Genomic DNA, 54,972 nt, shown 5'->3' with positions numbered 1-54,972 from the left:
CCCTGGTCCTCCCCGGACTGATCGACACCCACCGGCACACGTGGCAGTCGCTCGCCCGCGGCATCTGCGGCGACTGGACGCTCGGTGACTACTACTTCGGCATCCGGCTCGCGATCTCGCCGGCGTTCACGGCCGACGACGTGCGGCTGGGGCAGCGGCTCGGCGGGCTGGACGCCCTGAACGCGGGCGTGACGGCGCTGCTCGACTTCTCGCACTGCAACAACACCCCCGACCACAGCGACGCCGCCGTGCTCGGCCTCCGTGAGGCCGGCATCCGCGCGGCGTTCTGCTACGGCTTCTTCGAGAGCTCGCCGGAGGCGTCGCGGTTCGGGGACCATGAGGCCCGGCTGGCGGACTTCCACCGCATCGCCGATAAGTACTTCCCGACGAGCGACGGCCTGCTGACCCTCGGCGTCTCGCTCTCCGAGCTGTTCGGCCTGCCCTTCGACCGCACGCTCGCCGAGCTCGCAGTCGCCCGCGAGCGCCGCGCCCTGATCGTCAACCACACCGGCTGTGTGTGGGGCAGCGTGCTCACCGAGGGAATCCCCGAGCTGGACGCCCTCGGGCTGCTCGGGCCGGACATGGTCCACGTGCACTGCAACACCCTCGGGGCCGCCGAGTGGGACGCCCTGGTCCGCAGCGGCGGGAAGGTGTCGATCTCCGTGGAGACGGAGCTGAACATGGGGATGGGCCGCCCGGTGTTCGAGCGCTGCCACCGCCACGGTCTGGCGCCGACGCTGTCCGCCGACGTCATCTCGCTGAACTCCGGCGACCTCTGGCACGAGATGCGCTTCGGACTCGGGTTCACGCGGTGGGAGGCGACGGAGGCCGTGAACCGGGCGGGCGCGATGCCGGAGCGGGTGACCACCCTCGCGAAGGAGGCGCTCACCTGGACGACCGTGAACGCCGCCGACGCGCTCGGCCTCGGCCACCGCATCGGGTCGCTCACCCCGGGCAAGCGCGCCGACCTGCAGCTCGTCGGCGGCGGTGCGCTCGAGCAGCACCCGCGGATCGACCCCTACGCGACGCTGGTCTTCCAGACCACGGCCGCGGACGTCACGACCGTGCTCGTGGACGGCCGGGTCGTGAAGCGCGACGGGGCGCTCACCGGCGTCGACCTGCCGCGTCTCACCGCCGAGGCCGACACCGCCGCCGACGCGATCCTGGGCCGCATCCGTGATGCCGGGCGCGACCTGCCCGGCCTCCCGCCCGGGGCGTTCGAGGCCCTCGAGCCCATCGCCCGTGGAGTCCACGCCGAGGCGGTGCAGGCCGCGTCTCAGCCGTCCCGGCGCGCCATCCGCCAGAACGTCACGCCCACGCCGAGCACGACGTAGACCAGGGCCCGCAGCGACGACGAGGCCAGTCCGTCGAGCGGCAGCGGGTCGCGGAGCACGTCGGTGCCGGCGGCGAAGCCGCTCGTCAGCAGCAGCGGCTGGAGCCAGTCGAGCGCGGGGATCGCCCCGAGGACGCCGAAGACGATCATGCCGCCGAGCACGCAGGCGAGGACCACCAGCGGGTGCTCGGTGAACGTCGAGATCGCGAGCGCCACGGCGCCGACGGCGAGCAGCTGCCCGATCGTCCACACCGCGACGAGGCCGATCCGCCCGAGGGCCTCGCCGAAGCCGAGCGTGGTCCCGGACAGCGTGATCAGCGAGCCCGGCCCGCCGACCACCACGGCGCCCGCGATCATCCCGACGACCGCGATGATCGCTACGGCGAGCACCGCCACGGTGATCACCCCCGCCGCCTTCATGACGACGAAGCGGGCGCGGCCGACCGGGGCGACCAGGAGTCCGCGCAACGTGCCGGAGCCGGCCTCGCCCGCCACCGCGTCGGCGGCGGCCGAGGCCACGGCGAGGGGCAGCAGCAGGGTCAGTGCGAGCCCGAGCGCGACGACGGGCAGGACGAACCCGTTGCCCGCCACCTGGGCGATCAGCCCTCGGCCACCTCGTCCGGCCACCGCGATCCCGATCGCGACGGCCACCGGGATCAGCGCCAGCAGCCCCAGCACGACGAGCGTGCGCGGGCGACGGAGCACCCACCGGATCTCCGCGCCGACCACACGACCGAGGGGGGCGTGGGTCCTCTCGAGTACCGCGGTCACGCGTCCTCCTCGGTCAGTCGCGCGAACAGCTCCTCGAGGTGGGCCCGTCGTCGGGTGAGCTCCCAGACCCCGATCCCGGCGTGCACCAGCGCCGCCACCACGGCCGGCGGCTCGACCTCGGTGACCGCCAGCGCGCCGTCGCGCAGGTAGGCCCGGAACCCGGCGGCGCGCAGGGCCGCCAGCCCCCGGTCCGGGTCGTCGACGGTGACGGCGAGCTCCCCGTCGGAGGCCAGCAGCGTCGCGAGCTCGCCCGAGACCAGCAGCGACCCCTTCGCGAGCACCGCCACGTGCGTGCACACCGCCTCGACCTCGGCGAGCAGGTGCGAGGACAGCAGCACCGTCGTGCCCGCCTCGTGCAGCTCCGCGATCACCCGTCGCACGTCGCGCGTGCCGGCCGGGTCCAGCCCGTTGGTCGGTTCGTCGAGCACGACGAGTCGCCGCGGCACGAGCAGCGCGGCCGCCAGCCCGAGCCGCTGCTTCATGCCCAGCGAGTAGCCCCGGTAGCGACGGCGGGCCGCATCGGTGAGCCCGACCCGCTCCAGCGCCGCGTCCACCGGCGCCCGCAGGTCGCCCTCCAGCCGCGGCTCGCAGGCCGCGGCGCGGAGCAGGTTGTCGCGCCCCGACAGGAAGGGGTGGAACCCGGGGCCCTCGACGAGCGCCCCGACGTCGGGAAGGGCCCGTTCGATCTGCGTCCCGTCGTGCCCGAGCAGCTCGACCCGACCCGCGGTCGGCGGGGTCAGCCCGAGCAGCATCCGGATCAGCGTCGTCTTGCCCGACCCGTTCGGACCGAGGAGCCCGACGACCGCGCCCGCCGGCAGGTCGAGGTCGACGCCGTCGACGGCGGTCACCGCGCCGTAGGTCTTGCGGAGGTCCCGCAGCCGGGCGGCGGGTTCGATCCCCGTTCCCGACGACGGGTCGGTGCGAATCTCCTCGGTCACGCTCACTTCGTACCCAGGGCCTCGGCCACGACCGGCTCCGGCACCGCGCCGACGGCGACGCGCCCGTCGTCGGTGACGATCGCCGTGCCGACCGCGGTCGTGATCGCCCGGCCGGAGCCGAACGCACCGGTGACCGGCGTGCCGAGCGCGTTCAGGTCGGGGGCGCCCTCGGGACGCTGCGGAGCCGGCTGGCCCTGCTGCGGCGCCGGGCGCTGGAACACCACGACGCGGTCCCAGCCGTCGCCGACGGTGCGGGCGCCGTCCGGCGGGCCCTGGCGGTCCGGTCGGTCACCCTGTCCCCGGGCCGGGGCGTCCTTGACGGTCGTGCCGGGCGGCGGGGTGAAGGTGAACAGCGACGGGTCCTGCGGACCGAACGTCACGTCGTCGAACCCGATCTGCAGCGCGGGCGTCGAGGACCCGGTCGCGAGGACGGTGAGCTGCAGCGGGATGCGCTTCTCGGCGTCGACCGCGACCCGGACCTCGCGCAGCATCGTGCGCTCGGTGGGCTGCGGGGTGAGCACCAGCGTGTAGGCGGGCCGCCCCGCGACCTCGGCGGTGCCGTCGACCGCCACCTGGCTCGTCTTCCGGAGCTCGCCGATGATCTGCGCGGAGGCGCCCGCCGGGTCGGTCTGCGGGTCCTTCTGCTCGGGCGCGCCGCCCGTCGAGCGGGTGGCGGTGCGGTCGGTCGCGTCGTAGGCCCAGCGGGTGGTGCCGTCCGAGACCAGCGTCTTCTCGCCGTCGCCGGAGGGCAGGGCGACCCGGCCCTTCCCGTCGCCGCCGGACCACACGCGGGCGGACTGCTCACCGTTCCCGAGCTGGGGCGCCCCGGGCAGGGCCGGCAGGCCGAGCTCGTTGTCGATCCCGACGGTGCCGTTGAACGGCCCGGGCTGCGCGGTCATCACCGAGGCGACCAGGTCCTCGGGACTCACCGGCGGGAGCTGCGGCTGCGCCGCCGCCGTCGGCATCGCGATCACCGCGGCGGCGACCGCGCCGACCGCCACCGCCCCTGCTGCCCCGAACCATCTGCGCCTCATGGACACCATCCTGCGGCGGTCGGGCTGAGAGGCTCACAGCTCGGGCGGTAGCGGATGATCACGCGGTGACCCTGATCGACCTCAGCCACCCCATCGAGCACGACATGGTGACCTACCCCGGCCTGCCGGGGCCGCGGATCAGCGACCACATGAGCTTCGAGGACTCGGTCGGCCGTTACGCCGAGGGCACGGAGTTCGCCATCGGCGCCGTCTCGATGGTCGCCAACACCGGGACCTACCTCGACACCCCCGCGCACCGGTACCGCGCCGGCCACGACCTGTCCGGCCTCCCGCTGGAGCGGTGCGTCGACCTGCCGGCCGTGGTCGTGGAGGCCACCGGGGACATCGGTCCCGACCAGCTCCCGGGCGAGGACCTCACCGGCCACGCCGTCCTGCTGCGGACCGGCTGGGATCGCCACTGGCGCACCGAGCACTACGGCGACCCGTCCCACCCGTTCCTGACGGCGGACGGTGCCCGCCACCTCGTCGCGCGCGGCGCGGTGCTCGTCGGGATCGACACGGTCAACATCGACGACACGAGCGGCGACGAGCGGCCCGCGCACACGCTCCTGCTGGGTGGTGAGGTGCTCGTGCTCGAACACCTCACCGGGCTCGACCGGCTCCCGGCCCGCGGGGCGCGGCTGACGGCGGCCCCACCGGCCGTCGTCGGGATGGCGACGTTCCCGGTCCGGGCCTTCGCGCGGATCTGAGACCACCACAGCTCGACGGCGCTACGGTCGCGCACGTGCCCCGCGTGCTGGTCGTCGACGACGAGCCGGGCGTGCGCGCGGCCCTCGTGCGGGGGCTCGGCGCCGAGGGCATGGACGTCGTCGCCGTGGGGGACGGGCCGACCGGGCTCGCCGAGGCGTCGACGGGCACGTTCGACGCGGTCGTCCTCGACATCATCCTGCCCGGGCTCTCCGGCTACCGGGTGCTCGAGCAGCTGCGCGCCGACGGCGTGGAGACCCCCGTGCTGCTGCTCTCGGCCAAGGACGGCGAGGTGGACCAGGCCGACGGCCTCGACCTGGGCGCCGACGGGTACGTGGTCAAGCCGTTCTCGTTCGTCGTGCTGGTCGCGCAGCTCCGGGCCCTGCTGCGCCGCCGTGCCCCGTCGGCACCGCGGGTCGTCGTCGGGGCGTTGACGCTCGACGGCGAGACCGCCGTGTGGGCGGACCGTGAGGTCGGGTTGTCCGCCCGGGAGCTCGCCGTCCTGCGGCACCTCGCCCAGCGGCCGGGCATCACGGTGACGAAGGACGAGCTGCTCACCGCGGTGTGGGGTGACGGCGCGGCCGCGCGCAACGTCGTCGAGGTGTACGTCGGCTATCTGCGTCGCAAGCTCGCCGCGGTGGGCGCGGACGGGCTCGTCGTCACCGAGCGCGGACGCGGGTACCGACTCGACCCACGGTCGTGAGCTCCCCTCCCTCTCCTCCCTCCCCGCGTGAGGGGAACCCTCGTGCTGCTGGAGCGGTCGAATCCTCCCCTCACCGCCGACGCGGACCCGGTATCTGGTGGGCCCGGCGCACGGTGCGGACGCGGATCGCGCTCGTGGTCGGGGTGGTCGCGCTCGTGGTGCTCGGCGCCCTCGCGCGGCTGGGCGCGGGGCTGCTGCTCTCGGCCGTGGTCGAGGCGGGCGACGGGGAGCTGCGGGAGCGCGCGGTGGCCGCCTCCGTCGACGTCCGCAAAGCCGAGCCGCTCCCGCCGCCGCTGCGGGTGACCGACGTGGCCGGCGCCCCGGTCGACGGGCGAGGGTCGTTGCCGCTGGCGGAGCCGGTCGTCCGGGCGCTGGCGAGCGGGGAGCCGGTGACGGTCGCGGGGCCGGGGACCGAGCCGCGGCGGTGGGTGGCGGTCCCGGTGACGCTGCCGGACGGGACGCCGCGCCTGGTCCTCGCCTCGCGCGACCTGGTGGGGGCCGCGTCCCTGCTGGGCGACGCGGCGTCGTGGTTCGTGCCGGGGGTCGTGATCGCGGCGGTCGCGCTCGCGGCGGCGGCCTGGTTCGCGGCCGGCGCGGCACTGCGGCCGGTGACCCGCCTGCGCACAGCGGCGTCGGGACTCGGCGAGGGCGAGCGGTTGCCGGTGCCGCCGTCGCACGACGAGGTCGCCGCGCTGGCCGAGGAACTGAACGCCCTGCTCGCCCGGCGCGACGACGCGCTGTCGACCGTCCGCCGCTTCGCCGACGACGCCGCCCACGAGCTGCGCTCGCCGATCGCGTCGGTGCGGGCGCAGGCGGAGGTGGCGGTCGCGCACCCGCGGTCGGGGGAGGACACGGAGGCGTGGGCCGCGGTCGCGAAAGACGCCGAGCGGCTGTCCTCGCTGGTCACCGACCTGCTCGCGCTCGCCCGCGCGGACGGTGGGCGGCTCCCGACGGCGGAGCCGGTCGACCTGGGCGAGGCGGTCGCGGAGGCCGTGGAGCGGCAACCGGACGGACCGGTGATCACCGTGTGGGCCCCCGTCGCGGCGACCGCACTGGCGACGCCGGCGGAGGTCGGGCTGGTGCTCGACAACCTGCTCGGCAACGCCCGCCGCCACGCGCGCACCCTGGTGACGGTGTCGGTGGTGCCGGCCGGGTCGTGGGCCCGGCTGCTCGTCGACGACGACGGACCGGGCATCCCGGAGGACGAACGGACCCGCGTGTTCGACCGGTTCACGCGGCTGGACGCGACGGGCGGCACACCTGGCTCGGGCCTCGGGCTGGCCCTCGTGGCGAGGCTCGTGGAGAGCCGCAGTGGGACGGTCCGGGCGGCGCGCTCGCCGGAGGGCGGGGCGCGGATCGAGGTGCGCTGGCCCACCGCCCGAGCGAACGGCACGCTCGCGCACCTAGATTGAGCGGGAGTGCCGTTCGTTCGGGGAGGGGGCGCCCGTGCAGGCGCGGATGGACCCGGTCGGAGCGGTCCGCCGGCTCGTGCCGCCGGAGCGCCTGACGAGCCGGGTCACCGCTCTCGACGACGCGTTCGTCATCGCGCACTTCGGCCTCGCCGCGCCCGAGCCGCGCCGACCGGTCGTCGTGAACGGGCTCGTGGACCGGGCGGTGGAGCTGACGCCGGACGACGTCCGCGCCCTGCCGCAGCGGCGCGTCGAGTCGGTGCACGAGTGCTTCGGCAACCCGCTGGCGCCGGGGGAGTGGGTGCGCCGCGCGGCGAACCTGGTGTGGACCGGCCCGCGGCTGCGCGACGTGCTCGACCTGGCGGGGATCGGCGAGGACGCGACCACACTCTGGGCCCGCGGCGCCGACCACGGCGAGTTCGGGGGCAGTTCGGCCCCGGACTACCTCAAGGACCTGCCGCTCGACGACGTCCTCGACCGCGCCCTCGTCGCGCACCGCTGCAACGACGAGCCCCTGCACACCCACCGCGGGGGGCCCCTGCGCCTCGTCGTCCCCGGGTACTTCGGCACGAACTCGGTGAAGTGGCTGACCGAGCTGACGCTCGCCGACCACCGCCCCGAGCACCTGTTCACCACGCGGCTCTACCTGCGTCCCGGTCCTCACGGCGGGTCGGTGCCGGTCCGGGAGCTCGACGTCACCTCGGTGGTCGTCGGCGTCGACGGCGGGGTGGCGCGCGGCTGGGCGTGGAGCTCCGTGCCCGTGACGCGCGTGGCGGTGACGGTCGACGGCAGGCCGGTCCGGGTCGAGCTCGAGCCGGCGCGGGGCCGGGCCTGGCAGGGGTTCCGGGCCGTCGTCGGGAGCGGCCGGACGATCACGGCGCGGGCGACGGACGCCACTGGTCGCACACAACCGACCTCCGGCGCCCGCAACGCCGTGCACGAGCTGCAGCTGTGATCCAGATCGCCGTAGGCTCCGGCGCGGAAGATCGACTCAGCGCGGAGGTCACGGATGACCGGCACCGACCGGCAGGGCTACTACTCGCACGCCCAGCAGGGTGAGCACGAGTACTTCGACCTCGGCGGGTTCGTCCTGCGGTCGGGCTACACGCTGCCCGGCGCCCAGCTCGCGTACCGCACGCACGGCACCCTGAACGCGGCCAGGGACAACCTGGTCCTCTTCCCGCACATGTACTCGGGCACCCCCTCGTCGCTCGACGACTACATCGGGCCGGGGAAGCCGGTCGACACCGAGAAGTACTTCGTCGTGTGCCCGGGGCAGCTCGGGGGCGGGATGTCGAGCTCGCCGTCGAACACCTCGCCGCCCTTCGACCGCGGCCAGTTCCCGTTCGTCTCGATCGCCGACGACGTCCTCGCGCAGTACCGGCTCGTCACCGAGCACTTCGAGGTCGAGCAGCTGCACGCCGTCCTCGGCTGGTCGATGGGCGCCCAGCAGACCTACGAGTGGGCGGCGCGCTTCCCCGACATGGTGCCGCGCGCGGCCGCGTTCGCGGGCACCGCGAAGACCCCGGTGCACAACCAGGTCTTCATCGACCTGCACATGGAGCTGCTCACGTCGGACCCGGCGTTCGCGGGCGGCTTCTACGCCGACGCCGCGGAGGTCCGGCTCGGCCTCACCCGCCACGCGATCGCGTTCTCGCTCGAGGGCTTCACACACGAGTGGTACCGCGGCGAGCACTGGCGCGGTCTCGGGTTCGCGTCGGCGAACGACTTCCGGCAGAGCTTCATCCGGGGCTACTTCGCGCCGATGGACCCGAACAACCTCGTCACCCAGGCGAACAAGTGGTTCGCCGGCGACATCTCGCCCCACGGCGGCGGGTCGCTGGAGGCGGCGCTCGGCAAGATCACCGCGCATTTCTTCGTGGTGCCGTTCGGCGGGGACAACTTCTTCCCGGTCGAGGACTGCGAGAACGAGGCCGGGCACCTGCCGCACGGCGAGCTGCGGGTGATCGACACCCCGGCGGGGCACTTCGCGATGTTCGGCCTCAAGCCCGAGGACGTCGAGCGGATCAGCGGCGTGATCACCGAGATGCTGTCGAGCCCGGGCTACACCGTCTAGTCGACGAGGTCGGCCGGCTCGTCCGGCAGCGTCCAGGCCAGGTGCCAGGAGGAGAGCATCCAGGCGGCGAACCAGAGGACGAAGCCCAGCAGGTAGGCCTGGCCCGGGACGGGGGCGTGCAGGGCGACGTACACCGCCGCCAGCACCGCCACGAGTCCGAGGACGATGCGCGCGGGATGGACCGCCGCCAGCGACCGGTCGCGCATCGTCCGCTGGGCCTCGTCCAACGTCGCGGCCCGGCGGTCGAACACGCCGCGCACGCCGAGGTTGACCACGCTGTGCACCGGGATGAAGAGCAGGAAGAGCACGGCGATGCCGATCTCGCCGATCCCGCGGTCGGCGACGTCGTAGGCCGCCCACAGGGCTGCGGCGGCGAGGACGAGGAACAGCACGACCTCGACCACCACCCCGCTCCGGCGGACGGCCCGTCGGCGGGTCCACGCGTAGCGCTCGGTGTCGAACCGGGGCGACGCGCCGAGCGTCCGGGAGGGTGTCATCGCGTGGTCCTTCCGTAGAGCTCGGTGCTGAGCGGGGCGAGGGGCTCGAGGCTGAAGACGGCCTCCACCGGCAGGCCGAACCAGCGGGCGATCTTGAGGGCGAGCGCCAGCGAGGGGCTGTACTCGCCGCGTTCGAGGTAGCCGATGGTCTGGGGGTGGACGCCGATCGCCTCGGCGAGCTCCTTCCGGCTGGTCCCGCGTTCGGTCCGCAGGACGGCGATGCGGTTGTGGACCGCATCCTCCTCGCGACGTGGCGTCCTTCCCATACCGTGGAATGTAGTATTAATGCTACGAGAAGCGCAAGGAGCGCTACGGGTCGATCAGGGCCGCCAGACCGTCCAGCACGCGCGCCGTCCCGAACGCCCACGCGGTGTCGGGGTGGCGTGCGCTGCGCTGTGCCTCGCCGGCCGCGGCCCCGACGCGGGTCGCCAGCGGGTACGACGACGGGTCGAGCACCTCGGCGAGCGCGGGCCCGGCCGTTGCCCACCAGGCCTCGTCGCCGGCCGGGTCGGAGCGGGTCTCCGTGCGGGCGGCCGCCGTCACGAAGTCGAGGACGAAGGTCAGCGCGGCGTCCCGGTCGACGTCGGACAGGCCGCACCCGTCGAAGGCGGCGAGCTCGTGCTCGTACTTCGCCGTCGTGCCTGGACCGAGGACCGGACGTCCCGGATCGACCGCGCCGACCCAGGGGTGTGCCCGGTACAGCGCGCGGTTCGCCTCCATGACGGCGAGCACCCGCTCCCGCCACCCGGGCCCACGCAGGTCGGCCCGGTCCATCGTCAGGAAGGCGTGGTCGACGACGAGGTCGACGAGCTCGGCCTTCCCGGGCACGTAGGTGTAGAGCGTCATCGGGGCGACGCCGAGCTCGGTGGCCAGTGCGCGCATCGTCAGGGGCTCGAGCCCGTGCGCGTCGGCGAGACGTGTGGCCGCCCGGACGACGTCGTCGAGGGTGAGACCGCGCGCCGGACCGCGGCGCGACGGAGGTGTCGTCCGCCAGAGCAGCGGGATGACGCGCGCCGGATCGGTCACGCCGTACATTGTACTGTGTACTATGTACGGGGTGAACGTCACCGCCACCGCGCTCAGCCTCACCGTCGCCGACCCCGCCGCCTCGGCGCGCTTCCTCGTCGAGCACTACGGGTTCACGGAGGTGATGAGCTCACCCGACGCCTTCCACTCGCTGACGCGGGAGGACGCCGGCGTCAACGTCGTCTTCCTCGCGACGGGCCTGCCGACCATGCCGCCCGAACAGCGGGACGTCACCGCGCAGGGGCTGATCCTGGCGTTCGTCGTTGACGACCTGGAGGGCGAGCTGGCCCGGCTGCAGGGTGAGGGCGTCGAGATCACGATGCCGCTGACGGTGGAGGAGTGGGGCGAGCGCGCGTTCCAGACCCGGGACCCCAACGGCGTGGTGGTCCAGCTCGTCGACTGGAACGGAGCGGGCGCGACAATGGACGCATGACCGGCCCGACCATCACGCTGCACGACGCCCGACCCGACACCGAGCCCGGTCTCGGCGCGCTGCGGGGGTACGTCGCCGACGTGATCGGCCGGATGAACGGGCGGCCGGCGACCGACGAGGAGATCGACGCGTTCGTCGCCGAGAGCCCGCACGGCGGGCTGGTGCCGCCCGAGGGGGTGTTCGTGCTCGCGACCGGCGCCGACGGTGTCCTCCTCGGGTGCGCCGGGCTGCGCGTCGTCGGGCCCGGCGTGCCCGACGACGCCGCGGAGATCAAGCGCATGTGGACGGCTCCGGCCGCGCGCGGGCTCGGCGTCGGGAAGGCCCTCCTGACCGACCTCCTCCGCCGGGCCCGCGAGGCCGGCTGCGCGCGCGTCGTCCTGGACACCCGCGCCGACCTCGTCGAGGCCCGCACGCTCTACGAGCGGGCCGGGTTCGTGGAGGTCGAGCCGTACAACGAGAACCCGTACGCGCAGGTCTGGTACGCCCTGGACCTGCGGTGAGGCGCGTTGTCGCGACCCGCTACGTGACGCCGCTGCGCGAGGGCGGGTCGCTGCCGGGGCTGGTGGAGGCGGACGACCTCGGCACGTACGTCGTCAAGTTCACCGGCGCCGGGCAGGGCGTGAAGGCGCTCGTCGCGGAGGTCGTCGCGGGCGGGATCGGCCGGGCGCTGGGGCTGCGGGTGCCCGAGCTCGTCGTCGTGGAGCTGGACCCGGTGGTCGCCCAGTCCGAGCCGGACTGGGAGGTCCAGGAGCTGCTCGCGCGCTCGGGCGGCGACAACCTGGGGATGGACTTCCTGCCGGGCGCGCTGGGGTTCGACCCGTTGGCGCACACCGTCGACGCCGAGGAAGCGGCGCGGATCCTGTGGTTCGACGCGTTCGTCGAGAACGTCGACCGCTCCTGGCGCAACCCGAACCTGCTCCGTTGGCACCGCGAGCTGTGGTGCATCGACCACGGCGCCTGCCTGTACTTCCACCACTCCTGGGCGCGCGCGGCCGCGGTGGTGGCGCGGCCCTACGACGCGTCCGACCACGTGCTCCGGCCCTTCACGACGGCGGACGCGCGGGCTTCCGCCGATGCGTCGCTGTCGTCGCTGGTGACGCGCCCGCTGCTCGAGGAGGTGGTCGCCGAGGTGCCCGACGACTGGCTCGTCGGGGGCCTCGACGCCGACTTCCCGACGGCGGGTGCGGCGCGCTCCGCGTACGTCGAGCACCTGCTGGCGCGCGTGGCGGAGCGGGCGTGGGCACCGTGAACACCTATGAGTGGGCGCCGTTGCGCGTGGTGCCGCGCGTCGACCGGGGCGAGTGCGTCAACGTCGGCGTCCTGCTCTACTGCCGGCACGCCGTGCTGCTGACGATGCGGCTGGCGCTGGACGTCGAGCGGCTGTCGACCTTGTTCCCGTCCCTCGACGTCGACGAGGTGGCGCTCGCCGTGGAGGCGTGGCCGCGGGTCGTGGCGGGGGAGGGCCCGGCGGGCGTGCTGTCGCCGGGCGAGCGGTTCCGGTGGCTGACGGCGCCCCGGTCGACGGTCGTCCAGGCCGGTCCGGTGCACACCGGGCTCACGGCCGACCCGGAGGCTGAGGTCGACCGCCTGCTGGCGCGCCTGGTCTGAGGCCCCCGCCTGGCAGCGAAGCGTCGTTGCCGGCGTCCAGTGGCAGTTCCGCCACTTCGTCGGGTCGGGCTCAGCCGGGCGGCAGCAGCTCGAGACCCTCGTGCTCGGCGAAGTCCGCGAAGTCGCGCAGGTTGAACGTCGCGAGCGGGACGTCCCGGGTCAGGCAGCACGCTGCGATCCAGGTGTCGTTGGCAGGACGTGGTCGGCCACGAAGACGCGCGAACGCCTGGATCTCACCCCAGCGGTGAGCAACGGCCTCGTCGTAGGGCAGGACCACGAGCGCAGCCAGGAAGCGGCGCATCGCGGCGAGCCGCCGAGGTCCCCACCGCCTGACCAACGTCCACGTCGTGAGTTCCCCGAGGGTCACGAAGGTGATGGCCGGAACTCGTCCCGCCACGTTCTCGGCGAGCGCCGCAGGCGCCCGCCCGAGGGTCAGCGCGGACGCTGCGTCCGTGTCGAGGACGAGAAGACTCACGAGCGTCGGCGCGAGGCGTAGAGATCGCGCAGGAACTCCTCGTACTCCTCGTCGGACGAGAAGGCGTCCTCCTGGGCCAGGTCGTCGGCCGAACGCACCGGCTTCACCCCTTGCCGGCGGATGAGCTCCTCGGTCGGGACGTGGTCGTCGCCGTGCTCGGGCCTCGACGTGGTCGACATGGCGATCACCTCCTCGCCACGAGGATGGCACGACACCGGTAGCGCTCGGCGCGGTTCGCCATATCGCCAGCCCCTCAGATCGACGATGTGGAGAACCTGCCACTGGACGCCGGCAACGACGCTTTCCTGCCACGACGGGGAGGGGATCAGCCCACCACGCGCCGGCAGAACTCCAGCACCAGCGCCCACTGGAAGGCCCGCTGTGCGTTGTCGGCTGCACCGCCGTGGCCGCCCTCGACGTTCTCGTAGTACTCGACGGGATGCCCGTACTCCCGCAGGCGCGCGACGAACTTGCGCGCGTGCCCGGGGTGGACGCGGTCGTCGCGGGTCGAGGTCGTGACCAGGATCGACGGGTACGTCGCGTCCTTCGTCAGGTGCTGATAGGGCGAGTACTGCGAGATGAACGCCCAGTCGTCGGGGTCGTCGGGCTCCCCGTACTCCGCCTGCCACGACGCCCCGGCGAGCAGCAGGTGGAACCGCCGCATGTCCAGCAGCGGCACCATCACCACGACCGCCCCGAACAGCTCCGGGTACCGCGTGATCATCACGCCCATGAGCAGGCCGCCGTTGGACCCGCCGTGGATCGCGAGCTGGGCCGCGGTCGTGATCCTGCGGTCGACGAGGTCGCGCGCGACCGCCGCGAAGTCGGCGTACGCCCGGTGCCGGTTCTCGCGCAGCGCCGAGGTGTGCCACTCCGGCCCGTACTCCCCGCCCCCGCGGATGTTCGCGACGACGTACGTCCCGCCCCGGGCGATCCACCCCCGTCCCATCACGCCGGAGTACGAGGGCGTCAGCGAGATCTCGAACCCGCCGTACCCCGTCATCAGGACCGGCCCCGGCTCGGAGCGCTCCTTCCCGACGACGAAGTAGGGCACCTTCGTGCCGTCCTCGCTCGTCGCGAAGAACTGGCGGACGGTGACGCCGGAGGTGTCCCAGAAGGCGGGGGCGGAGCGCAGCGTCTCCAGCGGTGCGTCCTCGTCGGCCGACGCCCCGAGCACCGTACGCGCGAAGGTCGAGGGGCGGGTGAAGCCGTCGGTGTCGAGGAAGATCTCGTCGGACTCGTCGGGGTCGGTCCCGACCACGGCGACCTCGGCGAACGCCTCGCCGGTCGGCAGCTCGCGCCGCGCCCAGTCGCCGGCGGCCCACCGCTCGGGGCCCGCGGGCGGGGTCAGCACCTCGAGGCGGGTCGCGACGTCCTCGAGCACGGTCAGGATCAGGTAGCTCTTCGTCCACGACCAGCCCGAGAGCGACCGCGAGGCCGTCGGCGTGAACAGCACCGTGTGCTCGCGCGACCCGCCCAGGAAGCCCTCGGCGTCGAAGGCGAGCAGGGTGCCCGCGGCGTACTCGGTGCCGGAGACCGTCCACGGCGAGCGGGTGCGGACGAGCAGCCAGGCGCGGTCGATGTCGGTGTCCGCGTCGGCCGGCGCGTCGATCTTGACGAGCGAGGAGTCGGGGCGGAGGACGAACTCCTCGACGGTGTGGAAGTCGGGGCTGCGGCCCACCATCTCCCGCTCGAACCCGCGCGTGCGGTCCTTGCCGGCGAACGCGGAGACGTCGGTCTCCTGCGCCTCGAAGACGACCGGCGCCTCGGTCACCGGGGTGCCGCGGGACCAGCGCCGCATCACGCGCGGGTAGCCCGACGTCGTCATCGAGCCGGGTCCGAGGTCGGTCCCGACGAAGACGGTGTCGTCGTCGATCCACGACACACGGCTCTTGGCCTCGGGCAGCGTGAAGCCGCCCTCGTCCGCCGTCAGGAAGCGCTTCGCCTCGAGGTCGAACTCGCGGACGACCGTCGCGTCCGCGCCGCCGCGGGAGAGCTGGACGAGCGCGCGCGTGTAGTCCGGCCAGCGCGCGGCCGCGCCGGCCCACACCCAGTTCTCGTCCTCGTCGCGGGCCAGGGCGTCGACGTCGAGCAGCAGCTCCCAGGTCGGGTCGCCGGTGCGGTAGTCGTCGAGCGTGGTCCGGCGCCACAGGCCGCGAGGGTGCTCGGCGTCCTGCCAGAAGTTGTAGAGCAGCTCGCCCCGGCGACGGGTGTAGGGGATGCGGTCGTCGGAGTCGAGGACCGCGCGCAGCCCGTCGCGCAGCTCGCCGAACCGCTCGGTGTCGGTGAGCCGTCCCAGGCTCTCGGCGTTCCGCTCGCGGACCCAGCTCAGGGCCTCGTCGCCGGTGACGTCCTCGAGCCAGAGGTACGGGTCGTCGGTCTCGGTCGTCGCCGGTGTCGAGGTCACCTGATCAGTCTGCCCACTGGGACCGGATCATGCCTCCGACGCACCGCCGCGCGAGTGCGGCGGAGTGCGTCAGCGCTGGTGCACCTCGCCGCACTCGCGGCTGTCCGGGTCCCACGGAGGACCACAGGGAGGAGCCTCCTCGAACAGATGTAGCGGATTCGGACGCCCAGGCCTCGAATCCGCTACATCTCGCGACTCGGGGTCGGGCTCGTCACCGGCACCGACCCGTCGTCGGGACGTGCCCCCGTGCGCAGCAGGGCGCGCCACTCCGACGGGCTCCAGGCCACCGGCTCGGTTGCGGCCAGGAACTCGCGCAGCACCGCGACGAAGCGGCGCGGGTCGGTGTGGAACGGGAAGTGTCCGGCACGCTCGAACACCTCGAGCCGACTGCCGGGCATCGCCTCGTGCGCGGTGCGTCCGTGCTCGACCGGGACGACCATGTCCTCCGAGCCCCACACGAGCAGGGTCGGCATGCCGGCCGTCAGGTAGCAGCGGTCGAGCATGGTGACCACCTGCCCGCGCCAGTCGACGACCGCGCGCAGCGTGCGCAGGAAGGCCGAGCGGCTGGTGGCGTCGGGCAGGGCGTCGACGAGGCGCACGAGGTCCTCGGCGTCGCGGCCGAGCCCGGTGTCGAGCTGCTGGAGGAACCGCAGCACCACCTCCGTCTGGAACCGCACGCCGGGCCAGCCCAGCACGGGCAGCAGGAGGTCGGCGAACGGCAGCGAGGCGGCGCGCAGGGCGGGGGTGACCGAGCGGGCCACGCCGCCGGCGCCGACGAGCACGAGGCGTTCGGTGCGCTCGGGGTACTGGTAGGCGAACTGCATCGCGACCCCGCCACCGAGCGAGTGGCCGACCAGCGTCGCGCGGTCGACGTCGAGGACCGAGAGCAGGTCGCGCATCCCGTTGGCGTAGGCGCCGATCGAGTAGTCGCCGCGGGGCTTGTCGGAGCCGCCGTGGCCGAGCAGGTCGGGGGCGATCACGGTGTGGTCGCGCGCGAGGTCGTCGAGGACCGGCCCCCAGGTCGAGGAGTCGTCACCGATCCCGTGGATCAGCAGCAGGACCGGCCCGTCGCCGGCGCGGCGGAAGGCCCGCCGGTACCCGTGGACCGTGCGGTACTGCAGCGCCCACCGCTCCCCGGCGACCCGGCGTGCGACCGGACCGGGGGACGGCGGGGCGCTCCCGCCCGCGAACAGGCCCAGCACGCGCTCCTCCTCGTCGTCACCGGAGACGATCGAGGGTAGGAGCGTCGTGTGACGGTCACGTTGCGGTCTCGTCGGCGTCGTCGCCGGGCTCGTCGTCACCCTGGGAGGAGACCTCGGGGGAGACCTCGGCCAGCAGCAGGTAGAGCCGTCGGCGGGCCTCGTCGAGGACCTTCGTCGCCTCGGTCACCTGCGCGGGCGTGCCCACCTGGGCGACCTGGGCGACCGCCCCGGCCAGCCCGCGACCGGCGGTGCGCAGGTCACCGAACCCGTCCTGGGCGCCCGCCTCGACCTGGGACCACACCGCGTCCAGCTCGGCGGCGTGCTCCTCCACGTAGGTGCGACCCGCGTCGGTGAGGTGCACGAGCGTGCGACCCTCCGACTTCTCGGTGTGCACCAGGCCCTCGTCGGCCAGCTGCGAGACGGTCGGGTAGACCGAGCCCGGGCTGGGCTTCCACGAGCCGCCCGAACGCTCGGCGATCTCCTGGATGATCTGGTAGCCGTGGCGCGACTCCTCGCGCAGCAGGGCCAGGATCGCGAGCCGGACGTCGCCGCGCGAACGACGGCCGCGACCGTGCGGGCCGCCGTGACCGTGGCGGCCGTGCTCACCCTCGGGGCGCTCGAACGGGCCGCCGCGTCCACGGCCGCCGCGTCCGCGGGGGCCGGGACCGCCGGGGCCGAAGGGGGGCCCGAAGTCCATGCCGAAGGGGCCTCCACCCCGACGGCGGGGCGCGCCGCGGCGGGGGCCGCCGGGCTCGCCGTGCTCGGGGTCGCCGTGTCCGCGGTGGCCCCGCTTGTGCGCCCAACTCGGGCGCTCGTTGATGTCGAACATGGTGGTTCGATCCTCTCGTTGTGTCTCGCCGACTGTCGGCGATGGCTCAACGATATATCGCGAACGCTCGCGATGCAACCCGTCCGCACGAGGAGCAACCGGATAGCGCCTGCAACGACCGGAGGGGCAGGCTGATCGGGTGCGCATCCTGTTCGCCACCGCGCCCGGGTACGGGCTGACGCTGCCGGTGATCCCCCTGACCTGGGCGGCCCGCGCCGAGGGGCACGAGGTCCTGCTCGCGACGACGTCCGCGATGGTCGACGTCGGCGCCCGCGCCGGGCTCGCGGTGCACGACGTGTTCCCCGAGCGGGACGTGTGGGCCGACGTCATGACGATGGTGGGGTCGTCGGGCGACCCCGGCGGGGAGATGCCCGGGATCTATCGCCTGGCCGCGCAGGACCCTGGCCCGTTCTCGCTGTTCACCGCCACCATGACCGAGGGGACCGTGGCGGCCGGGCGGGCCTTCGGCGCCGATCTGGTGGTGACCACGTCCGACCACGGAGCCGGGACGCTCACGGCGGCGGCGCTCGACGTGCCGGTGCTGGAGGTCGGCAACCGCATCTCCTGGTCGACACGCGACCGCCGGGACGAGCTGGACCGGTTCACCGGCGGCCCCGTCGTGGAGCACGTCCGCGCGAGTCTGGGGATCGACGGCACTCCGGTGCCGGTCGCCCGGATCGACGTCCGTGCGCCCAGCATGGGCGGGATGGCCCCGGACGCCGAGCAGGCCGACCCCCGCGACGGCGCGCCCTGGTGGCCGATGCGGTTCGTGCCCTACAACGGCGGGACGGTCGTGCCCGACTGGGCCGCCCGTCGTCCGGAACGCCCGCGGATCGCGGTCACCCTCGGGACCGTCGTGCCCGCGATGAGCGGGGTGTCGAGCCTCGTCGTCGTGCTGGAGGCCCTCGGCGGGATGGACGTGGAGGTCGTGCTCGCCGCGGGCGACGCCGACCTCGGCGGGCTCGGCGCGCTGCCCGCGAACGTGCGGTCGATCGGCTACCTGCCGCTCTCGGCCTTCGTGCCGTCGTGCGCGGCCGTCGTCCACCACGGCGGCTCCGGCACGACCGCGACGCCGCTGTTCTACGGCGTGCCGCAGCTCGTGCTGCCCTCGTTCGCCGACAACCCGATGTCGGCCGAGCGGGTCGTGGCGCGGGGTGTCGGGCTCTCGTACGACCCGGCGGGCGTCGACGCCGCCACGGTGCGCGACGCGGTCGGCCGGCTGCTCGACGAGCCGTCCTTCCGCGCCGCCGCCCGCGAGGTGGCCGCCGAGATGGCGACCCAGCCCAGCCCCGCGGCGGTGCTGGACCGGGCCGTCGCGCGGCTCAGTGGTGCTGCGCCCGCTCCACGGTGACCTCGAGCGCCGCGAGCAGCTCCCGGGCCGACTCGAGCGAGAGCTCGACGGCGACCCGGGACCCCGGCTCGCGGCCCAGGAAGTCGATGTTCACGGTGTGCGCGTCCGGGGCGTGGACGGGGTGGTCGTAGTAGACCGTCGCGGAGTTCATCGGCTGCCAGCCCTCACGCGTCTTCCCGGACGACCGTGCGAGCGTGACCTTCTCGGTCGAGTAGGTGCACACGGTCAGCTCCCCAGGTGCCGGGCGAGGAAGGCGGAGACGCGCTGCCACCCGTCCACCGCCGCCTCGGGACGGTAGGAGGGCCGATCGACGGAGAAGAACGCGTGGCCCGCGCCGTCGTAGCGGTGGAACTCGTAGGTCTTGCCGTTCTCCTGGAGCAGCTTCTCCAGCTCGTCGACCTGCTCGGGGGAGGGATAGGAGTCGTCGTTGCCGAAGAGCCCGAGCAGCGGCGCGCCCAGCTCCGGGATGCGGTCGGCCAGCGGGCTGACCTGCAGCGGGAACCCCTCGGGCGGGGTGCCGACGACGAAGGCGCCGTAGCAGTCGACCGTCGCCTGGACGTCGACCGCGATCCCGGTGAGCACCGCCTGCCGCCCGCCCGAGCAGTAGCCGATCGCGCCGACCTTCCCCGTCGCGGTCGGCAGGCTGCGCAGCCAGCGGGCGGCGCCCTGCGCGTCGCCGACGAAGCGCTCGTCGGGCACGCCACCCTGTGCGCGGGCGGTGGCGGCCGCGTCGTCGGGCTCGGCGTCCGGGGCCTCGCGGGTGTAGAGGTTCGGGCAGATCGCGGAGTAGCCCATCGTCGCGAAGCGACGGGTGATCTCCTTGGACTCCCGGTCGTAGCCGGGCATGTGGTGGATGACGATCATGCCGGGGTGCGGGCCCGGACTCATGGGGCGGGCGGTGTAGGCCTCGATGAGGTCGTCACCGTGACCGCGGATGCCGATCGTCTCCGCGAGGGTCGCGTCGTAGCGCATGCCGTGCATCCGAGCACTTCACGACGACGGGTGCACGGCCGGTGTCCGTTATCGCCGGTACCGCGCCGGACCGTCGTCGTAGAGGTCGCCACCGTGCAGGTCGTTCACGACGAGGGCCGGGAAGTCCTCGATCGTCAGCTTCCGCACCGCCTCCGCGCCGAGGTCGGAGTACGCCACGATCTCGGCCGAGGTGATGCACCGGGAGAGCAGTGCCGCGGTGCCCTCGATCGCGCCGAAGTAGACGCAGCCGTGCTCGAGCATCGAGGCCTTCACCTCGGCGTTCCGCCGTCCCTTGCCGATCATCGCGGCGAGCCCGCGCTCGACGAGGGCGGGGGAGTAGGCGTCGCACCGACTCGCCGTCGTCGGTCCGGCGCTGCCGATCACGTGCCCGGGACGGGCCGGGGTGGGTCCGACGAAGTAGATGGTCGCGCCCGCGACGTCGAAGGGCAGGTCCTCGCCCGCGTCGATCGCCTCGAGGAACCGGGCGTGGGCGGCGTCGCGGGCGGTGTAGACGGTGCCGGTGAGCGTGACGGAGTCGCCGGCGTGCAGCGCCGACGGGTCGGCCAACGGCAGGGTCAGCCTCACAGGGTCACGCTCCGCACCCGGTGGGAGTGGCAGTCCAGGTTGATCGCGACCGGGAACGCCGCGATGTGCGTCGGGTACGCCTCGACGTGCACCGCGACGGTGGTCACCGTGCCGCCGAACCCGGCCGGCCCGATCCCCGTGGCGTTGATGGCGTCGACGAGCTCGGCCTCCAACTCGGCGAGCTTCGGGTCCGGCGACGGCGACCCGGTGGGGTTCCGGGTGAGCGCACGCTTGGCGAGGACCGCGGCCCGGTCGAACGTGCCGCCCATCCCGATCCCGACCGTCACCGGCGGGCTCGCGCTCGGCCCCGCCTGCTCGATCGTCTCGACGACGAAGCGCTTCATCCCCTCGACGCCGGCCGCCGGGGTGAGCATGCGCAACGCGCTCATGTTGTCGCACCCCGCGCCCTTGACCAGCAGCGTCAGCTCGATCCCGGAGCCGGGCACGAGGTCGTAGTGGACCATCGCGGGGGTGTTGTCGCCGGTGTTGACGCGGTCGACGGGCGAGCGCACCAGCGACGCGCGCAGGTAGCCGTCGGAGTACCCCTCGGTCACCCCGCGGTCGATCGCCTCGGCCAGCGAGCCCCCGGTGAAGTGCACGTCCTGCCCGATCGTCAGGAACACGACGGCGTAACCGGTGTCCTGGCAGAAGGCGATCCGCTCCGCGGCCGACACCCGGGCGTTCTCCAGCAGCCGGTCGAACACCTCGCGCCCGATCGGCGACTCCTCGGCCTCGCGCCCCCGCTGCAGCGCTGCGACGTGGTCCTCGCGGAGCTCGTGGTTGGCCTCGACGCACAGCTTCCGGACGACGGCCTCGACCTCGGCGACGTCGACCGCGCGCACCTCGCTCACGCCTGCGACCTCACCACAGCGCTCACCCCGGCGCACGGGCCAGTCCGGCCAACTGTGCGGCGAAGGCGTCGAGCGCGTCCAGGGCCGCCGCCGAGTCCCGGTCCACCAGCCACGCGATCGTCACGCCGTCGGTGACCACCACGAGCATCCGGGCCAGCTGCTCCACCGGGATCGACCACGCCACGCCGCAGGCGTCGGCCAACGACTCGAGCGTCGCCGCCGCCGTCCGGTGGTAGGCCTCGTACTGCCGCTGCGCGACCCCGGCCAGGGACGGCTCGTGCAGGGCGTGGTGGGTCAGCCCGGTGAGCACGACCTCCCGCTCCGGGGCCGCCTCGACCGTCGCCCACCACTGCCGCAGCGTCTCGCGCACCGACGGCCCGAGGCCCCCGACGATGTGCACGCCCTCGGCCTGCGCGTCGCGCAGCGCGGCCACGGTGACCTCGGTGAGCTCGACGAAGAGCTCGGACTTCGAGGCGAAGCAGTAGTGGAACGCCGCGACCGGGGCGCCCGCCTCCGCGCAGATGCGGCGGGTCGTGGCGGCGGCGAAGCCCTCCGCGCCGATGACCCGGAAGGCCGCCTCGACCAGCTGCTGCCGCCGGTCGGTCGCCGACACCCGTGCCACGGAGACCTCCAGACCCGGACCAACTTGGACAACTGTCCCAGACGCTTGACTCAGTATGACGCAGGTCGCACGCTGTCGAGCCATGGAGGCCGGATACGCGAGTTCGTTCCCGCGGGTGCTGCGACGGTTCGCGCTGTTCGCGATCGCGTTCTCCGTCGTCTCGATCACCACCGGCATCTTCGTCAACTACGCCTACGGGCTGACCACGCTGGGCCCGGCCGCGGTGTGGCTGTGGCCGGTCGCCGCCGTCGGGCAGCTCCTCGTGGTGCTCGTGCTGGCCGAACTCGCCGCGCACATGCCGCTGGCCGGGGCGAACTACCAGTGGTCGGCGCGGCTGGTGAACACCGGCTTCGGCTACACCGTCGGCGCGCTGGGCCTGCTGTACTCCGCGGTCGGGCTGCCGGGGATCGCACTCGTCGGGCTGGCGCCGCTCGCGGCCACCGTGCTCGGGCTGGACGCGTCCGACCCGCTGACGCTCCTGGTCGTGGCGGTCCTGGCGCTGCTGCTCGCCTACGCGGTGAACATCGTGCGGGTGCAGCTCGCGGCCCGGGTGAACAACCTCGCGGTGTTCGCCGAGATCGTCGGCACCGTCGTTCTGTCGGTGCTCCTGCTGGTCCTCTGGGCGACCCACCGCGGCTCGACACCCGACGGCGGGCACGGCCTGGGCTTCCTCGCCGTCACCAACCCGGGCACCCCGCTCGCCGACGGCATCGTCGGCGGGGCCCTCATCGGCATCTTCACGCTCGTCGGCTTCGAGGCCGCGGCGGACATGGCCGAGGAGGCGGTCGACGCCCGGCGCACCGTCCCGCGGGCGATGATCGTGGCCGCCGTCGTGTCCGGCGTGCTCGGTCTCGTCGCCCTCGTCGGCTTCACCGTCGCGATCCCCGACCTCGCCGCCGTCGAGGCCGCGCCCGTCCCGCTCGCCGCGATCGCGACCTACTGGCTCGGCCCGGTCCTCACCGACGTCTTCCTCGTCATCGTCGTCTTCTCCATGTTCGCGCTGCTCGTGGTGGCGGCGGCGTCGAACTCGCGGCTGATCTTCGCGATGGCGCGCGACGGGCTCCTGCCGGCGTCCCGCGCGCTGCGCCGGGTCAACGCGGGGACGGCGACGCCGGTGGTGGCGCTCGTCGTCAGCCTCGTCCTCTGCCTCGCGCTGCTCGGGTACGGGACCCTCGACGGGTCGGCGTTCACCATCCTCGTCGGCGCCACCGCGCTGGTGCCGTACCTGATCTACCTGCTCACGCTCGGCGGGTACCTCGCGCGGCGGAGGCGTCTTCGCGACGAGGGCGTGGGCTCCTTCTCGCTCGGCCGTGCGGCGTTGCCCGTGGCGGGGCTGGCGATGCTGTGGCTGGTCGTCGTGGTGGCGGCCCTGACGCTGCCGGAGGCGTTCCGCGCGGCCGACTACGTGGTGCTGGGCGGACTGGCCCTCACCGGGCTCTGGTACGTGGCGGTGCTGCGCCGCCGCCTGCGCGACGGGACGGCGGGGCTGCCGCAGGACTCGTCGTCGAGAAGGGAGAAGCGCCTTGACCTGGCGTAACTGGGCCGGGAACCAGCGCACCACCCCCACCCGGCGGGTCGTCGCGCGGACCACCGAGGACGTGGTCGCCGCGGTCAAGGAGGCCGCGCGCGACGGGCTGCGGGTCAAGGCGACCGGCTCCGGCCACTCGTTCACCGGGATCGGCGCGCCGGACGGGATCGCGCTCGCGGTGCCGTCGCAGGGCGTCCCGGAGGTGCGCGGGATGCTCGCGACGGTCCCCGCGGGCATGACGATCCGCGCGCTGAACGCGGCCCTGTGGGAGCAGGGACTCGCGCTGCCGAACCTCGGGGACATCGACGCGCAGACGGTCGCCGGCGCGGTCGCCACCGGGACGCACGGCACCGGCGCGGCGCACACCGGGATCGCGGCGCGCATCCGGGAGCTGGCGATGGTGCTCGCGGACGGGTCGGTCGTGACGGCCAGCGCGGCCGAGCACCCGGAGATCCTCCACCACGCGCGGGTGGGGCTCGGCGCGCTCGGCGTCGTCACCGCGGTGACGCTGGAGTGCGTGCCGGCGTTCGCGCTGCACGCCACCGAGTCGGCCCTCCCGCTGGCCGAGGTGCTGGCCGGGTTCGACGAGCTCGCGGCGCAGCACGACCACGTCGAGTTCTACTGGTTCCCGCACACCGACGTCGCCGCCACGAAGATCAACGACCGGACGACGGCGACCGGGCCGACCCGGGGACGGATCGGCGCCTGGGTGGGCGACGAGCTGCTCGGCAACGGCGCGTTCGAGCTGGTGTGCCGGGCGGGCGCGGTCGTCCCGTCCGCCGTGCCGACGCTCAACCGGGTCATGGCGGGGCAGATGGCGAACGCCGAGTACGTCGACCGCTCCTACCGGGTGTTCACGAGCCCGCGGCGCGTGCGGTTCAAGGAGATGGAGTACGCGGTGCCCCGGGCGGCACTGGGCGAGGCCTTCGCCGGGCTCCGCGCGGCCGCCGAGCGGCACGGGGCGGACGTGACGTTCCCGGTCGAGGTGCGGGTGGCGGCGGCCGACGACGTCCCGCTGTCCACGGCGTCCGGCCGCGACTCCGCCTACCTCGCCGTCCACGTGCACCACACCCGGCCGCACGAGGCCTACTTCGCCGCGGTGGAGTCGGTGATGACCGCCCTGGACGGGCGCCCGCACTGGGGGAAGCTGCACACCCGCACCGCGGCCGGCCTGGCCGCGTCCTACCCGGAGTTCGCCGACTTCGTGGCCCTGCGCGACCGGCTCGACCCCGAGCGCCGCTTCGGCAACGCCCACCTCGAGAGGATCCTCGGTGCATCTGGCTGACCTGACGACCCCGGCGCTCGTCGTCGACGAGGCGGCCCTGGAGTCGAACCTCGCCGCGATGGCGGCCCGCTGGCCGGGGGAGACGCTGCGCCCGCACGTGAAGGCGCACAAGACGACCGCGCTGGCCGCCCGGCAGGCCGCGCACGGCGCGACCGGGTTCACCTGCGCGACGATCCGCGAGGTCGAGGGGATGGCCGCCGCCGGGCTCGGGCAGGACCTCCTGCTGGCCAACGAGGTCCTCGACACCCGCCGCCTCGGACGGCTGGACGCGCGCGTGACCGTGGCCGTGGACTCCCCGGAGACGATCGACGCCGCGGTGGCGGGCGGGGTCCGCGAGGTGCTGATCGACGTCAACGTCGGGATGCCGCGGTGCGGGTGCCGGCCCGCCGAGGCCGGGGCCCTCGCCGACAAGGCCCGCGCGGCGGGCCTGCACGTGCGCGGGGTGATGGGCTACGAGGGCCACCTGCAGGCCTGGCCGGACCCCGAGGAGCGCGCCCGGCTCACGACGACCGCCATGGAGCTGCTGCTCGCCGCGCACCGCGACGTGGGCGGCGACGTGGTCTCCGGCGGGGGCACGGGGACGTCCGCCTGCAACCCGTACGTGACCGAGATGCAGGCCGGCTCGTACGCGCTCATGGACTCCGCGTACACGGCGGCCGGGGTGGGCTACGCGCAGGCGCTGCACGTGCTGGGGACGGTGGTGCACACCTCGGTCGCGCGGCCGGACATGCCCGCGTACGCGGTCGCCGACGTCGGGCTCAAGGCGCTCGGGATGGACCACGGCAACCCGACGATCCCGGGCGCGCAGGTCTGGTTCTGCTCCGACGAGCACGTCACCTTCGCCGCCGACGACCCGGTCCGCGTCGGTGACCGGGTCCTCGTGACCCCCGCCCACGTCGACCCGACCGTCGCCTACCACGAACGGATGCACGTCGTCCGCGACGAGGACGTCCTCGAGACCTGGCCGGTGGATCTGCGGGGTTGGTAGGAGTTAGTCCTCCCCCTCCCACCGGGTACGGCAGGCCGGCAGTTGACGTCGGCCGTCCTACCCGTGGCGGCCAGAGGAGGAGGACGACCTGATGGACCTGTCGCGCACGCGGGAAATCTTCGAGCGGCCGGGGCCGTTCGCGACGGTCTACCTGGAGGCGACGAACCCGGGCGAGAACGCCGCGAAGCAGACCGAGCTGCGCTGGCGCGGCCTGTCGGACTCGCTCACCGAGCAGGGGGCCGACGACAAGACGGTCGCCGCGCTCGCCGAGGTGTTCACCGGGACCCGGGGCGGCGAGCTGGACGCGTACGGCCGCGTGGTCGTGGCCGCCGGTGGCGAGGTGCTCCTCGACGAGGCCGTGGAGGGCGTCGACCGCTCCGGGGACGTGGCCACGTGGTCCCCGCTGCCCGAGCTCGGCTCGTACTTCCGCTCGCAGTCGGGCAGCGTCCGCGTGGTGCTCGCCGTGGTCGACCAGACCGGCGGCGACGTCTACCAGGTGGTCGCGTCGAACGTCGAGGGTGCACGCGAGGTCGCGGAGGAGACGATCCGCGGCACGGCCGTCGAGACCGTGCACAAGCCGCGCGAGGGCGGGAACGCCCACAAGCAGCGTCAGCGCCGCCACGCCGAGGCGAGCTACCAGAACGGCGCCGACGTGGTGAAGGGCATCCAGTCGGCGGTGAAGTCGTTCCGGCCGGAGATCATCGTGCTGGCGGGCGAGGTCAGCGGCCGCGAGGTCGTGCGCAGCGAGATGCCGAAGGACCTCGTCGAGCTCACCCGTGAGATCGACGCGGGCAGCCGGGCGGCGGGCGCGAGCGAGGACGCGCTCGAGGACGCCCTGCTCACCCAGGCGGGCCTCGCGGCCACCGAGAAGGAGACCGCGATCCGCGAGCGGTTCCACGAGGCCAAGGGGCACAACAACGCCGCGGAGGGTCTGGAGGCCGTGCTCGAGGCGGCCCGCAACGGCGCGGTGGACACGCTGCTGCTCGTCGACGGCACCCACGTCGAGGGCGAGCTGTGGACCGGGGCCACCCCGGAGGCCATCTCCACCGAGCGCGACCGCGCGGCGTCGCTCACCGACGGCGAGGTCGTCCAGCGGCCCGCCGAGCAGGTGCTGCTGCGGACCACCGGGGCGCTCGGCGGCTCGGTCGCCGTGCTCGGGGCGGGCACCGAGCTGGTCGACAACGTCGGCGCGCTCCTGCGCTTCCCCGTCGGGGGCTGACGGCCCACCTCCCGGTCCGAGCGAACGGCACTCTCGCGCACATAGATGCAGCGAGGGTGCCGTTCGTTCGGGGAGGTGACGATCAGGCGGGCGGCGCGGGCGCGGCCGGCCCTGCTTGGACGGCCGGGGCGGGGCCGGCGGGTCCACCGGGCCCGGGCGGTCCGGCGAGACCGGTTCCGAGGATCACGGCGGTGCCCACCCCGAGGCCGAGGACGAAGGCGAGGGCCGCGGAGACCACGGCGCGGCCGAAGCCGGCGGGCTCCTCCGGCCGTGGTGTCGGCGGCAGCGTGGTGCGGCCGCGCTCGTCGTCGAGGGCGCGCTCCCACTCGGTGAACCCCGGGATCCCGGCGGGGCTCGCAGGCATCGTGAACTGACGTTCGCTCATGGGGCCACCGTGGGAGACGGACCTGAAGTCACCCTGAGCCGGCGCCGATCCTCAGCGGCCCTTCAGCGCGTGCCGAGACGGGAACGCCCGGAACGCTCAGGCGAAGGCCTGGAGCGCGCGGATCTTGTTCGTCGCGTCGAGGGCGGCGACCTTGTAGGCCTCGGAGAGGGTCGGGTAGTTCAGGACGGCGTCGACCAGGTAGTCCACCGTCCCGCCGCAGCCCATGATCGCCTGCCCGACGTGCACGAGCTCGGTGGCCGACGTGCCGAAGACGTGCACGCCGAGCAGCGCGTGGGTGTCGGGGGAGACGAGCAGCTTGAGCATCCCGTAGTCGTCGCCGACGATCTGGCCGCGCGCGAGCTCCCGGTAGCGGGCGATACCCACCTCGTAGGGCACCGCCTTCTCGGTCAGCTCCGCCTCGGTGGCACCGCAGTAGGACACCTCCGGGATCGTGTAGATCCCGTACGGCGCGAGCGCGGCGTCCGCGTGGCCCACCGGCTCGTCGAACGCGTGGTAGGCGGCGAGCCGGCCCTGCTCCATCGAGGTCGCGGCCAGGGCGGGGAACCCGATGACGTCGCCGACGGCGTAGATGTGCGGCACCGACGTCCGGTAGTGCTCGTCGACCGTCAGCCGGCCGCGCGCGTCGGCCGCCAGACCGGCCTTCTCGACGGCGAGCTCCTCGGTGACGCCCTGCCGGCCGGCGGAGTACATGACGGTCTCGGCCGCGATCTTCTTCCCGCTCGCGAGGGTGGTGACGGTGCCGCGGTCGGACACGCTCACCCCCGAGACCTCCTCGCCGAAGCGGAAGGTGACCGCGAGGTCGCGCAGGTGGAACTTCAACGACTCCACGACCTCGGCGTCGCAGAAGTCGAGCATCGCCGGGCGGCGCTCGACGACGGTGACCCGCGTGCCCAGCGCGGCGAACATCGAGGCGTACTCGATGCCGATCACGCCCGCCCCGACGACCACCATGCTCGCCGGGATGGCCTCCATCGCGAGGATGCCGTCGGAGTCGACCACGCGGCGGTCGTCGAACTCGACCGACGGAGGCCGGGCCGGCTTGGTGCCCGTCGCGATCACGATCTTGTCGGCGGTGACCGTCTGGTGCTCCCCGCGCCGGTCGCCGAGCACCTCGACGGCGTGCTCGTCGAGGAACCGGGCGGCGCCGGAGAGCAGGTCGACGCGGTTGCGCTGGAGCTGCGCGCGGATCACCTCGACCTCGCGGCCGATGACGAAGTGGGTGCGCGCGAGGAGGTCCTGCACGGTGATGTCCTGCTTGACCCGGTAGCTCTCCCCGTAGAGCCCGCGCATCGCGTAGCCGGTCAGGTAGAGCACGGCCTCGCGCAGCGTCTTCGACGGGATGGTCCCGGTCTGGGTGCAGACGCCGCCGACCATGCCGCGCCGCTCCACCACCGCGACGCGCTTCCCGAGCTTGGCCGCGGCGATGGCCGCCTTCTGCCCGCCGGGACCGGAGCCGATGACCAGCAGGTCGTAGTCGTGGGTCGCCACGCCAGGACTGTGACCGGTGTTCTCGGGAGGGGCAAGCGCGTGCGGGTGACGGGGCGGTGAAGGCTCGCGCCGCGCTGCTCCGATCGGGTGGAGCGTGGATCCGTCGGGGCCCGGCCCGAGTCAGTGCCCGTGTGAGCACCCGGAAGAAGTCCCGCAACCGTCGGCCCCTGCGTTCGCGCCGTCCGCGGCGCGCTCCCGACGAGCAGGTGGTCGTCCCGATCTCCGATCCGGCCGATCTGGTCGCCTCGATCCCACCCCTGTTCGGCTTCACACCCGAGGAGTCGCTCGTCGTCCTCGGCATGCACGGCCCGGACCGGTCACGTCGCCTCGGGGCGTCGCTGCGCATCGACCTCGGTGACGACCCGGCCGACGACGTCGTCCTCGCCGACGCGGCGCGGGACCGGCTGGCGCCGACCGGGCCGGACGCGATCGTCGTCGTGGTGGTGTCGGCCGGCCCGCCCGGTGCCGACGGGCGTCCGCCCGGTGCCCGGCTGGTCGACGCGGTCACCGACGCCTTCGCCGAGCTCCGGATCCCGCTGATCGGTGCGACGTGGGCCGAGCGGATCGCCGCCGGGGCGCCCTACCGGTGCTTCGAGCGGTGCGACTGCTCGGGCACGCTGCCCGACCCCGGCGGCACGCGCACGGCCGCCGAGACGACGGCGCTCGGGCGCATCACCTACGGCTCGCGCGACGAGATGGCGGCCGCCCTGGCGCCCGGACCGGGTGCCGGCTCGCGGCGTCGTCGGGAACTCGTCGACGACGCCCTCGAGGCCGCGGTCCTCGACCGGGAGCTCTCCGGCCCGGCCGCGGCGCTCCGCGACCTGGAGGCGGTGCGCCGGGCGGTGGCGGAGGTGGCGGCCGGCGGAGTGCTCGCCGAGGAGGAGATCGCGCGCCTGGCGGTCGCGCTGTGCGACCCCCGGGTGCGCGACATCTGCCTCGGCTTCGCCGCGGGGTGCGACGACGCCGTCGATCCGGCGGCGGCCGAGGAGCTCTGGCGGGTCCTCGTGCGGGCGGTCCCCGAGCCCGAGGTCGCGGAGCCGGCGACGCTGCTCGCGTTCGCGTCGCTCGACCACGGCGGCGGGGCCACCCTGACGACCGCGCTGGAGCGCGCCCGGCGCGCCGACCCCGACCACCGGCTGAGCGGGCTCCTCACGACGATGCTCGCCGCCGGCCAGACCCCGGAGACGGCCCGGCGGATGGTCGAGCGCGCCGTCGCGGAGACGAGCCGACAGCTGGCGGGGTGACTCAGCGCAGGGCGTCCAGCGCGGCCGGGACGTCGGTCGGCACGTCGACGACGGCGGCCGCGCCGGCGTCGGTCAGCTCCTCGCGCCCGCCGAAGCCCCAGGTGACGCCGACGCAGGGCAGGCCGTGGGCGCGGGCGCCGTCGACGTCGTGGTGGCGGTCGCCGACCAGCGCCACCACCGGCCCGTCGTGCGCCGCGAGGGCGAGCCCGACGACGGCGGCCTTGCCCTCGACGGTGCCGTCGAACTCGGCGCCGAACACGCCGCCGGCGAAGTACTTCTCCAGCCCGACGTCGGTGATCACCTCGTGGGCGAAGGGGCGGGGCTTGCTCGTGGTCACGGCGAGGCGGTCGCCGCGGGCCACGAGGTCGGCGAGCAGGTCGGGGATGCCGTCGTACACCGTGACCTCGCGCATCAGGCCGCCGCCGTAGACCTCGCGGTAGGTCGCCATCATCGCGTCGGCGGTGGCCGTGTCCACCCCGAGGACGTCGCGGAACGCCTGCGGGAACGGTGGGCCGATCAGGGCGCGCAGCTGCTCGTCGTCGGGCTCGGCGATCCCCACGCTCGCCGCCGCGCGCCGCACCGACGCCCGGATGCCGGGGCCGGAGTCGACCAGGGTGCCGTCGAGGTCGAAGCAGATCAGGGGCGAGCGCAGCGACGGGGAGGGGTTCAGGGGCATGGTCACGCGGACACCCGGCCCTGCGCGAAGGCCCAGGCGTCGGCGACGATGCCGTCGAGGTCGCCGCGGGTCGGGCGCCAGCCCAGCCGTTCCTGCGCCCGGGCGGCCGAGGCGACGAGCACGGCGGGGTCGCCGGCGCGGCGCGGGGCCACGGCGGCGGGAATCGGGTGCCCGGTGACCCGCCGACAGGCCTCGATGACCTCGAGGACGGAGAACCCGGTGCCGTTGCCGAGGTTGCACACGAGGTGCTCCCCGGGCGGGGCGACGTCGAGGGCGCGCAGGTGGGCGTCGGCGAGGTCGTCGACGTGGATGTAGTCGCGCACGCAGGTGCCGTCGGCGGTGGGCCAGTCGTCGCCGTAGATCGCGACCTGCTCCCGGGTGCCCGCCGCGACCTGCAGCACGAGCGGGATGAGGTGGGTCTCGGTGGTGTGCCGCTCGCCCTGGGCGCCGTGCGCGCCGGCCACGTTGAAGTACCGCAGCGACACCGCGCCCAGCTCCCGCCCGGACGCGGCCGCGTAGGAGGCGATGGCGTGGTCGATCGCGAGCTTGGTGGCGCCGTAGGGGTTGGTCGGCCGGGTGGGGGAGTCCTCGGTGATCGGCGTGCTCTCGGGCTCGCCGTAGGTCGCGGCGGTGGAGGAGAACACCAGGCGCGGCACCCGGTGCGCGCGGATCGCGTCGAGCAGGGCGATCGAGGTGACGACGTTGCCGTGCCAGTACCGCGCCGGGTCGGTCACCGACTCGCCCACCAGCGAGCGGGCCGCGAAGTGCAGCACGCCGTCGTAGCCGTCGGCGAGGACGTCGGCGGCCGCGGTGGCCACGTCGCCCTCGACGAGGCGGGCGCCCGCCGGGACGGCGTCGCGGTGTCCGGTCGAGAGGTCGTCCAGGACGGTGACGTCGTGGCCCGCGTCGAGCAGGTGCGCGGTGCACACGCTCCCGACGTACCCGGCGCCCCCGGTGACGAGCAGCTTCATGCGCTCGAGTCTGACCTACCGGGCTGTGCCCCCGATGAGGGGCGGGGCTCAGACCGCGCGGACCAGGACCGCGTGCGCCACCAGCGGGTCGACCTCGGACTGCCGGCCGCCCGAGCCGACGTTCACGGCGTCGCCGAAGCGCGGGATGCCGACGACGTCGACGTCGCTGCCCGGCAGCACGCCCGCGGCCTTGAGCCCTGCCATCAGCGGCTCGTTGAGCTGGACGTGCTCGGCGATCCGGCGGATGACGACCTTGCCGCCACCGGCGCGCGCGAACTCGTCGAGCCGGACGAGTCCGGCCTCGTCGGGCGTGGGGGTGCGGGTGGGCAGCTCGGTGCCGTCGCCGCGCAGTTCCTCGAGACCGGGGATCGGGTTGCCGTAGGGCGAGACGGCGGGCTCGCCGAGCAGCGCGAACACCTTGCGCTCCACGGCCTCGCTCATCACGTGCTCCCAGCGGCACGCCTCGGTGTGGACGTGCTCCCACTCCAGCCCGATGACGTTGACCAGGAGGAGCTCGGCCAGCCGGTGCTTGCGCATGACCGAGACGGCCTTGCCGCGGCCCTCCGGGGTCAGCTCGAGGTGGCGGTCCCCGGCGACGTGCACGAGACCGTCGCGCTCCATCCGGGCCACCGTCTGACTGACGGTCGGCCCGCTCTGCTCGAGGCGTTCGGCGATGCGCGCGCGCAGCGGCACCACACCCTCCTCCTCGAGCTCGTAGATGGTGCGCAGGTACATCTCCGTGGTGTCGATGAGGTCGTTCATCCCCACCCCTTCCGTCCCGATCACGATCCTACCGAGAAGGACACGGCACGATGGACCCGTGCCGAACTCGCAGGGGCCGCTCGTCGCCGCCGCCGATCTCGTCGCCGAGTTGGCCGGCGGTCCGGCCGGCACCGACGGGCGCCCGATCGTCCTGGACGTCCGCTGGCGCCTCACGCCGCCGCCGAAGAAGCGCACGCGCCGCCGCCCCGACCCCGTGGGCGAGCCGGACTTCGACGCCGGCCACGTGCCCGGCGCGGTGTTCGTCGACGTCGACTCGGAGCTCGCCGGTCCGCCCGGCCCCGCGGGCCGCCACCCCCTGCCCGACCCGGACGACCTGCAGACCACGCTGCGCCGGACCGGCGTCGTCCCCGGCAGCTCCGTCGTCGTGTACGACGCCGTCGGCGCGGGCGACGGCATGGCGGCCGCCCGGGCGTGGTGGGTGCTGCGCTGGGCCGGGCTCGGGCCGGGGCAGGTGCGGGTCCTCGACGGCGGGTTCGGCGCCTGGACCGCCGCGGGCGGCGCGTCCTCGACCGTGTCCGGCGGGGTGCGCACGCAGGGCGACATCGACGTGGCCGGCGGCGCCATGCCCGTGCTGACCGCTGAGTCGGCGGGGGCGCTCGGCCGGGACGGCGTCCTGGTCGACGCCCGCGCCGCCGAGCGGTACCGGGGCGAGACCGAGCCCATCGACCCGGTCGCCGGGCACATCCCCGGAGCGGTCAACGTGCCGGTCGCCCAGCTGCTGGCCGACGACGGGCGCTGGCGGCCGGCGGCCGAGCTCGCGGAGCTGCTCGGGCGGGCCGGGCTCGGCAGCGGGGAGGCCGGCGCGTACTGCGGGTCCGGGGTGAGCGCGGCGATGCTCGTGCTCGCGGCCGAGATCGCCGGGGTGCGGCCGCCGGAGGACCCGGTGGCGCTCTACGTCGGCTCCTGGTCGAACTGGGTCGCCGGCAAGCGCCCGGTGGAGACCGGCTGAGGCTGGGTAGCGTGCGCGCCATGCGCGCCACGGTGGTCTGGGACGAGGCCCTGCTCGCCTACAAGCTGTCCAACGACCATCCGCTGCACCCGGTCCGGCTGGACCTGACGATGCGGCTCGCCCGCAGCCTCGGGGTGCTCGAGGGGGTCGAGCCGCTCATCCCCACGCCGGCGCCCGACGAGGAGCTGGAGCGGGTCCACGTCGCCTCCTACCTCGAGGCGGTCCGACGGGCCCCGAGCCACGGGGACGACCCGGTGCACCAGCTCGGCACCACCGACAACCCGATCTTCGAGGGCATGCACGACGCCTCGGCGCTCGTGGCGGGCGGCTCGATCGCCGCCGCCCGGGAGATCGCCGAGGGGCGGGCCGACCGGGCGGTGAACCTCTCCGGCGGCCTGCACCACGCGATGCGCGACCACGCGTGGGGGTTCTGCGTCTACAACGACTGCGCGATCGCGATCAGCTGGCTGCTCGACCACGGCTACACCCGGATCGCCTACCTGGACACCGACGTCCACCACGGGGACGGGGTGCAGGCCGCGTTCCTCGACGACCCGCGAGTCATGACGATCTCGGTGCACCAGCACCCGCGGACCCTCTGGCCGGGCACCGGGTTCGCCTCCGAGCTGGGGGAGGGCGCCGCCGCCGGCACGGCCATCAACCTGCCGCTCCCGCCCGGGACCCGCGACCAGGCGTGGCTGCGGGCCTTCCACGCCGTCGTACCCGGCCTGCTCCGGGCCTTCGAGCCGCAGATCCTGGTCACCCAGTGCGGCGCGGACACCCACCACGAGGACCCGCTGGCCGAGCTGTCGCTCACCGTGGACGGGCACCGCGCGATCTACCGGGCCTGCCGCGACCTCGCGACCGAGTACGCCGGCGGGAAGTGGCTCGCGCTCGGCGGCGGGGGCTACAACCTGTTCCGCGGGGTCCCGCGCTCGTGGACCCACCTGCTCGCGACGGTGCTCGACCGCGACGTCGACCCGGACCGGACGATCCCGGCGGAATGGACGTCACACGCCTCCACGCTGACGAACCGGCCGCTGCCGACCACCATGACGGAGGACGCCCCGACGGACTGGACGCCGTGGGGCGGGTACACCGAGATCGACGTCGATCGCTTCGTCCTGGAGACCCGCCGCGCGGTGTTCCCGCTGCACGGCCTCGAACCGCAGAACGTCCTGGACTGATCCCATGAGCACATCCCCGGCCTGGTCGGACACCGAGGTCTCGAGCCTCGACGCGGCCACCACGCCGGTCTCGGCCGTGCCCGACGCGCCCTACCCGCGCCACTGGGAGGCCGACGTCGTCGCCGCCGACGGCGCGACCGCCCACCTGCGCCCGATCACCCCCGACGACGCGGACGCCGTGGTGGCCTTCCACGCCCGGCTCTCCGAGCGGACGCGGTACTTCCGCTACTTCAGCCCCTACCCGTCGATCCCGGCGCGTGACCTCAAGCGCTTCGTCGAGGTCGACCACCACGACTCGGTGGCGCTGGTGCTGTGGCTCGGCGGCGAGATCATCGCCGTCGGGCGCTACGTGCGGCTCGGCGCCGACGACCCGTCGGCCGAGGTGGCGTTCGTCGTCCGCGACGACCACCAGGGCCGCGGTCTCGGCTCGATCCTGCTCGAGCACCTCGCCGCGGCTGCGGCGGAGGTGGGCATCAGCCGCTTCGTCGCCGAGGTGCTCTCCGAGAACCGGGCGATGGTGCACACGTTCCGCCAGGCCGGCTACGACGTCACCCGCTCGCTCGACGGCTCCACGCTGCACCTCGAGTTCGACGTCGCCGCCACCGACCGCTCCACCGAGGTCCGTCGCTCCCGCGAGCAGGCCGCCGAGGCCCGCTCGGTGGCGAACGTGCTGACGCCGCGGTCGGTCGCGGTGGTGGGCGCGTCCACCGACGAGCGCAAGCTCGGCCACGTCGTGCTCCGCAACCTGCTGCTCGGCGGGTTCACCGGGCCCGTCTACCCGGTCAACCCGGAGGCGCGCTCGGTCCGCGGCGTCCGCGCCTACCCGACCGTCACCGACATCCCCGACGACGTCGACCTCGCGGTCCTGGCCGTGCCGCCGGAGGAGGTCCCGGGGGTCGTCGACGGGTGCCTCGAGAAGGGCGTGCGGGCCCTCGTCGTCGTCACGTCGGGCTTCGGCGAGACGGGGGAGGAGGGCATCGCCCGGCAGCGTGAGCTGGTGAGCGAGGCCCGGTCGCGCGGCATGCGCGTCGTCGGGCCGAGCGCGCTCGGCGTGGTCAACCTCGACCCGGCGGTCCGGCTAAACGCCTCGCTCGCCCCGACGCTGCCCCCGCCGGGCCGGGTCGGGTTCTTCTGCCAGTCCGGGGCCCTCGGCATCCAGATCCTCGCCGCGGCCGCCCAGCGCCGCCTGGGGCTCTCGACGTTCGTGTCGGCCGGCAACCGCGCCGACCTCTCGGGCAACGACCTCATGCAGTACTGGGACACCGACCCGACGACGGACGTCGTGCTGCTCTACCTGGAGAGCTTCGGCAACCCGCGCAAGTTCGCCCGCGTCGCCCGCCGGCTGGCCCGCCGCAAGCCGGTGGTGGCGGTCGCCTCGGGCCGGCACGCGACCCCCGGGCTCGCGGCGAGCACGTCGCCCCTGGAGGAGGCGTCGGTCGCCGCGGTGTTCGACCAGTCCGGCGTCATCCGGGTCAGCTCCGTCGACGAGCTGTTCGACGTGGCGCTGCTGGTGGCGAACCAGCCGCTGCCGCGGGGCCCGCGCATCGGCGTCGTCGGGAACTCGAGCGCCCTGGGGGTGCTGGCCTCCGACGTGGCGCTCGCCCACGGGATGCACCTCGCGTTCCCGCCGGTGGACGTCGGCTCGATGGCCGACCCCGCCGAGCTCGCCGACGCCGCCCTGCAGGCCCTCGAGGACGACCGGTGCGACGCGCTGGTGATCGTGTTCTCCCCGCCGGTGGCCACCGACGGCGCCGAGCACGCCGACGCCCTCGCCGAGGTGGTCACGAGCGCCGACAAGCCGGTGACGACGACGTTCCTGGCCTCGTCGGGCGTCCCCGAGCACCTGGCGGTGCCCTCCGAGCTCGGCGGTTCCGCCGTGCCCGCCCGCGGCAGCGTCCCGTCCTACCCGTCCCCGGAGCGCGCGGTCATCGCGCTGGTCCGGGTCATCCGCTACACCCAGTGGCTCGAGCGGCCGGTCGGCGACTTCGTGGTGCCGCCGGGCTGCGACCTCACCGCGGCCCGGGAGTTCGTCGACGGCCTCGGGCCGATCGAGACCGCCCTGGTGCTCGACGACGACCAGACCGCGGAGCTGCTGCGGCGCGTCGGCATCCACGTCGCCCCGTTCCGGCGGGCGCGCACCCGCGACGAGGCGGTCGCGGCCGCGGCGGCCCTGCGCGAGCAGGGCGGGGGCGAGGTCGTCGTGAAGACCGTGGTGCGGACGTGGCGGCACCGCACCGACCTCGCGGGGGTGCGGACGGGCCTGTCCGACGACGAGGCGGTGGCCTACGCCTACCAGCAGCTCGCCGACCTGTCCGGCTCGCCCGAGGTCGACGTGCAGGTCCAGGTGCCGCCGGGGATGCCGGTGGTGGTGGAGCTGCGGGACGACCCGTCCTTCGGGTCGCTGGTGTCCTTCGGGCTCGCCGGGGTGGTCACCGAACTGCTCGGCGACCGCGCCTACCGCGCCACGCCGCTCTCGACGATGGACGCCCACACCCTGGTGCGCGCCCCGCGGGCGGCGCCGATGCTCGACGGGTACCGCGGTGCGCGGCCGATGGACCTCGCCGCGCTCGAGGACCTGCTGCTGCGCGTCGGCCAGCTCGCCGACCACGTGCCGGAGCTGCGTTCGCTCGTGCTCGACCCGATCCTGGTGGCCGAGCGCGGCGTGCACCCGACCTCCATGCGGGCCGTGCTCGGGCCGCCGCCCGGTCCCCGCGACGACGGGCCGCGCCGACTCGGCGGGTGACCCGTGCGGGTGAGGCGCCCGGTGCCCGGGAGGCGGGTGGGGGACGATCGCCGGCGATGCGTGCCCTGCCGATGATCGTGTTGCTCGCCGCCGCCCTGCTGCTCGCCGCCGGGTGCGGTGGCGGCTCCGAGCCGTCGGGAGCGCCGTCGCCCGCCACGGTGCCCACGGGTGCGCCGCCCGCCGGCACGTCCACCCCGCCGGTGCCGGTCGACCCGCTGGTCGCCGCGCCGCCGCCCGGCGGCACCGCGCTCGACCCCGCCCGGGTCACGACGACGGGGTTGCCGGCCGGCTTCCCGACGCTCGTCTGGACCACCGGGCCGCGGACCCTCGGGGTGTACGGCCGCGCGGGCGGGTGCACCGAGGCGACGGCCGCGGTCGCCGAACAGACCGCCGACGCGGTGACGGTGCGGATCACGCAGACCTCGACGTCGACCGGGCCGTGCACCCGCGAGCTGCGCTACCCCGCGTTCGAACTGCCGCTGGACGCGGACCTGGGACAGCGCCGGGTGGTGCTCACCGGCGAGACGCGCTGACCCGGCACACGGGGGCCGAGGAACCGGGACGGCCCCCGGCCGTCCCGGCCCCTCGTCGCGGGTGACCGGGCTGCGGTCACCGTGTCGGTGGCCGGGGGCGGTACCGCCGTCCCGGCGTGCCGCGCGTCACACGCGCTGCGGTGTGAGGAGCATGCGCCCCGTGGCGCGAGGGGGTCAAGCGACCGAGAGAGCGGGCCGTCCGAGGACGGATGACTCGATTCCGGAGCAGCGCGTGACCACGTGAGCGGTTGCGCGACGAGCAACGGCCGGTGCCCGACCCCGTCGGGGGTCCGGCACCGGCCGTCGGTGTCGCGCCACGTGTCAGCTCGCGGCGTAGGCCTTGAGCCGGCGGGCCCGGTCGCCCTCGCGCAACTTGGACATGACCTCGCGCTCGATCTGGCGGACGCGCTCGCGGGAGAGCCCGAAGCGCTTGCCGATCTGGTCGAGCGTGCGCGGCTGGCCGTCGTCGAGGCCGTAGCGCAGCCGGATCACGTTCTGTTCGCGCTCGTCGAGCGTCGCGATGACCCGACGCATGTCGTCGTGCAGCAGCCCGGAGATCACTGTCGACTCGGCGTCGGTGGCCTCGGCGTCCTCGATGAAGTCCCCGAGCGGGGCCTCCTCCTCGGAGCCGACCGGCATGTCGAGGCTCACCGGGTCGCGGCTGTGGTCGAGCAGGTCGGCGACCTTCTCGACGGCGAGCCCGGACTCCTCGGCCAGCTCCTCGTTCGTGGCCTCACGCCCGAGGGTCTGGTGCAGGTCGCGCTTGATGCGGGCCAGCTTGTTGACCTGCTCGACCAGGTGGACGGGCAGGCGGATCGTGCGGGCCTGGTCGGCCATGCCGCGGGTGATGGCCTGCCGGATCCACCACGTCGCGTAGGTCGAGAACTTGAAGCCCTTGGCGTAGTCGAACTTCTCCACCGCCCGGATGAGGCCGAGGTTGCCCTCCTGGATCAGGTCGAGCAGCGGCATCCCGCGGCCGGTGTAGCGCTTGGCCAGCGAGACCACGAGCCGCAGGTTCGCCTCGAGCAGGTGCGCGCGGGCGCGGCGGCCGTCGCGCGCCACCATCCGCAGGTCCTTCGCCCGGTCGGCGTCGACGTCGGCGCCCGCGACCTCGAGCAGGTGCGCGGCGAAGACGCCGGCCTCGATGCGCTTCGCCAGCTCCACCTCGTCGGCGGCCGTCAGCAGTGCGGTCTTTCCGATACCGTTGAGGTAGACACGGACGAGATCGGCGGCCGGGCTCTGGGCGTCCAGGTCGCTCTGGATCTCGGCCTCGGTCTGCAACGCGGTGCTCTCGGTGCTCTCGGAGGTCTCGGCGCCGTCGGGGGTCGACTCGGGCTGGACGGCCTCAGCAGGTACGTCGCTGCGAGACGTCCGCGGGGCGAGTGTCGCCGTCATGGAATCCTCCCTGCGCGGCGTGGGTCTGGCGCGCCGCGTCACATGGTCGAACGCGCGGTGGCGCGCGATCGTTCCCGCGCACCGGCTCGTCCTCCGGATAGCCGCTTGTGACGGTCCTGACGCGTGGTTCCGGTCATCGCGCGGCAACCAGGGCGCGTCAGACCTCCACCAGCACGGTGAACGGTCCGTCGTTGACGGATGCCACCGCCATGTCCGCGCCGAACCTCCCGGTGGCCACCGTCGCGCCCCGCGCCCGCAGCGCGGCCACCACGGCCCCGACGACCCGCTCCGCCTCCTCGCCCGGGGCGGCCGCCGACCACGAGGGTCGTCGTCCTCGGCGCGTCTCGCCGTAGAGAGTGAACTGACTCACGACGAGCAGGCCCGCGCCGGTGTCCGCGCACGAGGCCTCGCCGTCGAGGATCCGCAGCTCGTGCAGCTTGCGCGCCATCGTCGTCACCGGCTCGTCCCCGCGGGACGGGTCGTCGCGGTGCACTCCGAGCAGCACCAGCAGCCCGGGCCCGTCGAGCGCGCCGACCACCGCGCCGTCGACGGTGACGGACGCCTCGGTCACCCGCGCGACGACGGCCCTCACGGCACGGCCCTCACGCCACGGCCTCGCCCCGCGGCACCAGCAGGCCGTGCAGGAACAGCTCCCGGACGACGGGCAGCGCGGCGGCGGTGAGCTCCTCGGCGTCCCGGCCGTGTGCCACGGCGAGCAGCTCGAGCAGGTCGGACAGGGGCAGGTGACCGCGACAGCCGGCGAGCAGGGACTCGCCGAGCTCGTCGAGGTCGTGGCGCCACTGCGGGCCGTCGAGGCGCACGAGCGTGCCCCCGATCCGCTGCCAGCCCTCGTCCGAGCCGGTGAAGCCGCGTTCCAGCGCCGTGGTGGGCGGGGCGACGAGCGGCTCGTCGAGCAGGTCGTGCCCCCGCAGCCAGGCCACCCGGTCGAGCCAGGCCTCGATCTCGGGGCCCAGCGGGTCGCCGATGGCCTGGCGCATGTCCTCGAACACGACCGTGCCGTCCTCGCCCGGGGCGGTCCGCCGCACCGTGACGAACCCGAAGCCGATCCCCGCCACGTCGTGCTCGGCGAAGAAGTCCAGCCACTCGGCGGTGCGTGCCCGGCCGGCGGGGGAGGCGGGGTCGACGCCGGCGTCGCGCAGCCAGGTGCCGACGTGCAGCGCCGGGTCGGCCACGTCCCGCTGCACCACCCACGCGTCCAGCCCGCCCGGGGCGGCCGCCCGGGTCGCGTCCTCGATCCACCGCCGCGGCCGGGTCGTCCAGCCGGTGCCGGGTTCGGCCGCCTCCAGGTCGGCTCCCGTGATCAGCCAGGAGGCGAGGAGCTGGCCGACCCCGCCCGGCGCCAGGACGTCCGGGAGCGTGGACACCAGGAGGGCGGAGGCGCCGTCGCCGCCGAGCCCCGAGTCGCGGTAGACGTGCTCGACGGCGGGCGGCCCGGGCACGAACGGCGGGTTGCAGACGACCTGGTCGAACCGGCGGCCCGCGACCGGCTCCCACCACGGGCCGGTGAGCACCTCGACGTCGACACCGGAGATCGCGAAGGTGGCACGGGCGAGGGTGTTCGCGCGCTCGGAGACGTCGGTCGCGGTCAGCGACGAGGCGTGGCCCGACGCGTGCAGGGTCTGCACGCCGCAGCCGGCGCCGAGGTCGAGCAGGGTCGCCACCGGCCGGCGCACGGTCGCGCGGGCCAGCGACATGGAGGCCGCGCCCGCACCGAGCACGTGCTCGGTCGCCTTCCCGTCGCCGCTGTCCAGGTCGGAGACCACCCACCACGAGCCGTGCTCGTCGGCGTGCGGGCGGAGGTCCAGCGCGGCCACGACACCCTCGGCGTCGCGGCGCAGCAGCCCCGCGTCGAGCACCTCGTCGAGGGTCGCCGGCGCGAACGCCGCCGTGGCCTCCGCGGCGGTGACCGACTCGGAGAGCAGGAAGAGGCGCACCAGCGTGCGGAAGGACCCGTCGTCGGGAAGGCAGCGGCGGGCGGGCTCCGGCTCGCCGCGGTCGAGGGCCGCCCCGGCCTCCGCCCCGAGGGCCTCCGCGACGCCCTCGACGGTGAAGCCGGCCGCGCGGAACACGTCGCCCAGGCGCGGCGCCAGCGCGGGGAGTCGATCGATCACGGCCGACAGTCTGGCCTCCGGATCGGTACACCGTTCCCGGGGTCACTGTGACGGGTTGCACTCGGACCCGACGGGGAACACGCCGTCCGGACGAACGGGGACCTCGCCGCGCCGATCGTGGCAGGGTTGCCCCACCGGGTCCGGGCGGTGACGCTGCGCACAGGTCCTGCCCGCCCCGGGCCAGTGGAGAAGCGAAGGAACCGGAGGCCAGCGGATGTCGGAGCAGGGCTCGAGTCAGGGAAAGACCTACCCGCCGGACCCGGAGCTGTCGAAGACCGCCAACGTGCGTCCCGAGATGAAGGAGCAGGGGCTCGAGGAGTTCTGGGACGAGCAGGCCAAGAGCAGGATCAGCTGGTTCGAGCCGTACGAGACGGTGCTCGACTGGCAGCTGCCGTACGCCAAGTGGTTCGTCGGCGGGAAGCTGAACGCCTGCTACAACGCCGTCGACCGGCACGTGGAGAACGGGCAGGGCGACAAGGTCGCGCTGCACGTCGTCCCCGACGACGGGCCCGACTCGGCGGACGCGCACGACATCACCTTCGCGCAGCTGCAGGAGAAGGTCGTCCGCTTCGCCAACGGGCTGAAGAAGCTCGGCGTGTCCAAGGGCGTCCCGGTCGGCATCTACATGCAGATGATCCCCGACGCCGTCGTCGCGATGCTCGCGTGCGCCCGCCTCGGCGCCCCGCACACCGTCGTCTTCGGCGGCTTCAGCGGCAAGGCGGTCGCCGAGCGCTGCAACGACCTCGAGTGCAAGGTCCTCATCACCCAGGACGAGGCGCTGCGTGGCGGCAAGACCGCCGCCCAGAAGACCAACGCCGACGAGGGCCTGGACGGGGCCGGCAGCACGACGGTCGAGAAGATCCTCGTGGTGAAGCGCACCGGCGGCGACATCCCGATGAGCGACCGGGACGTCTACCTCGACGACCTGATCGAGGGCGAGTCGGGCGACGCCGAGAGCTGCCCGTGCGAGCCGATGGAGTCCGAGGACCTGCTGTTCCTCCTCTACACCTCGGGCTCGACCGGCAAGCCCAAGGGCGTCGTGCACACCACCGGCGGCTACCTCACCGGCGTCGCGACCACCCACAACCTCGTCTTCGACGTCAAGGACGACTCGGTCTACTGGTGCGCCGCCGACATCGGCTGGATCACCGGGCACAGCTACATCACCTACGGCCCGCTGGTGAACGGCGTGACCTCGGTCCTCTACGAGGGCGTGCCGGGCTATCCGGACAAGGAGGTGTGGTGGAAGATCGTCGAGAAGTACGGGGTCACGATCCTCTACACCTCACCCACCGCGATCCGTTCGCACATGAAGTGGGGCGAGCAGCACGCGCAGGCGCACGACCTCTCGTCGATCAAGATCCTGGGCAGCGTCGGTGAGCCGATCAACCCCGAGGTCTGGGAGTGGTACCGCAAGCACGTCGGCGGCGACAAGGCGCCGATCATGGACACCTGGTGGCAGACCGAGACCGGGCACATCCTGATCACCCCGCTGCCCGGCATCACGACGATGAAGCCGGGTTCGGCCCAGCAGCCCTTCCCGGGCGTACGGCCGGAGATCCGCGACGACGAGGGCAACGTGCTCGGGGTCGAGCAGACCGGCAACCTCGTGCTCACCGCCCCGTGGCCCGGCATGATGCGCGGGCTCTACAAGGACGACGAGCGCTTCCGCGAGACCTACTGGTCGAAGTACTCCGACGCCTACTTCGCGGGTGACGGCGCGAAGTACGACGAGGACGGCGACATCATGCTGATGGGCCGCCTGGACGACGTCGTCAACGTGTCGGGCCACCGCCTCTCGACCTTCGAGATCGAGAGCGCGCTGGTCGAGCACGGCGACGTGGCCGAGGCCGCCGTCGCCGCGCGCAAGGACCCCGACACCGGCCAGGCGATCGTCGCCTTCGTGTCGCTCACCGGCGACAAGACGGGCACCGAGGAACTGGAGCAGGCCCTGCGCGAGCAGGTGGCCCAGTCGATCGGCAAGCTGGCCCGCCCGGCGACGGTGATCTTCGCCAACGACCTGCCCAAGACCCGGTCGGGCAAGATCATGCGCCGTCTGCTCAAGAACCTCGCCGAGGGCGAGGAGCTGGGCGACACCTCCACGCTCGTCGACCCGTCCGTGGTCGACGAGATGAAGAAGCAGATCCAGGGGAGCTAGCCGCGGTCGTCGCCGGCGGTCGGACCGACCGCCGGCGGCGCCTCGCCGCGCAGGACCGCCAGCTCGTCGGTGACCCGGTTCATGATCCGGTCGGTGGCCTCGCGCAGCGCGCTGCCGCGCTTCTGCTTCCCGACGAGGTCCGCGAGGTCCACCGGCTCGCCGGCCAGGACCCGCAGCGTGGGCCGGGGCAGGAGCGTGGGCCGGGTCGCCCTCGGGGGCAGCAGGTGGTTCGACCCCCACTGGCCCACCGGGATCACCGGTGCGCCGGTCTCCAGCGCCATGCGGGCGATGCCGGTGTGCGCCTTCTGCGGCCAGCCGTCGGACTCGTAGGGGAAGCCGCCCTCCGGGTAGACCACGACGCACTCGCCGCGGTTCACGGCCTCGACCGCCGCGCGGTAGGCCTCGATGCCCGAGGCCTTGCGGTCGACCGGGATGTGGCGCCCGCCCCGCAACGGCGCGCCCACGACCGTCATGCCCCACAGCTCCTTCATCGCGAGGAACCGCGGGATGCGCCCCTGAGCCATGCAGTAGGCGACCAGCACGATCGGGTCCACGTGCGAGAGGTGGTTCACCGCCAGCAGCACGCCGCCCTGGCGCGGTACGTGCCGCCCGCCCCGGAAGTCCCACCGGGCCACGGCCATCAGCACCGGCCACAGCAGGTCGATCGCGAAGCCGTACCAGAACCCGCGGTCGCGGCGGGCGTAGAGCACCCAGATCGCCAGCTTGCGCCACAGCCGCATCGGCCGGCCCGGCGGGCGCCGGTCGTGGCCCTGCGCGATGCGGCGGACCGTCGGGTGCGGTCGCGGCTGGTCGACGTGCTGCGGGGCCTCCGGCGCCGTCGGCGCGGCCGGGGCGACCGGCTCCGGGGGCGGCGCGGCGAGCGGGGACGGGCCTTCGTCGGGGAGCGACGGCTGCGGCGCCTGGGAGGACATGCCCCGGATCATGGCCTGTCCGGCGCCGTGCCCGCATGAGTAGTTCTCCCGGCCCGCCGAACCGCGGGGGCGGCCACCGCGATGATCCTGCCGAGGTCGGAACGGCGTGGGAGGTCGGATGGCAGGCGCAGCAGCACGGGTGGTCCGCGCGGCGAGCAGGTTCGTGGACGGGACGCTCCCCGTGCGCATCCGCGCGTGGGACGGCAGCGAGGCCGGCGCGACCCGCGAGTCGGGCGCGCCCGTCGTCGTCCTGAACCACCGCCGGGCGCTGCGGCGCCTGCTGTGGCAGCCGGGCGAGATGGGGCTGGCGCACGCCTACGTCTCCGGGGACCTCGACGTCGAGGGCGACCTGCAGGAGGGCCTCACCGCGATCTGGGGCCTCGTGCGCGACGGCGCGGTGAAGCCGCGTCGGCCCGGCGTCACCGAGCTCCCCGCCGTGCTCGCGGGCGCCGCGACGCTCGGGCTGCTCGGTCCGCGGCCGGCGGCGCCGTCCGAGGCGATCCGGCTGCCGCGGTTCGCGAAGCTGCACTCCAAGCTGCGTGACCGGGCGGTGATCCACCACCACTACGACGCCGGCAACGCCTTCTACGAGCTCATCCTCGACCGGAACATGGCGTACTCGTCGGGCTACTGGAGCGACCTGTCCGCGCCGCTCACCGACGAGAACCTCGTCGCCGCGCAGGACGCCAAGCTCGACATGATCTGCCGCAAGCTCGGGCTCGGGCCGGGCTCGACGCTGCTCGACGTCGGGTGCGGGTGGGGCTCGCTGCCCATCCACGCCGCCAAGCACTTCGGCGCCCACGTGCGGGGCGTGACGATCGCGACCGAGCAGCGCGACCACATCAACCAGCGGATCCGGGCCGAGGGCCTGGCCGACAAGGTGCAGGTCGACCTGATCGACTACCGCGACGTGCCCGCCCAGATCGAGGAGTACGGCACGTTCGACGCGGTCTCGAGCATCGAGATGGGCGAGCACGTCGGCGATGGCAACTACCCGACGTTCGCCTCGATCCTGGTCGGCGCCGTGCACCCCGGCGGGCGCGCGCTCGTGCAGCAGATGTCCCGCCGCCCCGGCGACCACCCCGGCGGTGGGCCGTTCATCGAGACCTACGTGACCCCGGACATGGTGATGCGCCCCGTCGGGGACACGCTGACGCTGCTCCAGCGCGCCGGCCTCGAGGTCCGCGACGTCCACGTCATGCGGGAGCACTACGTGCCGACCTGCCGCGCCTGGATCGCCACGCTCGAGGCGAACTGGGACCGCGCGGTGGAGCTGGCCGGGGAGCGGGGCGCCCGGATGTGGCGGCTCTACCTCGTGGGTGCGGCGCTGGCGTTCGAGGAGAACCGCATGGGCGTCGACCAGATCCTGCTGGCCCGCCCGACGGCGACCGGCCGCTCCGGGATGCCCGCGACGCGTTCGTCCTTCGAGCCCGGGGGTATCTCGGTCGCATGAGCTTCGACTGGGCGGCCGCCGGCATCCTGCTGGCGGTCGCCGTCGGCGTCGTCGTCGTGACCTTCGCGGTGACGCTGCTGGTGGCGCGGGCGGTGGGGAAGCACTCGGTCGTCGACGTGACGTGGGGGCTGGGCTTCGCCCTGGTCGCCGGGTCCGCCTACGTGACGTCGGGTCTGCTCGGCGTCGGGAACCCCGCGGTGCGGCTCGTCGCGCTGCTGCTGCCGGTGATCTGGGGGCTGCGTCTCGCGATCTACATCGGCTGGCGCAACCACGGGAAGGGCGAGGACCCGCGCTACACGGAGATGCTGGGGGAGGGGCACGCCCCGGGCGCCACGACCTGGACCGTCGTCCGCAAGGTGTACCTGACCCAGGCCGGCGTGCAGCTCGTGGTCGTGCTCCCCGTGCTCGCAGCGATGGTGCGCGCGTCGACGGTGTCGGTGCTGCTCGTCCTCGGGGCACTGGTGTGGCTGGTCGGGTTCTTCTTCGAGTCGGTCGGCGACGCCCAGCTGGCGCGGTTCAAGGCGGACCCGGCCAACCAGGGGAAGATCCTCGACTCGGGGCTCTGGCGGCTGACCCGGCACCCGAACTACTTCGGCGACTTCTGCGTCTGGTGGGGCATCTTCCTGGTCGCCGTGGGGCACCCCGCCGCACTCGTCACGGTGGTCGGACCGGTGCTGATGAGCTACCTGCTGATCAACGTCACCGGCAAGGAGCTCCTGGAGAAGGGGATGTCCGGCCGGCCCGGGTACGCCGAGTACGTCGAGCGCACGAGCGGGTTCTTCCCGCTGCCGCCCGGCTCCGCCCCCGCCCGCGCGACCTAGGAGTGACCCCGTGACCGTCCCGCTCCCCGACGGACTCGTCGAGCTGCTGCGCCGCCCGGCGCCGTGCTTCATCGCGACCCTCATGCCCGACGGCTCGCCGCAGATGACCGAGACCTGGGTCGACACCGACGGCGAGCACGTCGTCGTCAACGTCGTCGGCGGTATGCAGAAGGCCCGCAACGTCGCGCGCGACCCGCGGGTGGCGCTCAACGTCGCGGACCCGGACCAGCCGGCGCGCTACTACGGCATCCGCGGCCGGGTGGTCGGGACGACGACCGAGGGCGGCAAGGACCACATCGAGGAGCTCTCGCAGCGCTACCTCGGCCGGCCCTACCCGGTGTTCTCCGGCAACCCCGACGAGACCCGCGTGATCCTGCGGATCGCCGCCGACTCGATCCACGCGCCGTTCGGCTGAGCGGGCCCCGCCCCGACACGAGCGAGCGGCACTCTCGCGCGCTCCATGTGCGCGAAAGTGCCGTTCGCTCGGGGAGGCGGGGACTCAGTTCTCCGCGCGCTTGCGCAGCACGGCGAGGGCGGAGTCGGCGTGCTCGTCGAACTTCATCTCGCCGGTGATCACCTCGAGCACCGTGCGGTCGGTGTCGATCACGAAGGTCTTGCGCTTGATCGGCAGCACCGGCAGCCACGACCGCTTGGCGTCGAACTGCTTCGCGACCTCACCCTTCGGGTCGGAGAGCAGCGGGTAGTCGAACGAGTTCGCCTGCGAGAACGTGTGCTGCTTCTCCACCGAGTCCGCGCTGATCCCGACGCGCTGGGCGCCGACCTCGGCGAACTCGGTCGCGAGGTCGCGGAAGTGGCAGCTCTCCTGCGTGCAGCCGCCGGAGCTGGCGAGCGGGTAGAAGAACAGGACCACCGGCCCGTTCGTCAGCAGCTCCGACAGGGTCCGGGTGGCCCCGGAGTCGTCGGCGAGCGAGAAGTCGGGCGCGGTGTCTCCGGCCTTCATGGGGGCGGGTCCCTTCCAGACGTCGGGTGTCGGTCCGTCTTCGTGTGCCGGACTGGTCCGGTTCATCTGTTGATTGTCGATAGGTGTCGAGCGATACTCGTCCGGTGTCGCTCGATCGTCGTGTGGTGAGCCTGCTCCGGGCGATGCTCGTCGCCCTCTTCCTGCTCCTCGTCGTGCTCCAGGTGTTCTCGCTCCCCGGCCAGTTCGCCCACCTCGCCGCCGAGGAGCCGGGCGCGGCGCCGTGGCGCTGGCCCCTCACGGCGCTGGCGGCGTTCTGGGTGCTCTGTGTGCAGGTCGTCGTCGTGAGCACCTGGCGCCTGCTCGGGCTCGTCCGCGACGACCGGATCTTCCGGCCGGCGTCGCTGCCCTGGGTCGACGCGATGATCGTCGCGATCGCCGCCGGGTGGCTGGTGCTGCTCGGGGTGGGCGGCGTCGCGGTGTGGCGGGGCGACGACCCGGGCAACGCGCTGGCGTTCCTCGTGGTGCTGCTCCTCGGCGCGGTCGTCGGGCTGCTGCTCGTCGTCATGCGCGGGCTCCTGCGCGACGCGACCCTCCTGCGGGCCGACCTCGAGACGGTCATCTGATGGCGATCGTCGTGCGGATCGACGTCGAGCTGGCCCGTCGCAAGATGAGCGTCGGGGAGTTCGCCGACCGGGTGGGGCTCACGCCGGCCAACGTCGCCGTGCTCAAGAACGGGCGGGCGAAGGCGGTGCGGTTCTCGACGCTGGAGGCGATGTGCCGGGTGCTGGAGTGTCAGCCCGGGGACCTGCTGGAGTTCGTCGACGAGGAGGAGCCCGCCCGGCGGTAGAGCCCGGCGGCGTCGGCCGTGACCAGGACCTCCCGGACGGCGCCGACCGGTCGGCGGATGTGCGCCGAAGATGGAGGCGTGACCCTTCCCCGCCTCGAAGCCGCGTCCCCGCACGGCGACGGCAGCGCCGGCGTCGTCCTCGTGCTCCACGGCGGTCGGCCCGACGGGCACCAGGGCGCGGGCGGGTTCCTGCTCTCGCACGTGCGGATGGTGCCGTTCGGGCAGGCCGTGGCGAAGGTCGGCGCGCGGCGCGGGGTCGGGACCGACCTGCTGCGCTATCGCGTCCGCGGCTGGAACGCGCCGGATCTCGACCCGGTGGTCGACGCCCGCTGGGCCCTCGACGAGCTCCGCCGTCGGCACTCCGACGACGTGCGGGTGGTGCTCGTCGGGCACTCGATGGGGGCCCGGGCGGCGCTGCGGGTCGGGGACGACCCGAACGTCGTCGGGATCGCCGCGCTCGCGCCGTGGATCGAGCGCAACGAGCCGTGGGAGCACCTGCGGGGCCAGACGCTGCTCGTGGCGCACGGCGACCGGGAGCGGATGACCGACCCGCGCGCGTCGCTGTGGTTCGCCCGGCAGGTCGCGACGATCAGCGACCGGGTCGCGCGGTTCGACGTGCACGGCGACGGCCACGCCATGCTGCGCCGCGCGGGGGAGTGGCACCGGTTGACCGCCCGCTTCGCCCTGGCCGCGCTGGGGCTCGAACCGTTCGAACCGGCCGTCGCGAACGCGATGGCGGTCGGTGCCCCCGAGGGCCTGTCCGTCCCGCTCGCCGCCGGAGCCTGAGGAGTCGCCCGTGTCCCGTGACCGTGTCGCCGTGATCGGGGCCGGGGTGTCCGGGCTGACGGCCGCCCACGTCCTGCAGCGGGCCCACGACGTCACGCTCTTCGAGTCCGAGCCGCGCCTCGGCGGGCACGCGCACACCCACGACCTGCCGGCCGTCAGCGTCGACTCCGGGTTCATCGTCCACAACCACGCGACCTACCCGAACCTCGTCCGGCTGTTCGGCGAGCTCGGCGTGGCCACGCAGGACTCCGAGATGTCGATGAGCGTGCGCGACGAGTCGACCGGGCTCGAGTACGCCGGCGCCCGCGGCGCGGCGGGGCTCTTCGCGCAGCGCCGGAACGTGGCCAACCCGCGCCACCTCGCGATGCTCGCCGAGGTGCTGCGCTTCCACCGCGCCGCCCGGCGGGTGCTGGCCGGCCACACCGACCTCGCCGAGGAGGTCACCTTCGGCGAGTTCCTGCGGCGGCACCGGTTCTCGCGCTACTTCGTGGACACGTTCGCGGTGCCGGTGGTCTCGGCCGTGTGGTCGTCGGGCGCCGAGCTCTCGATGCAGTACCCGGCCCGCTACCTGTTCGCCTTCCTGGCGAACCACGGACTGCTCTCGGTCGGCGGCTCGCACCAGTGGAAGACGGTGGTCGGCGGGTCCGCCCGCTACGTGGAGAAGGCCGCGAAGGGCCTGTCGGCGGTCGAGGTGTCGACGCCGGTGCGCGCGGTGGCGCGGGTCGGCGAGGGCTTCGAGGTCCGCGACGACGCAGACGTGGCGCACGCGTTCGACCGGGTCGTGATCGCGACGCACGCGCCGACCGCGCTGTCGCTGCTCGCCGCGCCGACCGCCGACGAGGCCGCCGTCCTGGGCGCCTTCGAGTACTCGGCCAACGAGACGTGGCTGCACACCGACACCTCGATCCTGCCGAAGGCCCCGGGCGCGCGGGCCTCGTGGAACCTCCTGCGGGTGCCCGGCGAGGACCGCGTGCTGGTCAGCTACGACATGACGCGCCTGATGCGGCTCGACACCCCCGAGACGTACGTCGTCACCCTCAACGCGACCGACCGCGTCGACCCGGCGACCGTGATCGCGCGCATGGACTACGAGCACCCCGCCTACACGCCCGCCTCGGTGGCCGCCCAGAAGCGGCTGCCGGGGCTCAACGACGGCCGGATCGCCTTCGCCGGCGCCTACCACGGCTGGGGTTTCCACGAGGACGGGTGCGCGTCGGGGGTCCGGGCGGCGGCCTCGCTCGGGGTGGCGTGGTGACGTCCCTCTACGACGTGCTGGTGGAGCACCGGCGCTCGCAGACGCTCGAGGACGCCTTCACCCACCGCATGTACCTCTGGCTGGTGGACCTGGACGACCTGCCGTCGTTCCCGGGGGTCTCCTTCCGCGGGGCCGACCACCTCGGCGACCCCGACCGCTCGATCCGGGAGAACCTCGACGCGTTCCTGGCGGCGCAGGGCCGCGAGCGTCCGGCACGCGTGCTGATGCTCGCCCACCCGCGGACGTTCGGATACGTCTTCAACCCGATCTCGCTGTACTGGGCCTACTCGGCGGCGGGCTCGCTGTGTGCGGTGGTCGCCGAGGTCCACAACACCTACGGCGGGCGGCACCACTACCTGCTCGACGTCGACGACGCCGGCCGCGCGCGGGTGGACAAGGACTTCTACGTCTCGCCGTTCTTCCCGGTCGACGGCGAGTACCGGATGAAGGTGCCCGAGCCGGGCGAGACCCTGTCGGCGACCGTGGTGCTGCAGCGGCCGGCCCCGGATGGCGGGCTCGTGACGGCCTTCGTCGCGACCATGCGGGGCGCCCGTCGGCCGGCGGGTCGCCGGGCGGTGCTGCGGGCCGTGCTGCGGCACCCGTTCGTCACCCACCGGGTCTCGCTGGCGATCCGTCGGCGTGGGATCGCGCTCTACCTGCGCGGGCTGCCCGTGGTGAAGCGCACGGCCGCCGACGTCGACCGTGGGCTGGGGCAGCTGGAGCGGGTCTGAGGCCTTCCCGACGACGGGTGCGGCCGCCTGCGAGTCCGGCCGCGAGGTGTACGTAGGGCAGGTTCCGCAGCCCTGTGGGATGCCTGGTGTGCAGCTCGCGGCTGGGGGAGCGGGCCCGGCGTTCGCGAGACGCACGTGGGGCAGGTCGACGGCGCGGTCGGGATGCCTGGTGTGCACCTCGGCCGGGCGCGGGCGCGGCGGCCGTGTGCGGGACGCAACGCCGCCCCGAGGGTGTCACCGTCACGTCCCCGGGCGCAGACTGCAGGCCGTGACCAGTGCCCCGCTCACGATCCGTCCCGCCGTCGCCGAGGACGTCGACGCCCTGCTCGAGCTCATCCACGCCGCGTACCGCGGCGAGGGCGGACAGGTCGGGTGGACCACCGAGGCCGAGCTGATCGACGGCCCGCGCACCACCCGCGACCTGCTCGCCGCCGACGTCGCCGACCCGTCGATCCACCTCATGGTCGCCGGCGACCACGACGGCTGCTGCGCCGTGACCCACCGGGCCGGCGAGGAGATCGCCGTGTTCGGGATGTTCGCGGTGCGCCCGGCGCAGCAGGGAACGGGGCTCGGCAAGGCCCTGCAGGCCGCGGCCGAGGAGTACGCCCGCAGCGCGGGCGCCACCATTATGGAGCTGCACGTCATCGACCGGCGCGCCGATCTCATCGCCTGGTACGAGCGCCGCGGGTACGTGCGCACCGGCGAGACCAAGCCGTTCCCCTACGGCGAGCCCGGCGTCGGCTTCCCGCGGGGCGACGACTTCCGGTTCGCCGTGCTGCGCAAGCCCCTAGGCTGAGCGCCGTGGCACCGCAGCTGACCCTCGCCCAGGACCCGGAGGCCGACGAGGTCCTCTCGCAGAACCCGCTCGCGCTGCTCATCGGGATGGTGCTCGACCAGCAGTTCCCGATGGAGCGCGCGTTCGCCGGTCCGGCGCTGCTCACCGACCGGATCGGCGAGATCACCGCCGAGAAGATCGCGGACTACGACCACGACGAGCTCGTCGCCGCCTTCACCGGCCCGCCCGCGCTGCACCGCTACCCGAGGTCGATGGCCGAGCGGGTGCAGGCGGTGTGCCGGGCGATCGTCGAGGACTACGGCGGCGACGTCACCCGCATCTGGACCGAGGCCGCCGACGGCCGCGACGTGTTCAAGCGCCTCAACGCCCTGCCCGGCTGGGGGAAGATGAAGGCCCAGATCTTCACCGCGCTGCTCGGCAAGCAGCTCGGGCTGGACGCCGAGGGCTGGCGCGAGGCGGCCGGGAGCTACGGCGACGAGGGATCGCGGCGCTCGATCGCCGACGTCGTCGACCAGACCACGCTGGCCGAGGTGCGCGACTTCAAGCAGGCCCAGAAGAAGGCCGCCAAGGCCGCGAAGGCCGAGGCGTGAGCCGCGCCGTCCACGTCGTCGGGATCGGGGCCGGCTCGCCCGGTCATCTCACGCTCGACGCGGTCGAGACCCTCTCGAAGGTCGACGTCGTCCTGCTGCTGCACAAGCGCGGGGCCGCCGACGAGCTGACCGACGCGCGCACCGCGATCGCCGAACGCTTCGCCCCGCAGGCGCGCATCGTCCGTCGGCAGGACGCGCACCGCGAGCGCGGCACCACCGAGGAGGGCCGCTACCTGCAAACCACGCAGGAGTGGCGCGACGAGCGCCTCGCGCTCTACGAGGAGCTGATCTCGGGCGAGGTCCCCGACGGCGGGTCGGTCGCCCTGCTGGCCTGGGGGGACCCCGGCATCTACGACGGGACCGTGGACACCGTCGAGCGGATCGTCGAGCGCGGGAACGTCGACATCGCGTGGACCGTGATCGCCGGGATCTCCGCACCCGCCGCCCTGACCGCGGCCCACCGCGTGACGATGACCCGGACCGGACGGCCCGCCGTCGTCACCCCCGCCCGGCAGGTCATCGCGGGCACGCCCACCGAGCGCGCCGACCTCGTCGTCATGCTCGACGGGGCCGACCAGCACGGGGTCGACGTCCTGCCCGACGACGCGAGCGTCTACTGGGGTGCGTACCTCGGCACGCCCGACGAGGCGCTGATCAGCGGGCGCCTCGGCGACGTGCGGGACGAGATCCGCTCCACGCGCGCCGACCTGCGGGAGCGCAAGGGCTGGATCATGGACACCTACCTAGTCCGCCTCGACTGACCGCAACCGTCCTTCCCAGCGCTCCTCCACCCGGCCGAATCGCCAGACGGCGAGGGCGACCACCCAGGCCAGGACGAAGAGCCCGACGATCCAGAAGCCGACGTCGTCGAGCGGGAGGTTCGCGACCCAGGCGAGCGGCCCGCCCTCGATGTCCAGCTGGTCGGTGAGGATCGAGATGAGCTCGATCAGGCCGATGACCAGGGCGACGACGACGGACAGGGACGTGATCGTGATGTTGTAGAAGACCTTGCGCACCGGGCGCATGAAGGCCCAGCCGTAGGCGAAGCACATGAAGGCGCCGTCGAGCGCGTCGAACAGGCTCATGCCCGCCGCGAAGAGGATCGGCAGCACGAGCACCGCCCACCAGGGCAGCGTCGCGGCCGCGGCCCCGCCGGCGAGGACGAGCAGGGACACCTCGGTCGCGGTGTCGAACCCGAGGCCGAACAGCACGCCCACCGGGTACATGTGTCCGGGCCTGCGCACGGCCTTCGTCACGCGGCCGAGGAAGCGGTTCATGAAGCCGCGCTCGTCGAGGTGGCGCTCGAGCTCGGCCTCGTCGTAGTCGCCGTGGCGCATGCGCCGGAAGATCCGGACGATGCCGACCAGCACGACGAGGTTGATCACGCCGATCAGGATCAGGAACACGCCGCTCACGGCCGTGCCGATCAGGCCGCCGATGACCTTGAGCGGGGAGTCGTCGTCACCGATCTCGCTCGCCACGGCCCGCACACCCAGGCCGAGCAGCAGCACGAGGACGAACACGATCGTCGAGTGGCCCAGCGAGAACCAGAACCCGACCGTCAGGGGGCGGGGCCGGCTCCCGTCCTCGCCGCGGTCGGCGAGCAGCTTGCGCGTCGTGTTGTCGATCGCCGCGATGTGGTCGGCGTCGAAGGCGTGCCGCATCCCCAGCAGGTAGGCGGTCAGACCCAGCCCGAGGCCGAACACGCCGGCGTCGCCGAGGTCGTAGTGGTTCGGCGCGATGAAGACGGCGAGGACACCCCAGCCGACGACGTGGAGGAGGACGACGATCGCCGTCATGCCGGCGACGGACAGCTTCTCCGGCCGGGACATCGCGAACCGGCGCGTGGCGGTGGGAGCGGTGGCGGTCACGAGGCGGGAGAGTCCCCCGTCCGGTGCACAGATGCAACGGTGCTGCAGCTGAGGCTGTCCGGCAATCACACCTGGTGTGCGTCGTGTCCGGAAATTCGCGGCCCGATCACCCGGTCGGCCCCTGCCCGTCCCGGCAGGCAGGGCAGGAGCCGGAGAACGCGGGCGCCTCGGTCGAGAGCTCGAAGCCGGACGCTCTCGCGAGGCTCCGCGCGGCCCGGAGGGCGACGGGGGTGGGGAGGGGGACGACCTCCTGGCAGCCCGTGCAGAAGGCCGTGTACTCCGTCGGCCCGACCAGGCGGTAGGCGTGGCTGACCTGGCCGCGGGGTCCCTTCACCGCCACGCGGTAGACCAGTCCGATCCGGTGGAGGTCGGTGAGGCTGCGGTGCACGGTCGAGACGTCGACCCCGGACCCGTCGTCGTGCAGGAGCTCGGCGACGTCGAGCGCGGTCAGG

60 protein-coding genes (2 of these 60 cut by a window edge) are annotated in these 54,972 nt (G+C 73.9%); 32 read left to right on the top strand and 28 right to left on the bottom strand.

From position 1 onward, the window contains the following. On the top strand, positions 1–1,334 hold the 3' portion of the coding sequence (locus ACQPYX_RS20425; protein WP_433799113.1) for an amidohydrolase family protein. The gene continues 157 nt to the left of window position 1, outside the view; 1,334 of the gene's 1,491 nt are visible here — the last part of the coding sequence; its start codon lies beyond the left edge, outside the window; its stop codon occupies positions 1,332–1,334. Here the strand turns inward: ACQPYX_RS20425 and ACQPYX_RS20420 are convergent. Genes ACQPYX_RS20420 through ACQPYX_RS20410 form a run of 3 tightly spaced genes read right to left on the bottom strand, consistent with a single transcriptional unit; the run spans position 1,277 to position 4,076 of the window. Further along, entirely contained in the window at positions 1,277–2,104 is an 828-nt protein-coding gene (locus tag ACQPYX_RS20420; RefSeq protein ID WP_433799112.1) for an ABC transporter permease subunit, read from the bottom strand. The two genes, ACQPYX_RS20425 and ACQPYX_RS20420, sit on opposite strands and share 58 nt — an antisense overlap. Continuing rightward, the gene (locus ACQPYX_RS20415; RefSeq protein WP_433799111.1) at positions 2,101–3,042 is read right to left on the bottom strand and encodes an ABC transporter ATP-binding protein; all 942 of its coding nucleotides are present in this window, start codon (positions 3,040–3,042) and stop codon (positions 2,101–2,103) included. The genes ACQPYX_RS20420 and ACQPYX_RS20415 overlap by 4 nt, the downstream gene beginning before the upstream one ends. A 2-nt stretch (positions 3,043–3,044) precedes the next feature. After that, positions 3,045–4,076 carry a LolA family protein gene (locus tag ACQPYX_RS20410; protein ID WP_433799110.1) on the bottom strand — a complete coding sequence of 344 codons (1,032 nt, stop codon included), beginning with the start codon at positions 4,074–4,076 and terminating at the stop codon, positions 3,045–3,047. Between the two features lie 65 nt (positions 4,077–4,141). Between ACQPYX_RS20410 and ACQPYX_RS20405 the strand changes: the two genes are divergently transcribed. The 5 genes from ACQPYX_RS20405 (at position 4,142) to ACQPYX_RS20385 (ending at position 8,973) form a co-directional block, all read left to right on the top strand. After that, positions 4,142–4,786 carry a cyclase family protein gene (locus ACQPYX_RS20405; protein ID WP_433799109.1) on the top strand — a complete coding sequence of 215 codons (645 nt, stop codon included), beginning with the start codon at positions 4,142–4,144 and terminating at the stop codon, positions 4,784–4,786. A 44-nt stretch (positions 4,787–4,830) separates the two neighbouring features. Continuing rightward, positions 4,831–5,487 (top strand): response regulator transcription factor, encoded by a 657-nt coding sequence (locus ACQPYX_RS20400; RefSeq protein WP_433803772.1) that lies wholly within the window; start codon positions 4,831–4,833, stop codon positions 5,485–5,487. 113 nt (positions 5,488–5,600) lie between these two features. Beyond that, on the top strand, positions 5,601–6,899 hold the full coding sequence (locus tag ACQPYX_RS20395) for a sensor histidine kinase (RefSeq protein WP_433799108.1): 1,299 nt from the start codon (positions 5,601–5,603) through the stop codon (positions 6,897–6,899). A 34-nt stretch (positions 6,900–6,933) separates the two neighbouring features. Further along, the gene (locus ACQPYX_RS20390; RefSeq protein WP_433799107.1) at positions 6,934–7,851 is read left to right on the top strand and encodes a molybdopterin-dependent oxidoreductase; all 918 of its coding nucleotides are present in this window, start codon (positions 6,934–6,936) and stop codon (positions 7,849–7,851) included. Positions 7,852–7,905: 54 nt separating this feature from the next. Further along, positions 7,906–8,973: an alpha/beta fold hydrolase gene (locus tag ACQPYX_RS20385; protein ID WP_433799106.1), complete on the top strand. Its 1,068-nt coding sequence runs from the start codon at positions 7,906–7,908 to the stop codon at positions 8,971–8,973. Here the strand turns inward: ACQPYX_RS20385 and ACQPYX_RS20380 are convergent. The 3 genes from ACQPYX_RS20380 to ACQPYX_RS20370 are packed head-to-tail and all read right to left on the bottom strand — an operon-like array spanning position 8,970 to position 10,505. After that, positions 8,970–9,470, bottom strand: coding sequence for a hypothetical protein (locus tag ACQPYX_RS20380; RefSeq protein ID WP_433799105.1), 501 nt, complete (start codon positions 9,468–9,470; stop codon positions 8,970–8,972). The genes ACQPYX_RS20385 and ACQPYX_RS20380 overlap by 4 nt on opposite strands. After that, positions 9,467–9,736 (bottom strand): helix-turn-helix transcriptional regulator, encoded by a 270-nt coding sequence (locus ACQPYX_RS20375; RefSeq protein WP_433799104.1) that lies wholly within the window; start codon positions 9,734–9,736, stop codon positions 9,467–9,469. The genes ACQPYX_RS20380 and ACQPYX_RS20375 overlap by 4 nt, the downstream gene beginning before the upstream one ends. 43 nt (positions 9,737–9,779) lie before the next feature. Further along, the gene (locus ACQPYX_RS20370) at positions 9,780–10,505 is read right to left on the bottom strand and encodes a TetR/AcrR family transcriptional regulator (protein WP_433799103.1); all 726 of its coding nucleotides are present in this window, start codon (positions 10,503–10,505) and stop codon (positions 9,780–9,782) included. 22 nt (positions 10,506–10,527) lie between these two features. Between ACQPYX_RS20370 and ACQPYX_RS20365 the strand changes: the two genes are divergently transcribed. The 4 genes from ACQPYX_RS20365 to ACQPYX_RS20350 are packed head-to-tail and all read left to right on the top strand — an operon-like array spanning position 10,528 to position 12,537. Continuing rightward, positions 10,528–10,929 carry a VOC family protein gene (locus ACQPYX_RS20365; protein WP_433799102.1) on the top strand — a complete coding sequence of 134 codons (402 nt, stop codon included), beginning with the start codon at positions 10,528–10,530 and terminating at the stop codon, positions 10,927–10,929. Further along, the gene (locus tag ACQPYX_RS20360) at positions 10,926–11,429 is read left to right on the top strand and encodes a GNAT family N-acetyltransferase (RefSeq protein ID WP_433799101.1); all 504 of its coding nucleotides are present in this window, start codon (positions 10,926–10,928) and stop codon (positions 11,427–11,429) included. Before ACQPYX_RS20365 ends, ACQPYX_RS20360 begins: the two co-directional genes overlap by 4 nt. Continuing rightward, positions 11,426–12,178, top strand: a complete 753-nt coding sequence (locus tag ACQPYX_RS20355) for a HipA family kinase (protein ID WP_433799100.1) — start codon at positions 11,426–11,428, stop codon at positions 12,176–12,178. Before ACQPYX_RS20360 ends, ACQPYX_RS20355 begins: the two co-directional genes overlap by 4 nt. Beyond that, complete coding sequence (locus ACQPYX_RS20350) at positions 12,166–12,537, top strand: DUF3037 domain-containing protein (protein ID WP_433799099.1); 372 nt, start codon at positions 12,166–12,168, stop codon at positions 12,535–12,537. The genes ACQPYX_RS20355 and ACQPYX_RS20350 overlap by 13 nt, the downstream gene beginning before the upstream one ends. Positions 12,538–12,607: 70 nt before the next feature. Here ACQPYX_RS20350 and ACQPYX_RS20345 read toward each other — a convergent pair whose 3' ends face one another. The 5 genes from ACQPYX_RS20345 to ACQPYX_RS20325 form a co-directional block, all read right to left on the bottom strand. Further along, positions 12,608–13,012, bottom strand: coding sequence for a type II toxin-antitoxin system VapC family toxin (locus ACQPYX_RS20345; RefSeq protein ID WP_433799098.1), 405 nt, complete (start codon positions 13,010–13,012; stop codon positions 12,608–12,610). Then, entirely contained in the window at positions 13,009–13,191 is a 183-nt protein-coding gene (locus ACQPYX_RS20340) for a hypothetical protein (protein WP_433799097.1), read from the bottom strand. The genes ACQPYX_RS20345 and ACQPYX_RS20340 overlap by 4 nt, the downstream gene beginning before the upstream one ends. A gap of 146 nt (positions 13,192–13,337) precedes the next feature. Beyond that, positions 13,338–15,419, bottom strand: a complete 2,082-nt coding sequence (locus tag ACQPYX_RS20335; RefSeq protein ID WP_433799096.1) for a prolyl oligopeptidase family serine peptidase — start codon at positions 15,417–15,419, stop codon at positions 13,338–13,340. Positions 15,420–15,601: 182 nt separating this feature from the next. After that, positions 15,602–16,621, bottom strand: coding sequence for an alpha/beta fold hydrolase (locus ACQPYX_RS20330; protein WP_433799095.1), 1,020 nt, complete (start codon positions 16,619–16,621; stop codon positions 15,602–15,604). A gap of 55 nt (positions 16,622–16,676) precedes the next feature. Continuing rightward, entirely contained in the window at positions 16,677–17,450 is a 774-nt protein-coding gene (locus tag ACQPYX_RS20325) for a PadR family transcriptional regulator (RefSeq protein ID WP_433799094.1), read from the bottom strand. Between the two features lie 139 nt (positions 17,451–17,589). Between ACQPYX_RS20325 and ACQPYX_RS20320 the strand changes: the two genes are divergently transcribed. Next, positions 17,590–18,801 carry a nucleotide disphospho-sugar-binding domain-containing protein gene (locus ACQPYX_RS20320; protein ID WP_433799093.1) on the top strand — a complete coding sequence of 404 codons (1,212 nt, stop codon included), beginning with the start codon at positions 17,590–17,592 and terminating at the stop codon, positions 18,799–18,801. On the opposite strand, the gene ACQPYX_RS20315 is transcribed toward ACQPYX_RS20320, so the two are convergent. From ACQPYX_RS20315 to ACQPYX_RS20295, 5 genes are read right to left on the bottom strand one after another with little or no spacing between them, the layout of a single operon-like run. Continuing rightward, the gene (locus ACQPYX_RS20315; protein ID WP_433799092.1) at positions 18,773–19,024 is read right to left on the bottom strand and encodes a DUF6295 family protein; all 252 of its coding nucleotides are present in this window, start codon (positions 19,022–19,024) and stop codon (positions 18,773–18,775) included. The two genes, ACQPYX_RS20320 and ACQPYX_RS20315, sit on opposite strands and share 29 nt — an antisense overlap. A 2-nt stretch (positions 19,025–19,026) precedes the next feature. Beyond that, positions 19,027–19,773, bottom strand: coding sequence for a dienelactone hydrolase family protein (locus tag ACQPYX_RS20310; RefSeq protein WP_433803771.1), 747 nt, complete (start codon positions 19,771–19,773; stop codon positions 19,027–19,029). A 48-nt stretch (positions 19,774–19,821) separates the two neighbouring features. Next, positions 19,822–20,358, bottom strand: coding sequence for a FumA C-terminus/TtdB family hydratase beta subunit (locus ACQPYX_RS20305; RefSeq protein ID WP_433799091.1), 537 nt, complete (start codon positions 20,356–20,358; stop codon positions 19,822–19,824). After that, a complete protein-coding gene (locus tag ACQPYX_RS20300; protein ID WP_433799090.1) occupies positions 20,355–21,209 on the bottom strand; it encodes a fumarate hydratase in 855 nt (284 codons plus the stop codon). The genes ACQPYX_RS20305 and ACQPYX_RS20300 overlap by 4 nt, the downstream gene beginning before the upstream one ends. A 22-nt stretch (positions 21,210–21,231) precedes the next feature. Next, positions 21,232–21,831, bottom strand: coding sequence for a TetR/AcrR family transcriptional regulator (locus tag ACQPYX_RS20295; protein ID WP_433799089.1), 600 nt, complete (start codon positions 21,829–21,831; stop codon positions 21,232–21,234). Between the two features lie 82 nt (positions 21,832–21,913). On the opposite strand from ACQPYX_RS20295, the gene ACQPYX_RS20290 reads away from it, so the two are divergent. The 4 genes from ACQPYX_RS20290 (at position 21,914) to ACQPYX_RS20275 (ending at position 26,851) form a co-directional block, all read left to right on the top strand. Further along, entirely contained in the window at positions 21,914–23,368 is a 1,455-nt protein-coding gene (locus ACQPYX_RS20290; RefSeq protein WP_433799088.1) for an APC family permease, read from the top strand. Then, positions 23,355–24,644 carry a D-arabinono-1,4-lactone oxidase gene (locus ACQPYX_RS20285; protein ID WP_433799087.1) on the top strand — a complete coding sequence of 430 codons (1,290 nt, stop codon included), beginning with the start codon at positions 23,355–23,357 and terminating at the stop codon, positions 24,642–24,644. The genes ACQPYX_RS20290 and ACQPYX_RS20285 overlap by 14 nt, the downstream gene beginning before the upstream one ends. After that, positions 24,631–25,632, top strand: a complete 1,002-nt coding sequence (locus ACQPYX_RS20280) for an alanine racemase (RefSeq protein ID WP_433799086.1) — start codon at positions 24,631–24,633, stop codon at positions 25,630–25,632. The genes ACQPYX_RS20285 and ACQPYX_RS20280 overlap by 14 nt, the downstream gene beginning before the upstream one ends. 91 nt (positions 25,633–25,723) lie before the next feature. Next, positions 25,724–26,851: a hypothetical protein gene (locus ACQPYX_RS20275; RefSeq protein ID WP_433799085.1), complete on the top strand. Its 1,128-nt coding sequence runs from the start codon at positions 25,724–25,726 to the stop codon at positions 26,849–26,851. Between the two features lie 82 nt (positions 26,852–26,933). Here the strand turns inward: ACQPYX_RS20275 and ACQPYX_RS20270 are convergent, their stop codons facing one another. Continuing rightward, positions 26,934–27,236 (bottom strand): hypothetical protein, encoded by a 303-nt coding sequence (locus ACQPYX_RS20270; protein ID WP_433799084.1) that lies wholly within the window; start codon positions 27,234–27,236, stop codon positions 26,934–26,936. 96 nt (positions 27,237–27,332) lie between these two features. Further along, the gene (gene sthA / locus ACQPYX_RS20265; protein ID WP_433799083.1) at positions 27,333–28,745 is read right to left on the bottom strand and encodes a Si-specific NAD(P)(+) transhydrogenase; all 1,413 of its coding nucleotides are present in this window, start codon (positions 28,743–28,745) and stop codon (positions 27,333–27,335) included. Positions 28,746–28,876: 131 nt separating this feature from the next. Between sthA and ACQPYX_RS20260 the strand changes: the two genes are divergently transcribed. Continuing rightward, positions 28,877–29,989, top strand: a complete 1,113-nt coding sequence (locus ACQPYX_RS20260) for a DUF4192 domain-containing protein (RefSeq protein WP_433799082.1) — start codon at positions 28,877–28,879, stop codon at positions 29,987–29,989. Between the two features lies 1 nt (position 29,990). On the opposite strand, the gene ACQPYX_RS20255 is transcribed toward ACQPYX_RS20260, so the two are convergent. From ACQPYX_RS20255 to ACQPYX_RS20245, 3 genes are read right to left on the bottom strand one after another with little or no spacing between them, the layout of a single operon-like run. Then, a complete protein-coding gene (locus ACQPYX_RS20255; protein WP_433803770.1) occupies positions 29,991–30,665 on the bottom strand; it encodes an HAD hydrolase-like protein in 675 nt (224 codons plus the stop codon). A gap of 2 nt (positions 30,666–30,667) precedes the next feature. Further along, a complete protein-coding gene (gene galE, locus ACQPYX_RS20250) occupies positions 30,668–31,636 on the bottom strand; it encodes a UDP-glucose 4-epimerase GalE (RefSeq protein ID WP_433799081.1) in 969 nt (322 codons plus the stop codon). A 48-nt stretch (positions 31,637–31,684) separates the two neighbouring features. Further along, positions 31,685–32,398: a metal-dependent transcriptional regulator gene (locus ACQPYX_RS20245; RefSeq protein ID WP_230756819.1), complete on the bottom strand. Its 714-nt coding sequence runs from the start codon at positions 32,396–32,398 to the stop codon at positions 31,685–31,687. 58 nt (positions 32,399–32,456) lie between these two features. Here ACQPYX_RS20245 and ACQPYX_RS20240 point away from each other — a divergent pair, with 58 nt between their 5' ends. From ACQPYX_RS20240 to ACQPYX_RS20225, 4 genes are read left to right on the top strand one after another with little or no spacing between them, the layout of a single operon-like run. Then, positions 32,457–33,368: a sulfurtransferase gene (locus ACQPYX_RS20240; protein ID WP_433799080.1), complete on the top strand. Its 912-nt coding sequence runs from the start codon at positions 32,457–32,459 to the stop codon at positions 33,366–33,368. Positions 33,369–33,388: 20 nt separating this feature from the next. Beyond that, positions 33,389–34,555, top strand: a complete 1,167-nt coding sequence (locus tag ACQPYX_RS20235) for an acetoin utilization protein AcuC (protein WP_433799079.1) — start codon at positions 33,389–33,391, stop codon at positions 34,553–34,555. Between the two features lie 4 nt (positions 34,556–34,559). Beyond that, positions 34,560–37,298, top strand: a complete 2,739-nt coding sequence (locus ACQPYX_RS20230) for a GNAT family N-acetyltransferase (protein WP_433799078.1) — start codon at positions 34,560–34,562, stop codon at positions 37,296–37,298. Positions 37,299–37,354: 56 nt separating this feature from the next. Then, the gene (locus ACQPYX_RS20225) at positions 37,355–37,831 is read left to right on the top strand and encodes a hypothetical protein (RefSeq protein ID WP_433799077.1); all 477 of its coding nucleotides are present in this window, start codon (positions 37,355–37,357) and stop codon (positions 37,829–37,831) included. A gap of 321 nt (positions 37,832–38,152) precedes the next feature. Here ACQPYX_RS20225 and ACQPYX_RS20220 read toward each other — a convergent pair whose 3' ends face one another. The 3 genes from ACQPYX_RS20220 to ACQPYX_RS20210 all read right to left on the bottom strand — a co-directional run bounded on the left by ACQPYX_RS20220 (position 38,153) and on the right by ACQPYX_RS20210 (position 41,358). Beyond that, positions 38,153–39,226, bottom strand: coding sequence for a sigma-70 family RNA polymerase sigma factor (locus tag ACQPYX_RS20220; RefSeq protein WP_433799076.1), 1,074 nt, complete (start codon positions 39,224–39,226; stop codon positions 38,153–38,155). Positions 39,227–39,383: 157 nt separating this feature from the next. After that, entirely contained in the window at positions 39,384–39,818 is a 435-nt protein-coding gene (gene dtd, locus ACQPYX_RS20215; protein WP_433799075.1) for a D-aminoacyl-tRNA deacylase, read from the bottom strand. Between the two features lie 10 nt (positions 39,819–39,828). After that, complete coding sequence (locus ACQPYX_RS20210; protein ID WP_433799074.1) at positions 39,829–41,358, bottom strand: DUF7059 domain-containing protein; 1,530 nt, start codon at positions 41,356–41,358, stop codon at positions 39,829–39,831. Positions 41,359–41,572: 214 nt separating this feature from the next. Between ACQPYX_RS20210 and acs the strand changes: the two genes are divergently transcribed. After that, positions 41,573–43,516, top strand: coding sequence for an acetate--CoA ligase (acs, locus tag ACQPYX_RS20205; protein ID WP_433799073.1), 1,944 nt, complete (start codon positions 41,573–41,575; stop codon positions 43,514–43,516). On the opposite strand, the gene ACQPYX_RS20200 is transcribed toward acs, so the two are convergent. Further along, positions 43,513–44,448 carry a lysophospholipid acyltransferase family protein gene (locus ACQPYX_RS20200; protein ID WP_433799072.1) on the bottom strand — a complete coding sequence of 312 codons (936 nt, stop codon included), beginning with the start codon at positions 44,446–44,448 and terminating at the stop codon, positions 43,513–43,515. The genes acs and ACQPYX_RS20200 overlap by 4 nt on opposite strands. Before the next feature lie 118 nt (positions 44,449–44,566). Here ACQPYX_RS20200 and ACQPYX_RS20195 point away from each other — a divergent pair, with 118 nt between their 5' ends. The 3 genes from ACQPYX_RS20195 to ACQPYX_RS20185 are packed head-to-tail and all read left to right on the top strand — an operon-like array spanning position 44,567 to position 47,137. Further along, entirely contained in the window at positions 44,567–45,901 is a 1,335-nt protein-coding gene (locus ACQPYX_RS20195) for a class I SAM-dependent methyltransferase (RefSeq protein ID WP_433799071.1), read from the top strand. Beyond that, complete coding sequence (locus ACQPYX_RS20190) at positions 45,898–46,722, top strand: DUF1295 domain-containing protein (protein ID WP_433799070.1); 825 nt, start codon at positions 45,898–45,900, stop codon at positions 46,720–46,722. The genes ACQPYX_RS20195 and ACQPYX_RS20190 overlap by 4 nt, the downstream gene beginning before the upstream one ends. A gap of 10 nt (positions 46,723–46,732) precedes the next feature. Next, the gene (locus tag ACQPYX_RS20185; protein WP_433799069.1) at positions 46,733–47,137 is read left to right on the top strand and encodes a PPOX class F420-dependent oxidoreductase; all 405 of its coding nucleotides are present in this window, start codon (positions 46,733–46,735) and stop codon (positions 47,135–47,137) included. An 84-nt stretch (positions 47,138–47,221) separates the two neighbouring features. On the opposite strand, the gene ACQPYX_RS20180 is transcribed toward ACQPYX_RS20185, so the two are convergent. Next, on the bottom strand, positions 47,222–47,683 hold the full coding sequence (locus ACQPYX_RS20180; RefSeq protein ID WP_433799068.1) for a peroxiredoxin: 462 nt from the start codon (positions 47,681–47,683) through the stop codon (positions 47,222–47,224). Positions 47,684–47,808: 125 nt separating this feature from the next. On the opposite strand from ACQPYX_RS20180, the gene ACQPYX_RS20175 reads away from it, so the two are divergent. From ACQPYX_RS20175 to cobF, 8 genes are all read left to right on the top strand, one after another. Then, complete coding sequence (locus ACQPYX_RS20175; protein ID WP_433799067.1) at positions 47,809–48,267, top strand: DUF2975 domain-containing protein; 459 nt, start codon at positions 47,809–47,811, stop codon at positions 48,265–48,267. After that, complete coding sequence (locus ACQPYX_RS20170) at positions 48,267–48,491, top strand: helix-turn-helix domain-containing protein (protein ID WP_433799066.1); 225 nt, start codon at positions 48,267–48,269, stop codon at positions 48,489–48,491. Before ACQPYX_RS20175 ends, ACQPYX_RS20170 begins: the two co-directional genes overlap by 1 nt. 78 nt (positions 48,492–48,569) lie before the next feature. Next, positions 48,570–49,277, top strand: a complete 708-nt coding sequence (locus tag ACQPYX_RS20165; protein ID WP_433799065.1) for an alpha/beta fold hydrolase — start codon at positions 48,570–48,572, stop codon at positions 49,275–49,277. Positions 49,278–49,287: 10 nt separating this feature from the next. Beyond that, positions 49,288–50,532: an NAD(P)/FAD-dependent oxidoreductase gene (locus ACQPYX_RS20160; RefSeq protein WP_433799064.1), complete on the top strand. Its 1,245-nt coding sequence runs from the start codon at positions 49,288–49,290 to the stop codon at positions 50,530–50,532. Beyond that, entirely contained in the window at positions 50,529–51,263 is a 735-nt protein-coding gene (locus tag ACQPYX_RS20155; protein ID WP_433799063.1) for a DUF1365 domain-containing protein, read from the top strand. The genes ACQPYX_RS20160 and ACQPYX_RS20155 overlap by 4 nt, the downstream gene beginning before the upstream one ends. 268 nt (positions 51,264–51,531) lie before the next feature. Next, positions 51,532–52,059 (top strand): N-acetyltransferase family protein, encoded by a 528-nt coding sequence (locus tag ACQPYX_RS20150; protein WP_433799062.1) that lies wholly within the window; start codon positions 51,532–51,534, stop codon positions 52,057–52,059. A gap of 5 nt (positions 52,060–52,064) precedes the next feature. After that, positions 52,065–52,649: an HhH-GPD-type base excision DNA repair protein gene (locus tag ACQPYX_RS20145; RefSeq protein ID WP_433799061.1), complete on the top strand. Its 585-nt coding sequence runs from the start codon at positions 52,065–52,067 to the stop codon at positions 52,647–52,649. Further along, on the top strand, positions 52,646–53,410 hold the full coding sequence (gene cobF / locus ACQPYX_RS20140) for a precorrin-6A synthase (deacetylating) (RefSeq protein WP_433799060.1): 765 nt from the start codon (positions 52,646–52,648) through the stop codon (positions 53,408–53,410). Before ACQPYX_RS20145 ends, cobF begins: the two co-directional genes overlap by 4 nt. On the opposite strand, the gene ACQPYX_RS20135 is transcribed toward cobF, so the two are convergent. Beyond that, on the bottom strand, positions 53,393–54,481 hold the full coding sequence (locus tag ACQPYX_RS20135) for a HoxN/HupN/NixA family nickel/cobalt transporter (protein ID WP_433803769.1): 1,089 nt from the start codon (positions 54,479–54,481) through the stop codon (positions 53,393–53,395). The genes cobF and ACQPYX_RS20135 overlap by 18 nt on opposite strands. Before the next feature lie 145 nt (positions 54,482–54,626). Beyond that, a protein-coding gene (locus ACQPYX_RS20130; protein ID WP_433799059.1) for a Fur family transcriptional regulator crosses the window boundary here: on the bottom strand, positions 54,627–54,972 show its 3' portion. It continues 128 nt past the right edge of the window; only the last 346 of its 474 coding nucleotides appear in the window; its start codon lies off the right edge, out of view — the gene reads right to left on this strand; it ends in the stop codon at positions 54,627–54,629.

It is taken from the genome of Actinomycetospora sp. CA-084318 (genome assembly GCF_050955885.1).
In the GTDB taxonomy this organism is placed as follows: domain Bacteria; phylum Actinomycetota; class Actinomycetes; order Mycobacteriales; family Pseudonocardiaceae; genus Actinomycetospora.
The sequence above is the reverse complement of the archived record's forward strand: the minus strand, read 5'-3'. Positions and strand labels throughout refer to the sequence as shown.

What these genes read in the sequence shown, in the direction of transcription:
- galE (WP_433799081.1), bottom strand. Translation starts at nt 31,636, where the DNA reads ATGAAGCTGCTCGTCACCGGGGGCGCCGGGTACGTCGGGAGCGTGTGC.
- ACQPYX_RS20195 (WP_433799071.1), top strand. Translation starts at nt 44,567, where the DNA reads ATGGCAGGCGCAGCAGCACGGGTGGTCCGCGCGGCGAGCAGGTTCGTG.
- ACQPYX_RS20220 (WP_433799076.1), bottom strand. Translation starts at nt 39,226, where the DNA reads ATGACGGCGACACTCGCCCCGCGGACGTCTCGCAGCGACGTACCTGCT.
- ACQPYX_RS20360 (WP_433799101.1), top strand. Translation starts at nt 10,926, where the DNA reads ATGACCGGCCCGACCATCACGCTGCACGACGCCCGACCCGACACCGAG.
- ACQPYX_RS20225 (WP_433799077.1), top strand. Translation starts at nt 37,355, where the DNA reads ATGCGTGCCCTGCCGATGATCGTGTTGCTCGCCGCCGCCCTGCTGCTC.
- ACQPYX_RS20310 (WP_433803771.1), bottom strand. Translation starts at nt 19,773, where the DNA reads ATGCGCTACGACGCGACCCTCGCGGAGACGATCGGCATCCGCGGTCAC.
- ACQPYX_RS20385 (WP_433799106.1), top strand. Translation starts at nt 7,906, where the DNA reads ATGACCGGCACCGACCGGCAGGGCTACTACTCGCACGCCCAGCAGGGT.
- acs (WP_433799073.1), top strand. Translation starts at nt 41,573, where the DNA reads ATGTCGGAGCAGGGCTCGAGTCAGGGAAAGACCTACCCGCCGGACCCG.
- ACQPYX_RS20290 (WP_433799088.1), top strand. Translation starts at nt 21,914, where the DNA reads ATGGAGGCCGGATACGCGAGTTCGTTCCCGCGGGTGCTGCGACGGTTC.
- ACQPYX_RS20255 (WP_433803770.1), bottom strand. Translation starts at nt 30,665, where the DNA reads ATGCCCCTGAACCCCTCCCCGTCGCTGCGCTCGCCCCTGATCTGCTTC.
- ACQPYX_RS20410 (WP_433799110.1), bottom strand. Translation starts at nt 4,076, where the DNA reads ATGAGGCGCAGATGGTTCGGGGCAGCAGGGGCGGTGGCGGTCGGCGCG.
- ACQPYX_RS20190 (WP_433799070.1), top strand. Translation starts at nt 45,898, where the DNA reads ATGAGCTTCGACTGGGCGGCCGCCGGCATCCTGCTGGCGGTCGCCGTC.
- ACQPYX_RS20170 (WP_433799066.1), top strand. Translation starts at nt 48,267, where the DNA reads ATGGCGATCGTCGTGCGGATCGACGTCGAGCTGGCCCGTCGCAAGATG.
- ACQPYX_RS20230 (WP_433799078.1), top strand. Translation starts at nt 34,560, where the DNA reads ATGAGCACATCCCCGGCCTGGTCGGACACCGAGGTCTCGAGCCTCGAC.
- ACQPYX_RS20325 (WP_433799094.1), bottom strand. Translation starts at nt 17,450, where the DNA reads ATGTTCGACATCAACGAGCGCCCGAGTTGGGCGCACAAGCGGGGCCAC.
- ACQPYX_RS20245 (WP_230756819.1), bottom strand. Translation starts at nt 32,398, where the DNA reads ATGAACGACCTCATCGACACCACGGAGATGTACCTGCGCACCATCTAC.
- ACQPYX_RS20180 (WP_433799068.1), bottom strand. Translation starts at nt 47,683, where the DNA reads ATGAAGGCCGGAGACACCGCGCCCGACTTCTCGCTCGCCGACGACTCC.
- ACQPYX_RS20270 (WP_433799084.1), bottom strand. Translation starts at nt 27,236, where the DNA reads ATGAGCGAACGTCAGTTCACGATGCCTGCGAGCCCCGCCGGGATCCCG.
- ACQPYX_RS20200 (WP_433799072.1), bottom strand. Translation starts at nt 44,448, where the DNA reads ATGTCCTCCCAGGCGCCGCAGCCGTCGCTCCCCGACGAAGGCCCGTCC.
- ACQPYX_RS20375 (WP_433799104.1), bottom strand. Translation starts at nt 9,736, where the DNA reads ATGGGAAGGACGCCACGTCGCGAGGAGGATGCGGTCCACAACCGCATC.
- ACQPYX_RS20135 (WP_433803769.1), bottom strand. Translation starts at nt 54,481, where the DNA reads ATGTCCCGGCCGGAGAAGCTGTCCGTCGCCGGCATGACGGCGATCGTC.
- ACQPYX_RS20235 (WP_433799079.1), top strand. Translation starts at nt 33,389, where the DNA reads ATGCGCGCCACGGTGGTCTGGGACGAGGCCCTGCTCGCCTACAAGCTG.
- ACQPYX_RS20370 (WP_433799103.1), bottom strand. Translation starts at nt 10,505, where the DNA reads ATGTACGGCGTGACCGATCCGGCGCGCGTCATCCCGCTGCTCTGGCGG.
- ACQPYX_RS20380 (WP_433799105.1), bottom strand. Translation starts at nt 9,470, where the DNA reads ATGACACCCTCCCGGACGCTCGGCGCGTCGCCCCGGTTCGACACCGAG.
- ACQPYX_RS20275 (WP_433799085.1), top strand. Translation starts at nt 25,724, where the DNA reads ATGGACCTGTCGCGCACGCGGGAAATCTTCGAGCGGCCGGGGCCGTTC.
- ACQPYX_RS20340 (WP_433799097.1), bottom strand. Translation starts at nt 13,191, where the DNA reads ATGTCGACCACGTCGAGGCCCGAGCACGGCGACGACCACGTCCCGACC.